This is a genomic window from Paenibacillus senegalensis JC66, assembly GCF_000285515.1.
GTDB lineage: Bacteria > Bacillota > Bacilli > Paenibacillales > NBRC-103111 > Paenibacillus_L > Paenibacillus_L senegalensis.
This window is the reverse complement of the sequence record NZ_HE610957.1, coordinates 1,579,374-1,622,084: the sequence shown is the minus strand read 5'-3', so window position 1 is coordinate 1,622,084 and position 42,711 is coordinate 1,579,374. Positions and strand designations below refer to the sequence as shown.

General features: G+C 47.8%; 41 protein-coding genes and 2 pseudogenes (1 of these 43 cut by a window edge). 36 read left to right on the top strand and 7 right to left on the bottom strand.

Annotated features, from left to right (window positions below; translation table 11 throughout):
- Positions 1-136: 136 nt before the first annotated feature.
- The 8 genes from PSHG_RS26885 (at position 137) to PSHG_RS07660 (ending at position 6,733) form a co-directional block, all read left to right on the top strand.
- Positions 137-721, top strand: coding sequence for a response regulator transcription factor (locus tag PSHG_RS26885; RefSeq protein WP_010271539.1), 585 nt, complete (start codon positions 137-139; stop codon positions 719-721).
- Entirely contained in the window at positions 652-837 is a 186-nt protein-coding gene (locus tag PSHG_RS31410) for a winged helix-turn-helix domain-containing protein (RefSeq protein WP_081505074.1), read from the top strand. The genes PSHG_RS26885 and PSHG_RS31410 overlap by 70 nt, the downstream gene beginning before the upstream one ends.
- 8 nt (positions 838-845) lie before the next feature.
- Positions 846-2,225, top strand: a complete 1,380-nt coding sequence (locus PSHG_RS07685) for a sensor histidine kinase (protein WP_235782016.1) — start codon at positions 846-848, stop codon at positions 2,223-2,225.
- A gap of 126 nt (positions 2,226-2,351) precedes the next feature.
- The gene (locus PSHG_RS07680) at positions 2,352-3,443 is read left to right on the top strand and encodes an alanine racemase (protein WP_010271534.1); all 1,092 of its coding nucleotides are present in this window, start codon (positions 2,352-2,354) and stop codon (positions 3,441-3,443) included.
- A 27-nt stretch (positions 3,444-3,470) separates the two neighbouring features.
- Positions 3,471-5,066 carry an N-acyl-D-amino-acid deacylase family protein gene (locus tag PSHG_RS07675; protein ID WP_010271531.1) on the top strand — a complete coding sequence of 532 codons (1,596 nt, stop codon included), beginning with the start codon at positions 3,471-3,473 and terminating at the stop codon, positions 5,064-5,066.
- A gap of 222 nt (positions 5,067-5,288) precedes the next feature.
- Complete coding sequence (gene crcB, locus PSHG_RS07670; protein WP_010271529.1) at positions 5,289-5,702, top strand: fluoride efflux transporter CrcB; 414 nt, start codon at positions 5,289-5,291, stop codon at positions 5,700-5,702.
- A gap of 3 nt (positions 5,703-5,705) precedes the next feature.
- Entirely contained in the window at positions 5,706-6,068 is a 363-nt protein-coding gene (locus PSHG_RS07665; protein WP_010271528.1) for a fluoride efflux transporter FluC, read from the top strand.
- An 86-nt stretch (positions 6,069-6,154) separates the two neighbouring features.
- On the top strand, positions 6,155-6,733 hold the full coding sequence (locus PSHG_RS07660; RefSeq protein WP_010271526.1) for a histidine phosphatase family protein: 579 nt from the start codon (positions 6,155-6,157) through the stop codon (positions 6,731-6,733).
- Positions 6,734-6,888: 155 nt separating this feature from the next.
- Here PSHG_RS07660 and PSHG_RS07655 read toward each other — a convergent pair whose 3' ends face one another.
- Positions 6,889-7,671 (bottom strand): C40 family peptidase, encoded by a 783-nt coding sequence (locus PSHG_RS07655; RefSeq protein WP_010271524.1) that lies wholly within the window; start codon positions 7,669-7,671, stop codon positions 6,889-6,891.
- 816 nt (positions 7,672-8,487) lie between these two features.
- On the opposite strand from PSHG_RS07655, the gene PSHG_RS07650 reads away from it, so the two are divergent.
- Positions 8,488-9,663 carry a GNAT family N-acetyltransferase gene (locus tag PSHG_RS07650; protein WP_010271522.1) on the top strand — a complete coding sequence of 392 codons (1,176 nt, stop codon included), beginning with the start codon at positions 8,488-8,490 and terminating at the stop codon, positions 9,661-9,663.
- A 10-nt stretch (positions 9,664-9,673) separates the two neighbouring features.
- Here PSHG_RS07650 and PSHG_RS07645 read toward each other — a convergent pair whose 3' ends face one another.
- Entirely contained in the window at positions 9,674-10,738 is a 1,065-nt protein-coding gene (locus PSHG_RS07645; protein ID WP_042121559.1) for a M24 family metallopeptidase, read from the bottom strand.
- Positions 10,739-10,861: 123 nt separating this feature from the next.
- Between PSHG_RS07645 and PSHG_RS07640 the strand changes: the two genes are divergently transcribed.
- The 10 genes from PSHG_RS07640 to PSHG_RS29240 all read left to right on the top strand — a co-directional run bounded on the left by PSHG_RS07640 (position 10,862) and on the right by PSHG_RS29240 (position 18,529).
- Positions 10,862-11,782: an ABC transporter ATP-binding protein gene (locus tag PSHG_RS07640; protein ID WP_010271517.1), complete on the top strand. Its 921-nt coding sequence runs from the start codon at positions 10,862-10,864 to the stop codon at positions 11,780-11,782.
- A 1-nt stretch (position 11,783) separates the two neighbouring features.
- On the top strand, positions 11,784-12,563 hold the full coding sequence (locus PSHG_RS07635) for an ABC transporter permease (RefSeq protein ID WP_010271516.1): 780 nt from the start codon (positions 11,784-11,786) through the stop codon (positions 12,561-12,563).
- A 359-nt stretch (positions 12,564-12,922) separates the two neighbouring features.
- Positions 12,923-13,225, top strand: a complete 303-nt coding sequence (locus PSHG_RS07625) for a LiaF transmembrane domain-containing protein (protein ID WP_010271514.1) — start codon at positions 12,923-12,925, stop codon at positions 13,223-13,225.
- A 50-nt stretch (positions 13,226-13,275) separates the two neighbouring features.
- On the top strand, positions 13,276-13,953 hold the full coding sequence (locus PSHG_RS07620; RefSeq protein WP_010271513.1) for a PspA/IM30 family protein: 678 nt from the start codon (positions 13,276-13,278) through the stop codon (positions 13,951-13,953).
- Positions 13,953-14,375 (top strand): PspC domain-containing protein, encoded by a 423-nt coding sequence (locus PSHG_RS07615; RefSeq protein WP_010271511.1) that lies wholly within the window; start codon positions 13,953-13,955, stop codon positions 14,373-14,375. The genes PSHG_RS07620 and PSHG_RS07615 overlap by 1 nt, the downstream gene beginning before the upstream one ends.
- A gap of 2 nt (positions 14,376-14,377) precedes the next feature.
- Positions 14,378-15,139, top strand: coding sequence for a PspA/IM30 family protein (locus tag PSHG_RS07610; RefSeq protein ID WP_010271509.1), 762 nt, complete (start codon positions 14,378-14,380; stop codon positions 15,137-15,139).
- Positions 15,140-15,267: 128 nt separating this feature from the next.
- Positions 15,268-15,927, top strand: coding sequence for a cell wall-active antibiotics response protein LiaF (gene liaF, locus PSHG_RS07605; protein WP_010271507.1), 660 nt, complete (start codon positions 15,268-15,270; stop codon positions 15,925-15,927).
- 64 nt (positions 15,928-15,991) lie between these two features.
- Positions 15,992-17,059 (top strand): sensor histidine kinase, encoded by a 1,068-nt coding sequence (locus PSHG_RS07600; RefSeq protein ID WP_010271503.1) that lies wholly within the window; start codon positions 15,992-15,994, stop codon positions 17,057-17,059.
- A complete protein-coding gene (locus PSHG_RS07595) occupies positions 17,043-17,687 on the top strand; it encodes a response regulator transcription factor (protein WP_010271500.1) in 645 nt (214 codons plus the stop codon). Before PSHG_RS07600 ends, PSHG_RS07595 begins: the two co-directional genes overlap by 17 nt.
- 401 nt (positions 17,688-18,088) lie before the next feature.
- Positions 18,089-18,529, top strand: coding sequence for a GNAT family N-acetyltransferase (locus PSHG_RS29240; protein WP_010271496.1), 441 nt, complete (start codon positions 18,089-18,091; stop codon positions 18,527-18,529).
- Between the two features lie 164 nt (positions 18,530-18,693).
- On the opposite strand, the gene PSHG_RS26875 is transcribed toward PSHG_RS29240, so the two are convergent.
- Positions 18,694-19,110, bottom strand: a complete 417-nt coding sequence (locus PSHG_RS26875; protein WP_010271492.1) for a hypothetical protein — start codon at positions 19,108-19,110, stop codon at positions 18,694-18,696.
- Positions 19,111-19,460: 350 nt separating this feature from the next.
- Between PSHG_RS26875 and zwf the strand changes: the two genes are divergently transcribed.
- From zwf to PSHG_RS31960, 8 genes and pseudogenes are all read left to right on the top strand, one after another.
- Positions 19,461-21,026, top strand: a complete 1,566-nt coding sequence (gene zwf, locus PSHG_RS07575) for a glucose-6-phosphate dehydrogenase (protein WP_042121200.1) — start codon at positions 19,461-19,463, stop codon at positions 21,024-21,026.
- Positions 21,027-21,076: 50 nt separating this feature from the next.
- A complete protein-coding gene (locus PSHG_RS07570) occupies positions 21,077-22,663 on the top strand; it encodes a peptide chain release factor 3 (protein WP_010271487.1) in 1,587 nt (528 codons plus the stop codon).
- A 268-nt stretch (positions 22,664-22,931) separates the two neighbouring features.
- Entirely contained in the window at positions 22,932-25,226 is a 2,295-nt protein-coding gene (locus tag PSHG_RS07565; protein ID WP_010271484.1) for a helix-turn-helix domain-containing protein, read from the top strand.
- A gap of 219 nt (positions 25,227-25,445) precedes the next feature.
- On the top strand, positions 25,446-26,402 hold the full coding sequence (locus PSHG_RS07560; protein WP_010271481.1) for an ABC transporter permease: 957 nt from the start codon (positions 25,446-25,448) through the stop codon (positions 26,400-26,402).
- A gap of 199 nt (positions 26,403-26,601) precedes the next feature.
- On the top strand, positions 26,602-27,321 hold the full coding sequence (locus PSHG_RS26870) for a carbohydrate ABC transporter permease (RefSeq protein WP_010271479.1): 720 nt from the start codon (positions 26,602-26,604) through the stop codon (positions 27,319-27,321).
- 204 nt (positions 27,322-27,525) lie between these two features.
- Positions 27,526-29,109 carry an extracellular solute-binding protein gene (locus tag PSHG_RS07550; protein WP_010271477.1) on the top strand — a complete coding sequence of 528 codons (1,584 nt, stop codon included), beginning with the start codon at positions 27,526-27,528 and terminating at the stop codon, positions 29,107-29,109.
- A gap of 272 nt (positions 29,110-29,381) precedes the next feature.
- Entirely contained in the window at positions 29,382-30,650 is a 1,269-nt protein-coding gene (locus PSHG_RS26865) for a glycosyltransferase family 4 protein (protein WP_010271475.1), read from the top strand.
- Positions 30,532-31,277, top strand: a pseudogene (locus PSHG_RS31960) (YheC/YheD family protein). The gene PSHG_RS26865 and the pseudogene PSHG_RS31960 overlap by 119 nt, the downstream one beginning before the upstream one ends.
- A 46-nt stretch (positions 31,278-31,323) precedes the next feature.
- On the opposite strand, the gene sspI reads toward PSHG_RS31960, so the two are convergent.
- Complete coding sequence (sspI, locus tag PSHG_RS07535) at positions 31,324-31,530, bottom strand: small acid-soluble spore protein SspI (RefSeq protein WP_010271469.1); 207 nt, start codon at positions 31,528-31,530, stop codon at positions 31,324-31,326.
- Positions 31,531-31,704: 174 nt separating this feature from the next.
- Between sspI and PSHG_RS07530 the strand changes: the two are divergent.
- The 5 genes and pseudogenes from PSHG_RS07530 to yunB all read left to right on the top strand — a co-directional run.
- Positions 31,705-32,379 (top strand): annotated as a pseudogene (locus tag PSHG_RS07530) (potassium channel family protein); the annotation flags it as partial.
- A gap of 8 nt (positions 32,380-32,387) precedes the next feature.
- Positions 32,388-33,203: a TrmH family RNA methyltransferase gene (locus PSHG_RS07525; RefSeq protein ID WP_010271465.1), complete on the top strand. Its 816-nt coding sequence runs from the start codon at positions 32,388-32,390 to the stop codon at positions 33,201-33,203.
- Positions 33,204-33,625: 422 nt separating this feature from the next.
- A complete protein-coding gene (locus PSHG_RS07520) occupies positions 33,626-33,835 on the top strand; it encodes a helix-turn-helix transcriptional regulator (RefSeq protein ID WP_010271463.1) in 210 nt (69 codons plus the stop codon).
- Positions 33,832-34,230 carry a hypothetical protein gene (locus PSHG_RS07515; protein ID WP_010271461.1) on the top strand — a complete coding sequence of 133 codons (399 nt, stop codon included), beginning with the start codon at positions 33,832-33,834 and terminating at the stop codon, positions 34,228-34,230. Before PSHG_RS07520 ends, PSHG_RS07515 begins: the two co-directional genes overlap by 4 nt.
- Before the next feature lie 337 nt (positions 34,231-34,567).
- Entirely contained in the window at positions 34,568-35,317 is a 750-nt protein-coding gene (yunB, locus tag PSHG_RS07510) for a sporulation protein YunB (protein WP_010271458.1), read from the top strand.
- 947 nt (positions 35,318-36,264) lie between these two features.
- Here yunB and PSHG_RS07505 read toward each other — a convergent pair.
- Positions 36,265-37,269: a M23 family metallopeptidase gene (locus tag PSHG_RS07505; protein WP_042121553.1), complete on the bottom strand. Its 1,005-nt coding sequence runs from the start codon at positions 37,267-37,269 to the stop codon at positions 36,265-36,267.
- A gap of 225 nt (positions 37,270-37,494) precedes the next feature.
- Between PSHG_RS07505 and larC2 the strand changes: the two genes are divergently transcribed.
- Together larC2 and PSHG_RS07495 are read left to right on the top strand one after the other, a co-directional pair.
- Positions 37,495-37,986, top strand: coding sequence for a nickel pincer cofactor biosynthesis protein LarC2 (gene larC2, locus PSHG_RS07500; RefSeq protein WP_010271454.1), 492 nt, complete (start codon positions 37,495-37,497; stop codon positions 37,984-37,986).
- Positions 37,973-38,842 carry an amidohydrolase family protein gene (locus PSHG_RS07495; RefSeq protein ID WP_010271452.1) on the top strand — a complete coding sequence of 290 codons (870 nt, stop codon included), beginning with the start codon at positions 37,973-37,975 and terminating at the stop codon, positions 38,840-38,842. Before larC2 ends, PSHG_RS07495 begins: the two co-directional genes overlap by 14 nt.
- Before the next feature lie 887 nt (positions 38,843-39,729).
- On the opposite strand, the gene larC is transcribed toward PSHG_RS07495, so the two are convergent.
- Positions 39,730-40,617, bottom strand: a complete 888-nt coding sequence (larC, locus tag PSHG_RS07490) for a nickel pincer cofactor biosynthesis protein LarC (protein ID WP_010271450.1) — start codon at positions 40,615-40,617, stop codon at positions 39,730-39,732.
- Positions 40,618-41,394: a nickel pincer cofactor biosynthesis protein LarB gene (gene larB / locus PSHG_RS07485; protein ID WP_010271448.1), complete on the bottom strand. Its 777-nt coding sequence runs from the start codon at positions 41,392-41,394 to the stop codon at positions 40,618-40,620.
- Positions 41,395-41,626: 232 nt separating this feature from the next.
- Here larB and lipA point away from each other — a divergent pair, with 232 nt between their 5' ends.
- Complete coding sequence (gene lipA, locus PSHG_RS07480; RefSeq protein WP_010271447.1) at positions 41,627-42,496, top strand: lipoyl synthase; 870 nt, start codon at positions 41,627-41,629, stop codon at positions 42,494-42,496.
- A 91-nt stretch (positions 42,497-42,587) separates the two neighbouring features.
- Positions 42,588-42,711, top strand: partial view of a YutD family protein gene (locus PSHG_RS26855; RefSeq protein ID WP_010271444.1) — the beginning only. Its footprint extends 182 nt past the window's final position; the window shows 124 of its 306 coding nt (coding positions 1-124); it begins with the start codon at positions 42,588-42,590; the stop codon falls past the right edge of the window.

The window sequence follows — 42,711 nt, the reverse complement described above, 5'->3', positions numbered from 1 at the left end:
TTTTAGTAAATCTTTTTTCATTCCCCTTATTTTCCATGGAATGAACTGACAATTAAAGGATAATTAGCTATAATAAGTGTAAGCGCAATCATAAGGACTTCTACCAGATTTCATCCGATTTTAGGAGGCTAAGGAAGTGCACATATTTATAGTGGAAGACGAGCCTAAAATAAGGGATGTGCTTAAGGCTTACTTGGAAAAGGAAGGCTGGCAGGTTGATTTTACGGCGGATGGCCATGAAGCGGTTCGCTGGTTCGATCAAGAGCAGCATGATTTGATACTGCTTGATTTGAAGCTGGCTGGCTTGAGCGGCGAGGAGGTCTGCTGCAAAATCCGTGAGAAATCTAACGTTCCGATCATTATGATTACTTCCAAGAACCGTGAAAACGACACGATCCGCGGATTGAATCTGGGCGCAGACGATTATATCGCCAAGCCGTTTCGCGTGAAGGAGGTCGTGGCGCGGGTAAAAGCGCTGCAGCGCAGGTTAATGGCGGCAGCGCCGGACGATGTACGCCATATTTATTCCTACGATCACGGCCGATTAATCATCAACACGTTAGCGCATTCCGTGCAAGTCGAAGGCAAGCTCGTCAGTTTGACTGCCACGGAATACAAGCTGCTTAGCGTGCTGATGGAGAACGATAAAAAATTTTTAATCGGAGCGAGCTCTCTTATCTCGTTCAAGGCTACCGCTTTGAAGGAGATAGCCGGACTATAGATGCCCATGTCAAAAATTTGCGTAAAAAATTGGAGAGGGAAGGGCACCATCCAAGCTATATCGTAACCCGGGTAGGGCGGGGTTATCAATTTGGCGCCGTATTGGACGAAGAATGATCGGCGCCGTGGTTACGTTTTTTCGCAGGATGAATGTGCTGTTGTTCCTGGCTTTCTTCTGCTTTTCCATCATCTTCATCCTGATATTGATGACTCTGTATAATGTTCATTGGGAGCAAATGTTTAACAAGTACCACACGAATTTGCTAAACAGCAACGTATACAAGCTAATGGATGATATGCGCAGCCAAGGGATTAGCGGGCAACTGAGCATCGAGGAAGAAGAATGGCTGCGCCGACGCGCTAATTTGTACGGCATTCTCGTACAGTATAGTGATCTGGAGCAGCAGCGGATTTTTTTCGATACGATCTCTGAGGCTGAGGGTGTCGATTTGGAAAGGCTTGAGCCGATTCCTTACGTCATTGGCGGCAAGGTGTCCGGACAGGTGACCTCCGCTCATCTGGTAGCGAGGAAAAACTTAAGCCCGGCGATGATCGAGTATCAGGAGACGATGAAAGCCCGCTCCAAGCTCATCTACACAGCTGTGCTGGTCGTTTCTCTGTTGTTCAGCCTGTGGATCGCCAGAATGCTGTCCAGGCATTTAACGGAGCTAGAAGAGCAGACGAATCTGATTCGCATGGGCAAAAGAGAACTGAATTTTGCTGTCAAAGGGCCGGAGGAAGTCAGGAAGCTTGCCTTGACGATGGATGGTATGGTTAAGGAGCTTAAGAAGCAGGAGGATTGGAGACAGCATTTAATGGAGGATTTAACCCATGAGCTGAGAACTCCGCTTACTTCCATGCTGTCGCAGGTCGAAGCTATCCAGGACGGAATCTATCAGCCTGACGAAGAAAGGATGAGCGAGATCTATGAGGAATTGGAGCGATTGTCCCGTCTGATTAACGACATGGAAAGGCTGTCCGAGGCGGAAAGCGCCAAGTTCAGCTTAAATATTCAGCGTACTGATATGGTTAAACTGGTTAGACGCGTATTTGAGAATTTTCAGCCTTTGGCGAGAAACAAAAGCATACAGCTCACCTTCGAGGGCTCCACGGTGCCGTGCTTTTGCGAGGTGGACAGGGATAAAACGATTCAAATAATGTCTAATATCGTCTCCAATGCGATTAAATATAACCAGGCCGGAGGCACCGTTCATTTATCGGTCAGCTGCGGGCCGGACGATACATTTTTGGTCTGTGAGGATACAGGTATAGGCATAAGCGAGGAGGATTTGCCTTACATTTTCAACCGTTTGTACCGGGCGGACAAGTCGCGGTCCCGTTTTAACTCCGGGGTTGGTCTCGGACTAAGCATCGTCAAAGCTCTTGTGGAGGCTCACCACGGCGAGGTCAGTGCGGTGAGCTGTCTCGGCCAGGGCTCTATATTTACCGTACGTATTCCCAGCCGTTACCGCCGTCCGGAGGAGAAAAGGCTGGAAGGGTTCTGAGTCTGGCGTGAATTTCGGATTTGTGCAAAAAAAGTTGTACATAAGGATGTCATCTTAGCTCTCGAAGAGGTAGAATTTATACAGGAACTTATTTGCATACCGCTACACGAACAGGAGGACAACGGAATGGTCGAAACGCCAGGCGTGATCATCGATGCCCGGAAGGTAACCGCTAACATTCAGCAGATGCAGAAACTAGCCCAGGCTAGCGGGATAAAGCTCAGACCCCACGTCAAAACCCACAAGATTCCCAAGCTGGCCGAGCAGCAGCTTGACCATGGCGCGATTGGCATCACCACAGCCAAGGTGGGCGAAGCGGAAGTGATGGCAGAGCACGGTATCCAAAATATTTTCATTGCCTATCCTCTGGTCGGGGAAGGAAAAATAGCTAGGGCTCTCAAGCTGTCCCGGCAAATCGAATTGACCTTGGCAGCAGATAGTCTGGAAGGGGCCGGCCGCATTTCGGAACAGGCCGTCCGCCAGGGGATGTCTATAAATCTGCGGCTGGAAATCGATACCGGATTAAAGCGAACAGGGGTATCCCTGGACGAAGCACTGCCTGTAGCGAAGCAAATAGCTGAGCTGCCGGGGATAGTCTTAAATGGCATCTTCACCTTTAAAGGTGCCGTGCTCGAAGGAAAGTCAACACTTGATCTGCAGGCTGCCGGGCTGGAAGAAGGGCGCATGATGGTCCGGCTGGCCTCCGAAATGAGAGCAGCAGGTCTGACCATTGACGATGTCAGTGTCGGCTCTACACCAACGGCGCTATACGCAGCACAAGTCGAAGGCGTTACGGAAATCCGCCCGGGAACGTATATTTTTCAAGACCGGATGCAGGAACGTCTCGGCGTTTGCCAGGCGGAGCAGTGGGCTGCAGCTGTGCTCGTTACGGTAGTCAGCGTATCCTCTCAAGGAGATTGGGTGGTCATTGACGGCGGCAGCAAGACGTTCGCTACCGATGTCCAGCCTAATCAAGCTCCGTTGGAGCTGAAAGGCTTTGGAACGATTATCGGACATCCGGAGGCGGTATTGGAACGGATGAACGAAGAGCACGGTATGATTCGCTGGACAGGTCCAAATCTGCCTAAGGTTGGAGACACGCTGAAGATTGTACCCAACCATATATGCAGCACGATCAATTTGCATAATTACGTATACATGGATTACGGGGATCATTTGGAACGGGTGGAAGTCTCGGCGCGGGGCAAGGTTCAATAAACTACAACTTCATGTGGGGGTATTTAAATGCTCGATTTGGTCATTCGTAACGGAAGAATTGTGGATGGAACCGGGAATCCGTGGTTCTTCGGAGATATTGGCATCAAAGATGGGCAAATTGTCAACGTTGGCCGAATTGAGGGGGAGAGTGTCCAATCGCTCGATGCTGCAGGTCAGGTGATAAGCCCCGGCTTTATAGACGGGCACTGTCATTCAGACCTGCTTATTCTTGACCAGCCGGACAGTCTGTTCAAGCTCCAGCAGGGAGTAACGACAGAGGTTGTCGGCAATTGCGGATTGGCTCCCGCCCCATTTTTTCCGCAGCAGGCGGAAGCACTCAAAAGCTATGTGCAGCCAGTGCTCGGCTCGACTTCCTGGGCTTGGAGCTGGGAAACAGTCGGACAATATATTCAAAGGCTGGCAGCCTCGCAAATTGCCGAGAATGTTGCCACGTACGTGGCACACGGAGCTTTGCGAATCGCTGTAATGGGCTTTGCGAACCGTCCGGCAACTTCCGGAGAGATAGATACAATGAAGCATTTGCTGGAAGAAGGGATGCAGGCTGGAGCTATCGGTTTATCGATCGGCCTGCTCTATGCCCCGGGAAGCTATACTTCAAGACAGGAGCTGGCTGAGTTGTGCCGTGTTCTGCCGAAGTATGACGGGCTGCTGTCGACCCATATCCGCGGTGAAGGCAACAACCTCATTGCTTCTATTAAAGAGGTAATCTGGATAGCGGAGCAGAGCGGAGTCTCGCTGCACATCAGTCACTTGAAGGCAGCGGGGCGGGCCAACTGGGGCAAGGTAGTTGAAGCAATGGAATTGATCGAGCAGGCGAGAAGCAGGGGAATGGATGTCACCTGCGATGTTTATCCCTATTCGGCAGGCTCCACTTCACTGACAACGATCCTGCCTCCGTGGGTTTTGGAGGGCGGGATTGAAGCCACCCTGCAGCGTCTGGAGGATCTCAAGCTGCGCCAGCAAATCGTTAACGAGCTGCGGGAGGAGCAGCAGGAATGGGACAACCTGGTGTTGTCTACCGGCTGGGATCAAGTTTATGTATCCGCGGCCTCTGCCAAGAATCAGCATCTTGAAGGAAAGCACATTTTACAAATCAGTCAAGATAACAGCCAGGCACCAGAAGAAACGATGATGGACCTGCTCCTGGACGAACAGGGTCAGGTATCGATTGTCTATTTTCATATGGCGGAAACGGATGTTAAAGATGTGATTCAGTATGACAAATCTTTGGTCGCGTCGGACAGTCTCGGGTGTGTGACAGGCAAGCCTCATCCCCGCTCATATGGCACTTTTCCGCGGTTGTTTGCTAAATATGTGCGCGAAGAAAAGGTTTTATCGTTGGAACAGGCTGTCCGCAAGGTGACCTCTTTTCCGGTGCAGCGCTTCAAGCTTGGCCGGCGGGGGCTGATTGTCCCCGGATACGCTGCTGATCTTACTATCTTTGACCCGCATACGATTAACGATAAGGCCACCTATCAAGATCCTGTACAGCATGCTGAGGGATTCTCTTACTTGATTGTTAATGGTGTGATAACGATGGACCATCACAGGCATACAGACGCAAGAGCGGGATCCTTCCTTGCCTGCTGCGGGAATTCGTAACCGAATATCGAAATAGCAAAAGCTAACTGAGCTGGCACCGTGATCTTGCTTCCATCTGCGGATGGGGCTTGGCACGGTATTTTTTTATCCGCAAGCAGCCCCAAAAAAATGTTGAAGCTTAGCCCGACTACTTTTCGGGGACCCTGTATCCTTTTGTCATAGGGCTGTTTCTCTATGGTACAATTGAACAATATATAATTGAGGCTAGGATGCGAGATGGGTATGAGAAAAGGAGATTGGTCTTTAATTGCCGCTGTCGGCGCAGCGGGTGCTTTGGGAGCTTTAGCCCGCTATTTCGCTGGCTTGGGAGCTTCCTGGATATGGGGGGAGCCGCTGCCGTGGGGAACGCTGGTCGTTAATCTTAGCGGCTGCATGTTATTGGGATTTATGACAAACTGGCTCAGCAACCATATTCACTGGCCAGCATGGATTGCACCCGTTCTAGGCACAGGCTTCATCGGCTCGTATACTACCTTTTCCACCCTCAGTGCAGAAATGCTGCTATGGCTGCAGCAGGGCAGGTGGGGAATAGCTATCCTGTATGTTCTGGTGAGTGCGCTAGGCGGATTAGCTGCTATAATTATCGGATGGAATGCAGCTGAACGGCTGTCTTCCCAACGAAGGGAGAGCAAATGATTAATGCTGATCAGCAGCTTGGCTGTTGCTGCCGGGGGATTCTTGGGTGCAATCAGCCGATATACGATAGCTATAGGCATGAGCCGGATTCCGCTGCTATCCTTCCCTTGGGCCACCTTGATCGTCAACGTCGCAGGCTCTTTTTTGATCGGCGGGCTGACCGGTTCCTTATGGATTCATAGTACTGCGGGACTTGCTTTCGGAACAGGCTTTCTTGGAGCGTTTACTACGCTGGCTACATTCAAGCTCGAGGTTTGGAAATTAATATTGGACAAACAGCTGGGCAAAGCTGCAGGCTATGTGGCTATAACTTATATCATCGGTGTCACGGCTGCTTATGCGGGATTTAGGTTAGGGAGTCAATAGGTTAGAGAGTCAATTGGGAGTCTGATGACCGTGAATGAAGAAGCTCTGCAGCTGCAAAGAAGTATACTGAGAAAGGGAGTTACAGCATGGGGAAAATCGGGTTTATAAGGCATGGAGTTACCGCATGGAACCAGGAAGGGCGTGCGCAAGGACAGCATGACGTACCGCTGAATGATGAGGGGATAGCACAAGCCCGAAAGCTGGCGAAGAGGCTGGCCAACGAAGACTGGGAATACATCTATTCCAGTGATTTGCAACGGGCTGCTAAAACTGCAGAGCTTATCGCTCAGGCCAAAGGTATTGAAGTTGTGCTTGATGCTCGTCTAAGAGAGAAATCTCATGGCCGTCTGGATGGTACTACCGTGCAGGAAAGAGTCGACAAGTGGGGAAGCGAATGGCAGAAGCTGGATCATGGTCAGGAGCGTGACGATGAAGTGTGGCAGCGGGCTTCTTCATTTCTGGAGGAGATTGTCAGCAAGCATCCGGAAGATAACGTGCTTATTGTCAGTCATGGAGCCTGGATACGTACAGCGCTCTCCCGTCTAGTTAAGGAAGAGCAAATTACCTACATCGAGAATACCTCTCTTTGTGTGCTGGAGAAGGCTGAATTAAGCTGGAATTGCCTGCTTCTCGCCTGTACGGCGCATTTAAATAGCGAGTCATGAAAAGGCGGTTTTCATATTTTTGCTCTTCAAGCAAAGGCTCGGATTTAAGTCGCATCCTCTTACTCTATACAACAAAAACGGGGTGTCCAGTCATCAGTTTCCACTGACTTCTGGACGCCCCTGCCTGCTGTAGCAGATTTATTTGTTGTACCCCATTACAATGCAGATCCGCCGAACATGAAGCGATATTCCCAATGCTTATTGGCAATACTATCTACGCGGACGCCGCCGGAAGCATTGGAATAAGTATGAAGCATTTTTCCATTCCCTAAATAAATACTTACATGGGTAATCCGTTGGCTCTGTTTGTTAGAAGGATAAGAAGATTTGCTTGTTCCTTTGTAAGACATAAAGAACATTAAATCTCCGCGCTTGAGATTTTTCCAGTTGGTTGTTGTTTTTCCAACCTTTTTAACATAGTCCCCCTGCTTTCGGGAATCAGAAGGCAAGGTGATCCCTGCACCTTCAATAAAGGCGCGTCTGACGAAGTCGGAGCAATCAAAGGTGCGTGTAGAGCTTCGGTTAGATCCGAACTCATAGGGAGTACCTAAATATTTTTGTCCGGCTTTAATGACCCTTTCTACTTTAGTAGAGGCGGATGCATTGCTTTTGCTTCCGCTGCTGCTATTGTTCGAGGAAGAGCCGCTGCTTACTCGGGTTACGTATTTGGACGAGGAGGAGACATATCCGGTACGGCCATTTTTATCCTTAACCTGATACCAGTAGGAGTTTGGCTGACCGATGATCTCCAAGGTTTCGCCGCTTTTGAGAAACCGGATTTGATTGTTGCCGTTTGTCGTTGGCTTTTCTCTAAAATTCACACTGCTGACAACTTTTAATGTTCCCTGCTCGGAAGCGAGCGCTTGAATAGGGACAGAACTAAAACCTATCGATGCAGCTATTACTACAGACAATATACCTTTTGTCATTTTTTTCATGGAATTTTATCCCTCCGTTTAAGAAATTCCTTGTTGGAGTTCTAGTTGTTTTTTAGTAGGTCTGAGAAATGAAACCGAATTAATTGGATGAATTCACCACCTCCGATGCTTGTCTTCCGCTTGCGTAGAAAGCATAACACAGCATTTGTTGGAAAAAGAGTAGAAAATGTTACCAATAAAGGAGTGGTTGGTTCATTTTGGAAATTCCCAAAAAAGGCCTAAAGACTAAAGGGCCAGCAATTTATAGGTAAAAGTACCTAAATTGTATACGCTTTAATCCGTATTCAGGAAAGTTTTATAAGGTTTTTACATTTTTATTATGGGTTGCAGGACTTTGGTCTCAATTTATTAAAAAGAGTATCAAATTGGTTACAAATTTAATTTAATGGAATTTATTAGATGTTTTATTCGGTGAATGGAAGCTTATTGGAGAATGTATAAAGATGGCTTATTGCACAAAAAAACGGAGTTTCTACTATATAAATGCATTTGTCTGAACGACTATTTGCATGCCATCGCCGATAAGGCGTCTATCAGGAGAATCAACAAAGAATAAAAAAAATCCTCAATTGTAACATAGATGTAATATTCCATTCATTTATCTTTAACATCTGTCCTTTACAATGTACTTGACCCCCCTTTTTATGATATATACTTTTCCTTTAGGTCTATAACCCCGTTGGTTATAGACCTCTTTGTTTGCTCTTGCAGTTGGCCGTATGTCCACTATCTAACTGCAGAGCTCGTCTGGCTGTACCGGATCAATCATGTTAAGATGGGAGATAGACTAGGTTAAGAGAAAAGGAGCAATGAAATATGGAGGAAATTAGGCCTCTGCGTCCTGAAGATCTGGACAAAAGCCTTCAGCTATCACAATTTGCTTTTCAATATCGATTATCCGAGAAAGAGTATCAGGAAAGAATTAGTAAAATGAAGCCTGAGCAGCAGTGGGGTTATTTTGTAGATGGAGAATTGGCGGCCAAGATGGCCATTCTGCCCTTTCATACATGGATTCAAGGTGCCAAGCAGGCTATGGGAGGCATTGCGTCCGTATCGACATGGCCTGAATATCGCCGTCAGGGGGCAGTAAAGCAGCTGCTGAGTCATGCACTTCTTACCATGAAGAATAGCGGTCAGCTCGTCTCTTTTCTTCATCCGTTTTCCGTGCCCTTTTACCGCAAGTTTGGCTGGGAGATGTATACCGACTACAAATTGTATGAGGTTAAGTCAACCCAACTGCCTCACCACTTTATAATAGAAGGAACCGTTTCTCGCGGCTGGAATGTAGGCGTCATGAAACAGATTTATGAAGCGTATGCTGCGCAGTATAACGGCATGATGGCAAGAACGGATGAATGGTGGTCAACAAAAGTGGTCGATGAGCAATATCATGCTGTCATCTTCTCCAATTGCGAGCAGCAGCCAGAAGGCTATCTCCTGTATCGGGTAACGGATTTTGTCATGGAGATAAAAGAAATGGTATTCCTGAATGAGAAGGCTCGGCAATCTTTATGGAAATTCATATCCAATCACGATTCCATGATTCATAAGGTGAAATTAAAAGCTCCAGCCGATGACGATTTGCCCTATTGGCTGCCGGATCCGCGCGTAGAGCAGACGACTATCCCTTATTTCATGGCAAGAATTGTGGATGCTCCCGCTTTTTTAAAGGAATACGCTTACGCTCCGCTGCAGAAAGAAACAGAATTCGCAATCCAGCTTACCGACTCATGGGCTCCTTGGAACAACAGCCAATTCACTATCGCGATCAGCGGCGATGGCAGGGCTGTGGTGGAAGAGTCGGATAAGCCGCATCCGCATCCGCATCTTCTGACTTGTGATATCGGCGCTTTAACAACAATGATGCTTGGTTATAAGCGTCCCACAGCCCTATTTAAGGCCGGACAGCTGCAGGCATCTGAGGAGAGCACGGTTAAGCTATGGGAAAGCTTGCTGACTGAGCGAACTACTTATTTATCGGATTATTTCTAATCCGCTCGTATCAGCCAATGCAGGCCAGCTCTTTAGGGAAGGTAGTGAGCACCCGCGCGCCCTCCGGGGCGACCAGCACATCATCTTCGATGCGGACACCGCCTTTGCCCGGCACATAGATTCCCGGTTCTATCGTCAGGACCATGCCGGCGCGCAAGCTTTCTTGATTGGCCCCATGGACAGAGGGATATTCATGAACGTCCAATCCGAGTCCGTGTCCAAGCCGGTGAAGGAATTGCGGTCCGAACCCCTCGGAAGTGATAAACTCACGCGCTGATTGGTCAACAGCCGCCATTACAGCTCCCGGCTTAACGGCGCGGATTGCTCTCTCGTTAGCTTCCCGGACAACTTCATATATGCGCTGCAGTTCCGGTGAGATCTCTCCAATAGCAAAGGTACGGGTGATATCGGAGGCATAGCCGTTATAATAAACACCTAGATCAAACAGCAGAAGGTCTCCGCTTTGGATTCGGTCCGGTCCGGGCCTGCCATGGGGCAGGGCGGAATTTTTACCTGTTAAAACAAGGGTGTCAAAAGCCGGTGCTTGCGCTCCAAGCTTCTTCATTTGATACTCCAGCTCGGCAACGAGCTCCAATTCCGCTGCTCCTATCCGGACCTTCTTTACCCCTTCCTGCAGCACTTGCTCGACCAATTCAATGGAAGAAGTGATTAAGGATAGCTCTTCTTGCGTCTTAATCATGCGCAGCTCGGTAATGCGCGGCTGGATATCGATAACTTCCTGTGGACATAGAGCTGCTTGCAGCTGCTCCATGCGGCGGACGGTCACAGTGTCTTTTTCAATCCCTAATTTTCTTACCGGGACCGCACAGTGCAGCTGAAGCAGTAAGTAAGGATCTTCCGTATCCTGATGAGCATAAACATTAATGGAAGCCGGAGCGGACTCCGCAGCTTGGCGGTCAAGAGCAGGAACGAGCAGAAAAGGCTCTTTGTCCCGCCGAAACACTAAACCAAGAAATCGCTCGTGGGGATTCGAGGCAAAGCCGGTAAAATAGTACACATGTTTCGGATCAGTTATCAACAGGACATCAAGATGCGTTTCTTCCATATAAGTCATAATCGCACGTTGTCTAGCGGATAGGCTCAAGCAGACTCACTCCTTAAGAATTATCGTTTGCAGCTGGGTAGTAAATAATAACACTATTATAATGGAAAACCACTGGAGGTGGGCGGAAAAACTATGGCGGTTGAAACCGTAGTAGAGCTTAAACAAGTATCCAAGACGATTAATGGCAAGCCGATTATTCAAGACTTGTCGTTCTCCGTGAAAAGGGGCGAGGTATACGGATTTCTTGGCCCGAATGGCTCGGGGAAAACGACGACCATACGAATGATGGTCGGATTGATGTCTATAACCAAAGGCGAAATCTATATATCCGGGCACAGCATCCGTCATGAACGCAGCAAGGCGTTGAGCCACGTTGGGGCGATAGTGGAGAATCCGGAGCTTTACGGCTATATGAGCGGGATGAAAAACCTGCTGCATTTTGCCAGAATGAGCAGCACTGAGGTTACGAGAGAGCGGATCATGGAAATGGTTCGCCTGGTGGAGCTGGAAGATGCTATTTATGACAAGGTGAAAACTTATTCTCTCGGCATGAAGCAGAGGCTGGGAATTGCGCAGGCTTTGCTGCACCGGCCCTCGATTTTACTGCTTGATGAGCCTACCAATGGTCTCGATCCAAGCGGCATTCGCCAGCTGAGGGATTATCTCCGTGAGTTGGCCAGAAGTGAAAATATTGCGATTGTTGTATCCAGCCATCTGCTTTCCGAGGTTGAACTGCTGTGTGATCGTGTGGTCATCATCAAAGACGGAAGATTTGTGGATGAGCGCAACCTGAGGGGGGACGAGCAGGCGTCGCTTCAGACTCACCCCGTTCTATTTGAGACCGACCAGGTGGAGAAAACCGAGGAAATTCTCCGTTCTCATGGTGCCGTACAACGGACAGAGCAGGGCTACGTCACGGTACAAGCGGCCAAGGACCAAATTCCCGAACTGGTGAATGTATTGGCTGCCCAAGGTATCCGTATATATCAGATTAAGACGCTATCGCCGAATCTGGAGGATCTCTTCCTCTCGTTAACGAAGGAGGAGAAGTGAAATGACCCTGTTTTCTTTAATGGCCAATGAAATTATGAAAATAAACAGCAAGCGGCAGAGCTGGAATTTCTTCGTTTTTTTGTTTGTGGCTGTGCTCGCGATCGGCTTGACTGTAGCTCTGTTTATTACTCAGCTGGCAGAAAGCATTGGATATCGGAGCTTCACCGGCTTTATGATTACTGGACTGGAGTTTTTTATTCTGATTTTCGCCGTTGTCATTGGCGCCCAAATTTTTACAGATGAATATAAGGATGGCACCATCAAGCAGCTGTTGATTCGCCCGGCCAGCCGTTCGGCTGTTTTGCTGTCCAAATACTTGACTATCCTGCTGATGATGCTGCTGGCATACGCAGTTTTAATCGTTTCGGCAATTGTTATCGGCCTGGTACTGTTTGGCAATAATCCGAGCGATGCGCTGTCATTGGGCCAGCTGTTAAAGTCAGTGCTGTACAGCTTGCCGGGAACTATCTTCATTATGACGGTATCCTTCTTTTTGGGAGTCGTGATCAAGAGCCTTGGGCTGGCGATTAGTATTGCAGTTGTGGCTAATTTTGGAGGAACGTTAATCACTTCTTTCCTGGGACGTTACAGCTGGTCGAAATATATCGTGTTTGCCAACCTGAACATGAGTGTATATGACAAGGATCCGGCAGTGAGCGGCGGCGGCTCGCCCTTTATGCCGGGAATGACCTTTGGTTTCTCGCTCACCGTTGTTCTCCTCTACATCCTCGCCTTGTATCTGCTGGCCAACCTGATCTTTGCCAAGCGAGACATTCAATGATTCGATTCCAAAAGACGCTGTCCTTCAGCGTCTTTTGCTATGAGGACAGACCACAGCGCTTGTTCCTGCTCTGCAGGGTCCAGTCCCACCATTGACCAAAGCACAGCTATTCCCCCGCCTTAGGTCCAGGTCGTAAAACCGCCGAGAGTCCGTTTTGGGGCATAAGAAAATGTTCTAGAATAAAGACATAAGGAAACAGCAGTAACATCCCCCACAAAGCGGAGGGCAAAAGTCTTCCAACAAAGCTGCTTCGCAAGGGGCAAATGCTTAGAAGCTTCGATGCTTACTTACTCAGGTACTGTGCGGGGAGCAACGAAAGCTCATCATACTTAGTTTGCATAAAGAAAGGCGGTGATGAGATGAAACTGAATGGAACCAGCGGATTTGCCCTGCTGCTGATTGGATGCGGCGCCTTAATCGTAATGAACATCTTGGGAGTCTCCTTAGGCGGACTGATGGGTTACTTAATTCCTATAGCGATGATTGGATTGGGCTATGTAGGTTTTCAGAATGGCAAGAAGCTGCTGGGAGGCGTGATCTTCCTGCTGGGAGCTATGCTTCTAATCGGCAAGCTGACTTGGATTATTGGACTGATCGTAGCGGTGGCAATGATTGCTTACGGAGTATCCATGATCAGCAAAATGAACAGCCGCCCTTACTAACCAGGGCTTAAAGACCGGGAGCAATTGAATTAGGTAAAGGAGGAAGTACTATGAGCATATTAAGGCGAATGCGGGATATTACCGTCGCTACTCTGAATGATAAACTTGAAAGCTGCGAAGACCCGGTGCGGCTGATCGATCAGTATTTGGCTGAGCGCAAGAGACAGATTGAAGATGCTGAAAGATTGTATGCAGAATGTGCCAGACACGCCGAATCGCTGAGAAGACAATATCGTACGGCTGAAGAGCTTAGAGATAAAAGAGAGCAGCAAGCTATGTTGGCCATCAAGGCCGGGGAGGAAGAAGTGGCCCGTATAGCTCTGCAGGATAAAATGCAGCATGAGGAGACCTATGCAAGGTATGCCGAGCTGTACGATGAAGCATTGGAGCCGCTCGCCGAGCTGGAGCTTCAGCTCAAGGAACTGCGTTCCGAAGTTCAGGAAGTTGCAGCTAAGCGGAGTTACTATCAAGCGAGAATGGAGTCGGCTAGGCTTCAGCAAATACTGAACGAGAGAGCGAACCGTTCGGAATACGGTTCGACAGCAAGAATGTTCAGCCGGCTTGAAGACCGGGTGTCAGATATGGAATCCATGTCACGCACACTTAGAGATGTTCGCCATATCACCCGCGAATCTATGTATGGCGCAGCAAGAAGCTCGAACAGCGCACTGGAAAGAGAATTGGAATTGTTGAAGAAGAAACTGCAGGAGGAGGGAGGGGGCGACTGATGAAGAAGCTTTACCGGTCGCGTAGAGACAGTAAACTATTCGGAATATGCGGCGGACTAGCGGAAATGTTCAACGTCGATGCCACCCTGCTTCGTCTGATCGTTGTAGTCACCGCCGTCCTTTCTAGCGGAACCTTGATTCTCGTGTACTTTATCGCCGCGATGATTATTCCGCTGGAGCCCAAGTTTCAAGAACCATATGACTATTATGAGGACAGGGAGCCTTATCGTTCCAGACCTTATGAAAGATATGAGCGCTATACGAATCCGCGGTCCGAGCACCGGCGGAATCGGGAACGCCCGCAGGAGCCGGATAAGGATGAACTGGATGAAATGATGAAAGACATCGAGAAGAAGGCTATGCAAAAAGAAATTGAAGAACTGAAGGCCAAACTGGCCAAATATGAGAAGGGAGATGTGTAAAGATGGGTGTATTTTCTAGAATTAAAGATATGACAAAAGCTTCGATCAACGAAATGCTGGACAAGGTTGAAGACCCGATTGTAATGCTTAACCAATATTTGAGGGACATGGAGGAAGAGATCGCACAGGCTGAAGTAACGGTGGCCAAGCAAATTGCCAACGAGCGCAAGCTGCTGCAGCGAACAGAGGAAGCCCGCAGATACAGTGCAGATCGTGAAAAACAAGCGGCGGAGGCACTGAAAAACGGCCATGAAGCAATTGCCCGTCAAGCTTTGGAAGAAAAGCTGTACTACGATCAAAAGATCACAGAGTATGAAGAAATGCACTTTCAATCCAAGAGTCAAGCTGACGAGCTGATGGGTCAGCTGCACGAAATGAAGGATGAGTTCTACAAAATGCGCAACAAGCGCAACGAGCTCGTATCCCGTGCGCAATTGGCCAAGGCTAAAAAGCAGATGTCCCAGGTGGTCTATAACGGCAGCCTCAATGGAGGCCAAGCGTCCCGCGGCTTCCACCGCATGGAAGAAAAAATTATGCAAATGGAAGTAGAGGCTGAAGTTAGCCGCAAGCCGTACATTCCGGGAGGTGCCGTTGGCAGCAGCTCTTATGGCAGCAGCAGCTATGGGACTTACGGAGCGCCTGTCGATTATGCAAAGCAGCAGCAGGTAGACGAGCAAATGCAAAGACTGAAAGAGAAAATGGGATTGTCCAGCCCTGTGGAGACAGCTCCCCAGACTGAGAATAACGATGATGAGACAAAATAGTATTGACTGACTTATCCATTGTGATATGCTATGGAAGGAAAAAGCCATTGGGCTGCGGGGGCCGCCCAAATGGCTTTTCTCCCTATTGATTAATTTTTCAAAGACGGCTGAGGGAGGTGCGACTGAAAATGGATAGCCAGAGCAATAACCGCAATCGAAACACCTATTTGCTCCTTATTGGAGCGGGTGTGTTTTTGCTAATTCAGCATTTGTTCGGGTTTCAAGCTATCGTCGCCCTGATTCTCATCGCTATTGGGATCTATTACCTTCAGTCGCAAAATAAAAAACGCGGCTATATTTTGCTGGCTGCGGGTCTCTTGTTTATAATAGGAGATTCATTAGCCATCCTTGTGGCGCTAGTGTTTATCTCGCTTGGATTATTTTATTTAAAGTCGACACAGCAGCACAAGGATTCCGATTTTATTAAAAAGCAAAGTTTTATGGAGAGCATTAAATACGACCAGGGGCCCTGGGAGCTGAAAAACACAAGTATTTGGTTTCTGGTAGGAGAAGTTAATATGGATGTGTCTCTGGCGATATTTGATGGCAGCGATATCACCCTGGCTTTGCAGGGAATTGTAGGAGATGTGGAACTGATCATTCCGGAAGACGTAGGAGTAATATTGGAGAGCTCCGTTATGGTCGGCTTGATTCAACTCCCTTACCGTAAGGAAGAAGGGGTGCTGAATAAAGTTGAATGGGTATCTCCGAATTACGACACCGCCGAACAGCGCATAAAAATAGAGCTTTCCTATATTGTAGCTGACGTGAAAATAAAAATGATCTGATCAGTCACCATACCAGGTGAGTGATTATTAACTATAATTAGACAACGGATAAGGGGGTGGAGACATGAAAAGCCGACTGACCAATATGGTATGGAGAACAATGGGGGAGTCGATTTTATACAGTCTCCTCCTTCTCGCTGTTGTGCTTTACGTGTTGTATACATACGGCTATATCAGCGCTCCTAAGTCGTGGAAGGAAATGCTTGTGATCGGCTTTGTGCTGATCGCCGCGGTTATGGTAATCGGAGGCGGATTCGGGTATTTTCTCGCCAGCCGCATCAGCTCCAGGATCGAGCAGCTGAAGGAAGTGATGATGCTGTTTGAAAAAGGAAACTTATCCCGCAAAGTGCCGCCGCTCGGAGAAGATGAGATTGGCAGGCTGGGAGAGCAGCTTAATCGGGTAAGTGAAAAATGGGAGGAGCAGGTCTCTTCTCTGCAAAGGCTGTCTAATGACAACGCCCAATTAGCGGAAAAGGCAAGATATTCGGCCGTCATAGAGGAAAGGCAACGGCTGGCTAGAGATTTGCACGATGCTGTCAGCCAGCAGCTGTTTGCGATTTCGATGACGGCTACGGCAGTTGGGCGAATTCTGGAACGGGACTTCGAGAAGGCAAAGCGGCAGATTTATTTGATTGAGGAAATGTCATCGGTAGCCCAGTCTGAAATGCGGGCTCTTCTGCTTCACTTGAGACCGGTTCATCTGGAAGGGAAAAATTTGGCGCAAGGTCTGGTTGAGCTGCTGGTTGAGCTGCAGGCCAAAACGCCTATCGAGATTGCTTGGGAGATGGACGAACAGATACAATTGCCCAAAGGAATCGAGGACCATCTGTTTCGTATTGTGCAAGAAGCACTTTCCAATACGCTCCGCCACTCCAAAGCAACACGCATGGAGGTTAAGCTCGTGAAGCCTCCGGAAGGAATCCGCTTATCGATCCGGGATAATGGGGTCGGATTTTTGCTTGATGATAAGAAAATGGCTTCCTACGGACTCGTTTCCATGAAAGAGAGGGTAAGCGAGATTGGAGGCTCCATTCAAATTATTACGGCTCCCGATAAAGGAACCCGAATTGAGATCAGGGTGCCGATCGTACAGGAGAAAGGAGAGAAGAAAGACGATGGAGCAACCCATTAAAGTACTGCTGGTAGATGATCATGAGATGGTCCGCATTGGCTTAGCTGCCGTGCTGGGTACAGAAGACGGCATTGAGGTGGTGGGAGAGGCAAATAATGGCGCTGAAGGAATCCGGCTTGCACAGGAGTACAAACCGGACATCGTACTGATGGATCTCGTCATGGAGGGGATGGACGGAATTGAAACAACGCGGAAATTACTGCAGCTTTATCCCGATTGCAAGGTTATTGTCTTAACCAGCTATTTGGATGATGCGAAGATTTACCCGGTCCTGGAGGCAGGAGCTTTCAGCTATTTGCTGAAAACATCCAGAGCCTCGGAAATTGCCCAGGCCATTCGAGCTGCTGCGAAGGGCCAGCCGATCCTCGAATCGCAGGTGGCTTCTAAAATTATGAATCGATTCCGCCAGCCGAAGGAGGAGCAGGCTCCCCATCATGACCTGACGGAAAGAGAGATGGAAGTGCTGCGTTTGATTGCCCGAGGCAAGTCCAATCAAGAAGTTGCGGATGAGCTGTTCATCGGAATTAAGACAGTCAAATTCCATGTCACTAATATTTTGGCCAAGCTGGGTGTGGACGATCGCACGCAGGCAGCTATTTATGCCTACAAACAAGGCTTAGCGGAATAAGGGTCCAAGCCGCCCATTCCGGTTGCCGGAAGTGGAAATAAGCGCGAGTATTTGAAGAAATGGGAAGGATGTCTTTATGAACTGGATGGAGAAGGCGGGAATAGCGGCCATTATTATTGTTATTTGCTTGCCTTTCTTATGGCTGATGAAGAAAAAATACTACAAGTAAGCAAGTATCCCTCCTGAAAACGACCTGCTTGTCTAGCGGAAAGCACCAAACTTTGACTTCGGATATGAACCAAGGCCCAATAACCTTGCAAATGCTTTAGACGCTTCACGGAAATGCGGCCAAGATTCAACAGGTGTACGAAGGAAAGAGGCTCTGGTCTAGAGCTAAAGCTTTTCCTGATGCGTAAGCTGTATGAACGGTTAGTATAATGCAGCGAGAAGCAGGTGAAGCTATGATCCGATTAGGAACCCGCAAGGACAATCGGTTTATTTACAAGATGGTTGTTCAAGAACTGCTGCCCTATGCCATTCAGGTCCGACCCGAAACAAGCGTATCCCGCGCGGAAATCGAACGCCGATTGACTAAAATGGAGGTTTGGATTGCCTGCCGCCACCCAAACGGTAAGCCTGCAGGTTTCCTTAGCTTTCAGAAGCACGGCGGGCAAATTAAAATCGACATGCTGGCTGTAAGCCGCAATTATCAAAGCCGCGGCTATGGAGAGGATTTGATGAAAGCACTCGAAAGATTTGCAGAGAACCATAAGGCCGATACGATATCTCTGTATGTGGATGAGATAAATGAAGGTGCTATCCGTTTCTACACTCGTCTAGGTTATACGGTATCCGCCTATTTTCCCGACTTGAAGTGTTATTCTCTAAGCAAAAAGCTATAGCTCCAGCCCCAGAAATAAATTCTCCGTGTGATGCTGGAACAAAGGGAGCGCCCCGCAGAAAACCAGAAAAACCGGAACAACTCTTGGCTCCACAAGGCTATCCCGGTCTCTCCCGCAAATTCTCGACTGGACCCAACTTCACGATTGGATTAGTTGAGATCTGTTTAAATAAAGATTAGAAAAAGAAGAGCAATGGCGGCGAGGTCGAGAGCCAGCCGTTCACCAAAATAAGGGAAGGGCCTGTATCCGTATCCTTGCCAACGCTGCGGACCGTAAGCACCGTCTTCAAATACGGGGCCGGGGCTATAAGCAGAAACGGTGGCTTCCCCGGATTTCGTCTTCTTGTTCTTTCCTCCGGCTTTCGCATTCAATTTTGCCCGTTTGCTCGATTTCCCCGTTTTATGATCCGCAGGGTATGACAGACTGTAGGGATTGCCCGATTCATCATTCAGGATCAGCTGATTTTTAACGATCCCGCTTAATGTACCGATATGCCGGGTTCCATCATTCATTACGACCATTACCGGCCTTCCCCAAAACGGCTTACACGCTTCCTCCGTGATTGGATAAATCCTGTGCATGAGCTTGGAACACCTCCTGGAAAATATAACCTCACACCTCACTATATTCATTTAGCCCATTAATGGAGTAGACGTTTACCGGGGGTGCCCGCCCATTTTTTTGGCGCTGCTTTATTTAGTAAGCGTTTTCCTTGCAAATTCATAAAAAGCTTAATGACGATTCCGGTAAGGTTATGCTAAACTGGACATTATAATTCAATAACTGCAAAAATTCACCAAGCCTGTTCCAAGCGGCACTATCGTGATCATTGACGGGATCGTTTGATAATAAACGGTTGTGTGCAAGTTCGTTAATCGGCGGAAAGCAACGTTTCAAAAGCTCTACCACTATTTTAAAAAAAGGAAGATGCATGATGTTGGAGACCAATCAGGAAGCCGTTAAACAATCCGGAGTGGTTTTTTTTATATTTGGAGCAACGGGAGATTTGGCCAGAAGAAAGCTGTTTCCCGCCCTGTACAGCCTGTACCGGGAAGGGAAGCTCTCCGAGAAATTTGCTGTTGTCGGCCTGGCTAGAAGAGAGCGGAGTCCGGAGCAGTTTCATGAAGATGTTTACCGCTCCATTCAGGAATTCGCGAGATACAAAGTGTCCGAGGATACGGAAGAGTGGAGGCGCTTCGTCCAGCATTTCGTTTACTTATCGCTTGATATTAACCGGGTGGAGGATTTCAAGCAGCTGCAGGGTACGGCCAATCAGCTGGAGAAGAAATTCGGGATTGCCGGCAACCGCTTGTTCTATTTGGCTCTGGCGCCCGATCTGTTCGGCAGTGTGGCGCATAATTTAAAGGCTGGAGGACTGCTCGAGTGTGAAGGCTGGCACCGGCTGGTCATCGAGAAGCCGTTCGGCTTCGACCTTCCTTCGGCGGAAAAGTTAAACAAAGAGATCCGCGGAGTGTTTGAAGAACATGAAATTTATCGGATCGACCACTACCTGGGTAAGGAAATGGTGCAGAATATTGATGTTATCCGCTTCGCTAACGCCTTCTTTGAACCTTTGTGGAACAATAAATATATTGCGAACATTCAGATCACGTTAAGCGAAACAGTAGGTGTTGAAGAAAGAGGCGGATATTACGATCACTCCGGCGCGCTGCGGGATATGGGGCAGAATCATATGCTGCAGATGGTCACGATGATGGCGATGGAGCCTCCCAGCCGGCTGCTTCCGGAGGACATCCGGGATGAGAAGGTTAAGGTGCTGAGATCTTTGCGTCCGTTCACCACCAGGGAAGAAATTCGCCAGCATGTGGTGCGCGGCCAATATACAGAGGGGATGCATAACGGCAAGCTTGTGCAAGGCTATCGCGAAGAAGACAAAGTCCATCCGGCTTCGGTTACGGAAACATATTTCGCAGCCAAGGTGTATGTTGACAATTTCCGCTGGGCCGGAGTTCCTTTCTACATCCGCACAGGCAAGAGACTTCCGCTGAAGACAACTGAGGTCGTAGTGGAATTCAAGAACATGCCGGATAACATCTACCACGCGCATAAAACGAATCTGCAGCCGAATCTGCTTGTATTCCGGGTGCAGCCTATGGAAGGGATTTATATTAAAATCAATGCCAAGAACCCCGGCTCCGAAGGAGCGATCATTCCGGTCGCCATGGATTTTTGCCAAAGCTGCCAGGTAGGACTTAACACTCCGGAAGCTTATGAACGCCTGCTGTATGATGCGGCGAGAGGAGACTCTACTTACTTTACGAGATGGGATGAGGTCGCGCTTGCTTGGAAATTCGTAGACCGGATTGCTGCGGCCTGGTCGGAAGATGATCGCGATTTGGAAACCTACGCCGCAGGCTCGTGGGGGCCAAAGGGAGCGGAGGAGCTGCTGGCCCGCGACGGTTTTTCCTGGTGGCCGGTTAACGGACAGGAAGCCGGCGAATCCGTTTGGGTCACGAACCGGCCGGATAAACTATAAATTAACAGACAGACTGCTATTTCGAATTAAGAAGGGAATCAAAAATAGGGATGACAACCAGTAAATTAGGCCAAGAATTGATAAAAGAAGTGGATCGCCGCCGAACCTTTGCGATTATATCCCACCCCGATGCCGGTAAAACGACATTAACCGAGAAGCTCCTGCTATTTGGCGGAGCTATCCGCTTGGCAGGGACGGTCAAAGGGCGCAAGGCCAACAAGCATGCCACCTCGGACTGGATGGAGATTGAGAAGCAGAGAGGAATTTCCGTAACCTCCAGTGTTATGCAGTTTGACTATAAGGGACACCGGGTGAACATCTTGGATACACCTGGCCACCAGGATTTCAGTGAAGACACTTACCGGACGCTGACCGCAGCTGACAGTGCTGTCATGCTGATCGATTCGGCCAAAGGTGTCGAGGCGCAAACGAAAAAGCTGTTTCAGGTTTGCCGTCAGCGCGGCATACCGATCTTTACATTTATTAACAAGCTGGATCGGGAAGGGCAAAATCCGTTTGATTTGCTGGAGGAATTAGAGCAGGTGCTAGGCATTCGCTCGCACCCGATGAACTGGCCGATCGGTTCAGGCAAGCAGTTTTGCGGCGTTTACGACAGGAAGAAGGTAAGAGTAGAGCTCTTCAAAGGCGATGATCATGAAGAAATCTCTCTGCAAGAGGTAAGCGGCTATGAGGATGAGACGGTCAAGCAGATTGCCGGGCCGTATCTGTATGAGCAGCTGTGCGAGGATCTGGAGCTGCTGGATGTCGCCGGCGATCCTCTCGATATGGAGAAGGTTCTTGCAGGGGAATTGACGCCTGTATTTTTCGGCAGTGCGATTAACAATTTTGGCGTTCAGACCTTTTTGGAAAATTTTCTCTCCATGGCTCCCAAGCCTGAGCCGCGTCAAAGCCAGGCCGGGAAAATCGAGCCGACCAAGGAGAACTTCTCGGGCTTTGTGTTTAAAATCCAGGCGAATATGAATCCTGCCCACCGTGACCGGGTGGCATTCCTGAGAGTCTGCTCCGGCAAATTCGAACGCGGAATGTCGGTGAAACATGTTAGAGCGGGCAAGGAAATCAAGCTGTCCCAGCCTCAGCAATTTCTTGCCCAGGACCGGGATATTGTAGAGGTAGCTTATCCCGGAGATATTATCGGCTTATTTGATCCCGGCATCTTTCGCATCGGCGACTCCTTGAGCCAAGGCACGGAAATTGTGTTTGATGAGCTGCCAACATTTTCACCTGAACTATTCAGCAAAGTAACCGTGAAGAACGCACTGAAGCATAAGCAGTACCAAAAAGGACTGGATCAACTGACCGAAGAGGGGACAATCCAGGTTTTCAAGACGATCGGCTTTGAGGACACCCTGCTGGGAGTAGTTGGCCAGCTGCAGTTTGAAGTGTTTGAATACCGGATGAGAGCCGAGTATGGCGTAGAGGTGCAGCTGCAGCGAATGAATTTCCAGTTTGCCCGCTGGCTCGTCGCAGAGAACGTTGACCCCGGTAAATTCAGAATCAATTCCCAGTTGGTTAAGGATAAGAAAGACAATTATGTCGTTTTGTTCGAAAACGAATATGCCTTGCGAAATGCAATGGAAAAGTTCCCGGAAGCCCAGTTTTTGGACGTTGCTCCTTAATACAACAGAATAACAGAAAACGGAAGCGGGATTCCTTAACAGGGAGTTCCGCTTCTTTATTTTTTGGAGATATGGCCGGAACAAGCGTCTTTAAATAGAGATAAATTGCAATTAGGAGTACTGGCTGATGTATGCCTGCTAAGAAAGAGTTATAATGAACGAAGTAAGCGCCTGCAATCAAGCCATTAGAAATCACAATCATCCCTAAAATGTAAGCGTTAACAATAAAGGTTCGGCCAATCTATGGACGCCAAAGGGGAGAAGTTTGATGCCAAGACGGTTGCTCGAATGGAAAAGGTGGAGCTTTAAGAAAAAGCTGATGCTGTATTCCTTATTAATCAGCCTGCTTCCTGTCGTCTTGTTGGGAATGGGTTCGGCTTATTTAGCAGGCAAGAGTGTCCAGGAAGAGGTGGACCGCAATCATAGAATTATTCTGAAGCAAGTGGAATACCAGATGGATAACATATTAAAAAACCTGGAAACCTTCTCGCTGCAAATAGCTAGTGACCGTACGATTGAGAAATCGGTAGAACGAGGCATTTCCTTGGACGATCTGGAAACTCTCGAGACGACATTGGCTATGAAGGAACTTATCCGCCAGTACCGCAGTTATAATGGGGCTCCATTCGATGTATCTCTAGTCTATGACCAGCACGATCAAGTATACTCCAATCATTACGGGCTCCTATCGTTCACGGAATTCCCTTATTATGAGTTTTTGCAGAAGGAACAGGCACAGCATTCCGGATTATTGGTTGTTCCTCCGTTTACTTATCCCGATCAGAAGGAGTTTCTAATGATGCGCCCTGTACTAAGCGGCTCGACTCCGTACAAAGGCAGGCTTATTTTACATGTGGATCCTTCGATTTTTTATAATGTATTCCAGTCCGCGAACTTGGGCAGCGGGCGCAAGCTGCTTGTCATCGATGACCAGGGGAGGGTGGCGGTCAGCTCGAACAAAGAGGAGATTGGCACGAGGCTAAATGTGACCAATGATTTATACCATTACTGGCGGCAGCCCTCTTCCTTTCAAGGGACTTATGCCTTCAATGGAAATGACTATCAGCTGTCGTATCAGAAATCGGCTTTGAATGGCTGGACATACATAGCCATGACGCCGACCCGGGAATTGACGGCCAAATCAGCCAGCATCCGCTGGTTAACGTGGCAGATGGTGGTTGCGATCTCTTTGGTATGGCTGCTGATCTCCATCATCGGATCAAGCAAGCTGTATATTCCTATTCAAGCTCTGCTCGCCAAACTATCCGGGGCTTCCACGGACCGCAGTGAAGGGGATTTGAAACAGCTTTCCAGTTATATTGATAAAATGATCTATCACAACACGAAGCTGCAAATTCAATGGAAGGAGCAGCTTCCCCAATTGCGGGAAAGCGCGCTGCTGCAGCTCTTGCGCGGAGAAATCAATGATCGGGAATTTGCCTCGCTAACCGCCTCTTATCCGATCTCCTTGCCTGGTAACCGCTTTTATGTCTGTATCATCGAGGTCGACCAAGCGATTGCATTTCGGAAGAAATACCGGTTTCGGGACCGGACCTTGATCATGTACGCTTTTTCCAAGCTCGTTCAGGAAATTAATCAAGAGATGAGCTGCTGTGAAACGGTAGCCCTCATCCCCGGACAAGTGATTTGTATACTGGGAGTGGAGGATGACAGCCCGGCCATCCGCAGGCGGGTGATTGAGAACAATGAACGTATTCGCAGCAAAGCGTTCGAATACTTAGGCTTCACCGTTACCGCAGCGGTAAGTGACAGCCAGCCGTCACGATCAATGATTAGTGCGGGCTACGAACAGGCAATCCTGCTGCAGCGCTATCGTTTGCTAATGGGATCCGATGTGACGATTACCCGGGAAAGCGTGGAAGGTTCCGCACGAAACCGTTATTTCATCCGGGACTTCCTTGAGTGGCACCAGGCGATCATTCAAAGCTTGGCGATAGGCGATGTCAATCTGGCCAGCCAGCAGTTTAATCAAATGATGGAGGAAGCCCCCCGCTTCCTTGTAACGGTGGACAGCCAGCTTGGTCTGATGACCTATTTGCTGGGCGATATCGAACAGACTCTGCATGAGCGGGGATATGAATTAAAGGAATGGATAGAAGGAGATCTGTATGCTTCGCTGCATGCCGCTGCCAGTATGGAGGAAGTAAGGGAATGGTTCGAAATGGAGCTATTCCCTGCGATCAGCCGGCAGCTGACGGTTGATAAAAGCATGCAGCAGCAGCAGTTAATCCGCAAGGTTACAGACTATATTCATGAGAACTTTGAAAGCGAGCTGTCTCTACAGCAAATCGCCGATCATTTCGAATGCTCTCCTTACCAGTTGAGCCGCATGTTTAAAGAGCAGATGCAGATAAACTTTGTCGATTACTTAATCCAGTACCGGATAGACAAGGCAAAGGAATGGCTTGTTCATAGTGATTTATCTATTAAAGATATAACCGCTAAGCTCAGCTATACGACGACGCAGAACTTCTCCAGAGTGTTTAAGCAAATAACAGGGATCCCCCCGGGCAAATATCGCGAGCGCTATCGGCAAAGCTGATGCCAGGGCTTGACCGGCCGCTTAACAGAACCCGGCTGACTGTCCGTGCAAACTCCCTGATCCTTAACTGCAAGCGCAGGATACCTCTTCCTAGACGGAGGTATCTTTTTTTGCGCGCCTTGTATCTTTATCTGCATAGTGAAACAACAATAGAGCCTAGGCAATTACAAGGGAAAACGATAAAGTACTAATTATCATTTTGGCATAGGAGGTTGGCTGATGAAGGGATCCCCGTTACCGAAAGCGCATTCATGGATTCCATCGTTCAGGCAGGGGCGAACTGGAAAGAAAATATGGAAAAGCCGCTATATGTATTTATTTGTTTTACCAGGATTGCTCTATTTTATAGTGTACCGTTATGTTCCTCTGCTTGGCTCCATAATTGCCTTCAAAGATTACAGCGCCTTTCAAGGGTTTATTGATAGTCCATGGGTAGGCTTTGCCCATTTTCAAAGGATATTCGATAATCCGGAGGTCGTACAGGTACTAATCAACACGCTGGTGCTGTCCTTTTTGCAGATTGCATTTGCTTTTCCGGTTCCTATCCTGCTGGCTTTGATGCTGAATGAGGTGAGACAGGAATGGGTGAAACGGTTTATTCAATCTATTGTTTATTTACCTCATTTCCTGTCCTGGGTAGTCGTGATCGGTGTCGTAACCTTATTCCTAAGAAGCGACGGACTCGTAAATAACATGCTGGGCGCCTGGTTCGGGATCGATTCCATTCCTTTTTTGCAAATGCCTTCCTTGTTTAAGCCGATTCTGGTGTTAGAAGTAATCTGGAAAGAATCGGGCTGGGGAACGATTATTTTTCTGGCGGCATTAGCCGGAGTGAATCCGGAGCTTTATGAGGCTGCCGTTGTAGATGGAGCCAGTCGGTTGAGAAGGATATGGCACATCACACTGCCTGCGATTCGCAGCACCGTTGTTATTTTGCTGATACTTAGACTTGGAAATGTGCTCGATAACGGGTTCGAGCAAGTGTTTCTTATGCTTAATCCCTATGTGATGGAAGTGGGGAATGTGCTGGATACTTATGTCTACTTCAAAGGTATTTTACAGGCGGATTTCAGCTTCGCAACAGCGGTAGGTTTGTTTAAATCGGTAGTTGGGCTCATTCTTGTAATTGCGGCCAACCGATTGGCCAAACGCTTTGGCGAAGAAGGGATATACTGAGTCTTTTTGCAGCATTGCATTTGTTCTGCAGGCGAGAAAGGAGGAGGCTTATGCTTCACCGCACGATAACGGACCGGATTTTGGAAACCGTTAATCTGGTAATGCTGATATTGATTGCTGCCACTATGTTTTTCCGTTTCTCTATATCTTCTCTGTTTCTTTTTCCTCGATGAAGGAATTTCTGGAGAATGATATTATTTTGTGGCCAAAGGAGTGGGTGACGGATGCCTATCAGTTCATATTGGGAAACAGCCGCTTCATCCGTTCCATCTGGATTACTATTCTGATTACGGTAGTAGGCACTTTGATGAATTTACTGTTTACGGTTACGATGGCCTATGGACTGTCCCGCCCCTTTTACGGACAAAAAACGATCCTGTTTATGGTGCTGTTTACCTTTTTATTCAGCGCCGGCATCATTCCGACTTATTTGATTGTCAAAGAAACCGGTCTGTTGGATTCGATCTGGGCTCTGATTATTCCGGTGCTGATCAGTCCATGGAATTTAATCGTCATTCGCCAGTTCTTCCGCAATATCCCGGAGGAGTTAAACGAAGCAGCGATTATGGACGGGGCTAATCCCTTTACTATTTTTGGCCGGATTATTCTTCCCTTGTCCAAGCCTGCTCTGGCTACGTTCGGCTTATTCTATGCGGTTGCCCACTGGAACTCTTACTTTACAGGCCTGCTATACATCAGCAATCCTGCCTTGTGGCCGATTCAAGTGCTTCTCAGGCAAATTGTAGTCGTGAATGATAACACAGCGCTGATTGAGCAGCATGCACTTGTACAGCAGCCGCCGGCTGAAACCATTCAGATGGCCGCTATTTTGCTGGCTACTGTTCCCATTCTGATCGTGTATCCGTTCCTGCAAAAGCATTTTGCTAAAGGGGTGATGCTCGGCTCCGTTAAAGGCTGATGGTCGTTGCCTGAAGGGTAGTGGTTGGTATGGGGTGAGGTTGCTTGCTCGACGATTACAGCATTTTGCATGAAGCAAGTATAAGTCTTTTGCCAGATTAGAATGCAGATCCAAAAGCCTGAGTTCGTCTGCAGCCTGTTATCCGCCTGCAGATGAAATCATAATAGGCAAAAATGCTAATTAAAAAAGGTAGGGGATCGAAAAATGAGAAAGGTTCAAAAATGGAGATATGGTTCCTGGTTTGGTATTCTCGCATTGACTTTAGCCGCTTGTTCTTCAGGAGGAGGATCGGCTCCATCAGAGTCCCCGCATTCAACCGGTGAGGGAGCCCCCGAGCAGGATCGTGTCTACGATATAAGCTTTATGGGATATTCCTATGCCAAATTTCCTGAGCCTAACGGAGCAGGGGTACAGGCCATTCGCGAGAAATTTTCAGCAAACATAGATTCGCAGTTTATTTTGAATTCCGATTTTAACTCCAAGCTGTCGGTTGTGATGGCCTCCGGAGACATGCCTGATGTAGTCCATATAAGCGCCAACGACTCCAATTATTACAAATGGGCGAAGCAAGGCGCCTTTCTTCCTCTGGACGAATACTTGGATCAATTTGAGACGTTCCGGAATGTACCGGATTCGATCTGGGATCAATTTCGCGTAGACGGACAAATTTACAGTATCCCGATGTATGCCCCGACTTACAGCTTCAGTAATGTCGTGCGCCAGGATTGGCTTGACAATCTCGGGCTTGAAGTGCCAACGAATTACCAAGAGCTGCTCGAAGTAGCCATCGCTTTCACGAAGGACGATCCGGACCAGAATGGACGGGATGATACCTATGGCTTTGCCATGGGCGAGAATGCTTCCCCGGATTATGCAGCAGGAGCATATTGGTCCGGCGGCTGGTATCACAAGGATGATGAAGGTAACTATATCCCTGGGGTGATTGGACCGGGGAAAAGAGAAGTGATTGAAACCTTGGCCGAGGCCTATAAGCATGGCGCCGTAACCAAAGACTTTGCGGTTCTAAACTGGGCGCAGGCCAACAAAGAATTTTATTCCGGCAAAGCGGGGATCTTTATCGGTACGCCCAGCGGAATGGTGGAGGAATATTATTTAGGTTTGCTGGAGGTCAACCCTGAGGCGAGACTGACGTCCATTCCCCACTTTGTTGCCCCCGACGGCTCACAAGGACGCCTGCTGAACCAGGGGTATTTCGGATTAACGACCTTATCCGCGGAGCTGAAAAATGATCCGGATAAAGTATTAAAAATTCTGGAGATTCTTGACTATGGAAGACAATTCATTCCACTCGAGGAACGCAATCCGGACAACGAGCATTTTGACTGGCTGATGGGAGGGGAAGGAGTTGGTTACGATATGATCGATGGCAAGGCCGTCCCTAAGCCGGGAGCGGAAAGTATCGCCCCGATCGGATACATGTTCCAGAGAGAGGAGTACAGACCGACAGCTCCAAATGATGAGGCGAATCAATACTCCAAAGCGGTGTATAACGATCCGCGAATGCAGGAATTCATCTCGCAGATCGAAGATATGGAGGCCACCTATAACAAAACGCCGTATGCCGACCCGAGCCGCGGAATTTTCTCCGAGGTACACGCGCAGAAGGGGGCAGAGCTTAGCCAATATATTGTTGGCGAAATTACCAAAATGATATCCGGGCAGCGACCTGTCGAGGAATGGGACGCGATGGTCGAGGAGTGGAAGGCGCGCGGCGGAGCGGACTGGATCAGAGAAATCAATGAAGGAATTAAGGAACGCTCTTCCTAAGTGCCGCGATTAACCAATCACATACTAAGCAATCGAGATCAGCCCTGGTAGGGGAGTTGAATAAGCGTAGAGTGCCGGACAGCTTATGCCGGAGGCTCTGCGCTTTTAACTTTTGCATGTGGAGCTATTTTAGACGATTAGGAGATTAGCCGAGCGGTATTAAGCGGCGAAACCGTGCCTTACTTCCGGGGGATTTGTTCATTAGCCGTCCCCAAACAAACTATTCCCTCATATGATAGGAGGAGACTGATTAGGCTAGGATGTGTGGCTGAATGAGGCTGTTAATGATTGCGCCAGAGCAAATTCCGGTTCCTCCTGTGCGGGGGGGATCGGTTGAAATATGCATGTACGAGATAGCTAAGCGGCTTGCCCGAACGCATCAAGTAACTTTAATCAGCCGCAGGCACCGTAAGCTGCCGCTTGTCACCACGCAGGGCAATCTGACGATTATCCGTGTCCGATCCGGCCGCAGCACCAAGAGGTATCTTAACGAAGTCAGGAAGAAAATTAAGGGGCGTGTATTCGACTGGATTCAAATCGACAACCGTCCCAAGTTTGTCCCTTTCATCAGAAGGCTTTTTCCCCGTACTCCGATTTCCTTATTTCTTCATTCCCTAACCTTTGTGTCCGGACGCCGGTTATCCCGAAAGTCGGCCTTGTCCTGTTTTGCGCAAACGGATTTGGTAGTAGCCAACAGCGCGTCTCTAAAGACAAACCTTGCGGTTCGTTTTCCAAGTCTGATCCCGAAGCTCAGCTATGTTTGGCTGGGCACGGACTTACAAAGATTCCGCCCCCCATCACCCGAAGAACGGGCAAAGCAACGAAGCAAATACAAGCTTGGAGATTCCTTCGTCATCAGCTTTGTAGGCCGGCTGATTCCGAGAAAAGGACTGCCTTTGTTAATGAGGGCTGCCCGTATAGCGAGAATGAAGAATCCTAATATAAAGCTGGTCGTAGCCGGAAGCAGTACAGTGAAAGGTTATGTCACGAAGCTGAAGCGGCTTGCCAGAAACTATCATTTGCCAGTGACCTTTATTGGCAATGTACCTCACAGCCGCATTCACCGCGTTTACTGGATGGCCGATTGCTTTGTCTGTCCATCCCAGCAGCATGAAGCATTCGGGTTGGTCAATGTGGAAGCTATGGCGACCGCCCTGCCCTGTATTGCCTCTAATATCGGCGGGATTGGCGAGATTATTAGTGACGGCGAGACAGGGATGCTTGTCAACGATTATAGAAGTGAAGGGGAATTTGCCGCAAAGTTAATCGCTGTAATGAATCAGCGTGATTTATATGAGCAAGTAGGTGCTAGAGCCCGTGAAGATATGATCAACCGCTTTAATTGGGAAACCACAGCAGAACAATTAGCGAAAAGGTATGAATCGTCCGTTACTATCAAGGGAGAAGAGGAGCCAGGTAGGTATGAAATTGACAGGCAGCAAGTGGATCAAGACGGGCATACTTTCCCAGAATCCGTCCATACAGGCATCCATTCCGGAAACGAAGAAAATGAACAGCAGCAAGCTGCTGGAGATGCTTAGCAAGTACCAGATGGTATACATTAAGCCGGATATTGGTACTTATGGCACCGGTGTTATGCGGGTAGAGATGGAAAAAATGGATAACAGGGTATACTATGTATGCCGGCAAGGTACGCAAAAGCATGTGTTCAAGTCTTACGGAGATCTTTATTATTACGTGCATAAAAAACCAAGAACCGGAAATATCTCGTACAAAGAGGAATTCAGCTGTTAAAGCATAATCAGCGGAGCTTTGATCTGAGAGTTATGGTCAAAAAGGTTGGAAAATCCGAGTGGAAGACAATGGGCATGCTTGGCCGTGTCGCCCAGCAGGGAAAGGTAGTTACCAATTATCATAGCGGCGGAACGTTGAAAAAGATAGATGGTTTACTGGAGCCATATATGCAAAAAGGGGAGCGTGAGCAGTTTAAGCAGCGCTTAGCCCGCTTAGGAGAAGAGGCTGCGAAACAGCTGCATCCTCATTTTCCTGCCCTGACCTCAATAGGACTTGATGTTGCTTTAGGGAAAGAGCTGCATCCCTGGATTTTGGAGGTTAATTTTCGCCCCGACCCCTATATTTTCCGCAAAGTAGGGGAGTACCAGGTGTTTCGCAATATTATGAAATTCAAGAGAAGCAAACGTAAATAGGACCGGCTAAGACAAAAAGACCCTAAAGATGAGGGTCGGTATTCACTCATTGGGGCAAATTATTTTTTAGAGCGTTCAGCATGGTGTCATGGTCCGCTTGCTCGGTATGTTCCCAAATAATCTCAAACAGCACACCGAGACCAGGCAGCGTTTGATCTGCGCCGCCCACGGAATCCTCAATAATTTCTTTTAATTCATCCAAAGATTTGCCCTGCACACGCTGGACAATTGCTTGCCGTAAGTCAATATTCATGATGTGACCCTCCATAAAAAATTGTTAGCCAAATAGCAGCTGCTTCAGCATTTTGTATAAATCCCGGCGGGCAAAATGCTCACTTTCATACTAGATAATATGCCTTAGTATGCAAAATTTTAAACGGCTTTGGAGTGGTAAAGTCAGGCATGCTATAATGGTTTTAATCTTGGCAGGACGGTGGGGATTATGAAACAGCAATTTGCCGTTATTGGCATCGGGCGGTTTGGCTCCAGTGTGGCCAAATCGCTCCATGCTTTTGGTTATGAAGTGCTGGCTATAGACTCCAATGAGCAGAGAGTGCAGAATATAAGCACTTTCGTTACTCAGGCAGTTCAAGCCGACAGTACCGATGAGGAAGCCCTGCGGACGCTGGGCATTGACCGCTTTGATGTGGTCGTTGTGGCCATCGGGATGAATATCCAGGCGAGCATTTTAACCAGCCTCATTTTGAAGGATATGGGGATTCCCAAATTAATTGTTAAAGCCCAGAATGATCTGCAGGCCAAGGTGTTAAGCAAAATTGGCGCTGACAAAGTTGTCTTTCCGGAGCGGGATATGGGAAATCGGGTGGCTCATCATTTAATTTCACCGAATGTGATGGATTATGTCGAGCTATCCGACGGGTACAGCATCGTGGAGATGAAAGCCCCACCGCAAATGATCGGAAAAAGTCTCAAGCAGCTGAATATTCGGGCTAAGTACAACTGCAATGTGATGGCTGTCAAAACCAATGGCGTCATGAATATTACACCATCAGCCGATGCTTTGATCCGGGTAACGGATACTCTTGTAATCGTAGGCAAGAATGAGCATTTGTTGAAATTCGAGAAAATGTTTGCGAGGTAGAACGGGCGATGGATCAGGAAATTGTGTCTTTGCAAAATCCGCGGGTCAAGCAGTGGAGCCAGCTGTTGACGAAAAAAGGGCGGGACAGCCAAAAGAAATTCATGCTGGAAGGCAACCATCTGTTAATTGAAGCTTTAAAGGCAGGCATTAAGCTGGAGACAATTATTTATGATAGGAACGCCGGAATCCCGGAGGAGCTTCAGCCTTACATACCTGAACGCGGTTTGGAACGGATTGCCGTGTCCCGTGAAGTGCTGGCCAAAGTGGCGGACACGAAAACTCCTCAGCCGGTGATGGCTGCAGCTCATCAACTGCAGGTTTCCTCCGAGGTCGTGCTTGAAGACCGGGAAAGGCCGTACGGTATGGTTGTAGTCGTGGATGGAGTACAAGACCCCGGTAATTTGGGCACGATCATACGTGCTGCTGATGCGGCAGGAGCCGGCGCAGTGATTCTGGGCCAGGGCACTGTTGATCTGTATAATCCTAAAACCATTCGCGCAACGATGGGCTCTCTCTTCCATCTGCCTATTGTGCAAGCGGGGCCATTGCCTGCCTTATTGGAGAAAGCGGCCGCTCGCGGGGTGCAAATTGTCAGCACCTCACTTTCCGCTTCACAAAGCTGCTATAACATCGATTTTACCGTAGATACCTGGATTATTGTTGGCAACGAAGGCGAAGGAGTATCAAGTGAAGTCAGCAGGTGGGCGAATCAGGAGGTTATCATTCCGATCCGCGGACAGGCGGAGTCTTTGAATGTGGCTATGGCTGCGACAATTCTTCTTTACGAGAGCTTGCGGCAGCGGGAGCTTTCAAACAATAACTAGCCTTCAAACATGAACCAGCCACTAACAAAAACAAACACTAACATGAACCAGCATTAACATGAACCACTAACACACATGAACAAGCACTAACATAAACAAGGAGTTCAAAATATAACCATGAATTCAAACCATGAATTCAAATCATTAATTCTAATATTTTCCAAATGTAAAACAGTTTTCAAACGAGTAACCAGGCTTTCAACATACTACCACCTGGCCGACAATAAATAAACTTTAAGAAAGAAGGCGTTTCGTTACAGCGGATGGTTGGCTGTTTCGAACGCCTTTTCTCTGTTTTTTCCTGATCTTGAAGCCTGGCTCTGATTTCTTTCTATGTAAAAATGTAAAGAAGTATTTACATATGTGATTTTCCATGATATTAATTATGTAAAGAAGCCTTTATATATAGGCGGTGAAAGCTCATGCCTGTCAGAAATAACATTAGAAGTATAAGGAAGGAAAGAGGTATTAAACAATTACAATTAGCTGAAGACCTGCAAGTAACTAGACAAACCCTTACAGCCATCGAAAACAATAAATATAATCCAAGTCTGGAGCTTGCTTTGAAAATCGTTAATTACTTCAATCTTCCTATTCAAGAGATCTTTATATTAGAGGAGGAGAAAGAATGAGGAAGAATATGGAGAAATGGAATTTAACTTTTAGAGCCATTAATGTACTGGTTGGTGTAATTCTTGGTTTATCCATTGTTTACTTCATCAAAGAAGAGTTCAATTTAAGCATTTTACTTGGTGCTTTAACTGGCACAGTTATTTTAACCGTTACCAATATAATGAAAGCTCTGCTAAAACGCGATAGAACCCCTGACACAGATGAAAGAACCGAAAAAAATATGCTTAAATTTTACCTTTTTTCATCACATATTTTTATAGGTCTATTATTTATTGCACTCTGTATTTCATCGTTCTTAGGGATTGAGGAAATTTTAACTGTTTATCTATGGATAATAATAATCGCCTATATATGTTTTAGTGGGATCGGTGCATTTATTGTTAGTCGCAGATGATCAACAGCCTGAATTTTAGGCTTCAAGCGGTAACCGGCTAATGGTTTTGAATTCAATACGGACTAAGCGCCCAATGAATCTGTAAAAATTTGAAACTGCTGAAAAATAGCCTTGCCCAAATTAAAATTACTCTAGCCACATGCAAATTACTCTAGTTTCAGCCAAATTACACTATCCTCATGCAAATCACTCTAGTTTCACCCCAATTACTCTAGCCGCATTCAATTTCCTCTGACAGGAATCTAACAGAAAGCTTCCTTACATTTTGGGGTTATTTTATCCCTCCCAAGCATAGGCTGTTATAGAGAACATGTCTGCTTACAAGGGGGGAGGACGAATGCGAAGGCGCAGGTGGAAAAGTCGGAATCCTCGCAAAAGCAGCCGCAAGAGGGCGATCTTTCTTGTCCTGATCCTGTTCACCTTGTTTTCTTTACAATCGTTTATTTATATTGAGAAAAGGCTGAAGCCGCCGTTAACTCATTTGGCTACAATAAGAATGAAGCAAGTAGTTACACAGTCTGTAAATGCCACTCTTTCGGAAAAAATTACTGAAGAAGCGAATTTGGATAAATTGATGGAATGGAAGCATGGACAGGATGGGAAAGTTAACGGCTTCGTGCTCAATTATGCGGAGCATATGAAGATCACGTCGCGTTCCGTAGATATTGTCCAAGGCTTGCTGCAGGACCTGCAGGCCCATACCGAGAAGATTCCGCTCGGTCTTGTCTTAGACAGCGCGATTATTGCCTCATACGGTCCGAAGATTCCAATCAGGATGTCGCCGCAGGGAGCTGTTCAGGTGGAATTGGGAAGGCGGTATGAAAGTGTCGGGATCAATATGGTTCTTGCTGAAGTATACATACGGATAATTGCCGATGTTGCGGTCATAGTTCCGTTCAGCTCAGAGCATGAGGTGATCGAAACGGAGGTCCCGCTTTCTTATGTCCTGATTATTGGCGACACGCCCATGTATTATGTGGACAACAAAGGAAATCCGGTAGGGAACTCGTCACCGCTGCCGCCTTCGGTGACTCTGCCGGAGATGCGCACACCGGGAGGAGGAGCCTTGCCAATTACGCCTCAATAAAAGGGAACGGATTCGCTGCTTACTTCCCGATTCCGGCGCCTCCCTACGCGAATTATATTGCATACATTCCGCCTGGCGTCCGCTGCGGCAGTGAATGTATGCGATTTTTCGCATACATTCCCGCCGCGGGCGCTGTTGGAGGCGCAATGTATGCGATTTTTCTGCGAAATATATAACGTCCCGCATGATGAACAATCTCAGGAAATCGCACCTCAATCATAACTTGTGATAACTTTTACGAAATTTCGTATGAAACACTGGCTGTAGCTCCTTTAAACCCCGGCATTTGTACCGACTCAACTCTTAGACCCCGGTATTTGTACGATTTGTCATACAAATCTCGGGTAATCGCCCTTTAATCCCCTGTATTTGTACGACGTTTCATACAAATCACCGGTTATTGCCCTTCATCCCCATGTATTTGTACGACATTTCGTACAAAACGCAGGAAACAACAAACAACAACAAGCAACAACAGGCGACAAGCCCTTTGAACCCCGCCAACCTTGGCTATTTTCATGCCGGAGAGGTGCCAGAACTGGAGAAGACATGACGGTTTTCGCATATAATCCGCCTCTGCTCGCACTGCGAGGCAATTGGACTGCGATTTTTCGCATACATTTCAAGTCGGGGCGCTCAAGCCGGAGCGCTGTCGAAGGCGAATGTATACGATTTTCGCATACATGTCCGCCGGGGGACCGCGACACAAAAGTCAACACCCAAAAATGCCGTTAAACAACATTCTTGGGTGTTTCATTTTGGCAGGTAACAAAGATTGATTCTCAGAAGCCTCCAGCAAGAAAAGGTACCCTAGTTGACGAGCCTTCACGATTCAAGCCCTTGCAAGAAAAAGCCCTGGAAAAGGAGTCTCCACGGGTTAAATCTCACGAGTTAAATCTCCTAAAAGACCAGAACCATTCAAGCAAGATAACCGATGTAAGGTTGAATCAAGATTTTTTCAGCTTGCGCTGGCGCTCTTCTTTTTCCCATTTGCGCAGGTGGGGATACGGATCGAATGACCATTCTGACAAGCCATTGTCTCTGTAGAGACCGTAATGGAGGTGGGGCGGGAATTTGCCTGAAGTTCCCGGTTTGCCGTAGCCGGAGCTTCCAACCCAGCCTACTACATCACCAGGGGCGACCGCATCTCCGATATTCAGTTTTTTATTAAATCCGCTCAGATGCGCGTAGTAGTGATAAATATTGTTCAGATCACGAATACCGATTCTCCAACCGCCATACGGATTCCAGCCGCGGACCTCGATAACTCCATAGGTTGTGCTTCGGGCAGGCACACCGTAGCCGGCAAAAATATCCGTGCCCTCATGAATCCGGTATCCTCCCCAGCCTCTACGTGCCCCCCAGGTTCCCCTGTAAGAGTAACTGGAGCTTAAAGGCACGGGAAAAACATGCTGAAACAAATCCAGGCGATCATAAGTTGAATACAGCTTCACAAACTGCTCAATACGTTCCACACTACGGTTATTATGATAATACTCCCATAGCGCTATGCGAAAATCCTGCTCGCTTGTCCCGTACGACAAAATATAATCAGCCGTCGTAAAGAGTACATCGAGATCATCAGTGCGATCCGCTAATCCATCCCCATTGCCGTCCTTTCCTTTGCCGTTGAAAAATGCAATGGATGTCGGATTATCGTCCTCGCGATCAGGGTTAAGCATGCCTGTCCATTCCTCTTGCGAATAATAAATGTCAATCAGCCCTTTGGCAAGAGGTCTTTTTTTGGCAATGCGAATTGTCCTTTCGTACTGGTCAATCGCCGCCAGATAAGGCCATGGTATTCCTGTTAAAGCACTGATTTCATCAAATAATTGCCGACGTTCCGCGAAAATTTGCTCCCGGCTTTTGACTGCCTCTTTAGGTGCGGAGCTGGTTGTAGAATTAGCATGAACCGGGGGGACGTATTCCGTTATTATAAATGAGCTAATCATTAGGCTAACAACAACACAGAGTAGTTTGCGACGCATAGCCTTGCCCAACCTGAATCCTCCTTCCTGAAGAGCTGAAATGAACCTGCTTCTTTTGCAAAAAGAGGTTTTTCCCATAGAATGTATCTCGGCGGGAGTTTTTATCCATCCCGGTAACATTTACATAGCTAGAACCGGCAAGGTATAATGGGAAACTAAAAAGAGCATTGTTTCGCGAGGAGGCAGCCGATGTCATTTGATCACCGCACAGAGCATGTAGATGACAATATGATCCTGATTCAGGCCAACCTGGATGACATGAATCCGGAGCATTGCCCTTATGTCACCGATCAGCTGTTGAAGCACGGAGCCAACGATGCATACTGGATTCCGATCATTATGAAAAAGGGGAGGCCCGGTCTAATGCTGAATGTCCTGGTGGACCGGGAGAAGCTTTCAGCTATGGAGCAGGTTATTTTTTCAGAAACCTCTACGCTGGGATTGCGATATTTTCAGGCGTCCTGCCATCGCTTAGGAAGAGCTTGGAAGAAGGTAAATACACCTTGGGGCGAAATCTCAGTTAAAGTCGGTTACTATCAAGGCAAGCCGGTGCATTTTGCCCCGGAGCATGAAGAGTGTGCTGCGGTGGCGCGTCGCTTTGGTCTTCCGCTTAAGCAAGTGTACGAAGAAGTTCGGCTTCGCTTCGAGCAGGAAGGAGGAGCTCCCCATGAACATCATTGACGCTCACGTTCATTTATCCCGGATTGCCAGCTTCCAGCAGACAGCGGATGAATTATCTTTGGTGGACTACACCGCAGACGGTTTGTCCAAAGAGTTTGCGGCCAATGGAGTTGTGCTTGGAATTGGCATGGGAGTCAATGAAACGGCAGAAGGTGGATTTCCCGACCGGCATGCCGCTAATCCGATGACGCTCAACCTGGAGGATAAGCTTCCAAACTTTTTGCTGGAATGCACCGGAATCAACCCTTATTTGCTGGAATCTGGAGGGCAGGCAGAGCTTGACCGTATAGAAAAAAGGCTGTCTCTTGACAGTACGGCAGGAATTAAGCTGTATGCCGGTTACTATCACTTCTACGTGTATGATAAAATATATGGCCCTATTTACGAGCTGGCCAAGCAATATAATCTTCCCGTTGTTATTCACACAGGAGATACTTATTCTAAAGACGGACTCATCAAATATTCCCATCCGCTGACGGTTGATGAACTGGCAGTCAGCCATCGCGATATTAATTTCGTGCTTTGTCACCTTGGTGACCCTTGGGTGATGGATGCAGCAGAGGTAGTTCGCAAGAACCCTAACGTATATGCGGATCTTTCCGGTTTACAGGTTGGAGATGGACCGTTTTTTCAGCGGTTTGTGACAGAGCCGCTATTCATGGACCATTTTCGCAGAGCCCTCATATATGCGGATCATTATGATAAAATTCTTTTCGGAACCGATTGGCCGCTTGCTCCGGTTGAGATTTATATCCGGTTTGTGGAAGCTCTCGTCCCGGAAAGCTTTTATTCCAGCGTATTTTACGAGAATGCGTTGAATGTTTTTCCGAAAGCGAGAAAACGGCTGGAGGGTTAGTTATTCTCTTTGCAGAGGTTGGTCGTGTACAATATGTGCTAATTTTTGCAGGGTCTCACTGTAGAATGGAGTTTTGAGATTGCCGTTGATGGATAGTTACGCAAAATTACAGTTACTTGATGGGGGCAGCGGATGACGGTTGGGCGGTAGCAGAATGGCGTTTGCAGCCAGGTTTGCACGCTAGTTCTGTATATGCTAGCTTTGTAGGCTAGTTCTGTATATGCTACCTCTGTACACTAGTTCTGCCCCCGATTAGCACTGTTTCAATTTTAACGCTCGCAGTGGTCCTTATTTGAACAAAATCAGGGGGAGAAAAATTGTAACGCTTGCCCTCGTCCTTATTTTGCTTCAGATCGCGGTTTTCTGGACTTTCTGTCACAAATAAGATCGAGGATGAGCGTTAGAAATAAAAAGCCTGCTTTTTTAGGCAAATAAGAGCAAGGACGAGCGTTAGCGCTGAAAGTCTCACAAAGCGCTCCCAGGCGTCCCGCAAAGCGCTTCGCATGCAAAAACTTCACGTAAAAACGCCTCACAAAGCCTCGCACAAAGCACTTCGCATGCAAAAGCTTCTCGCAAAAACGTCTCACAAAGCGCTCACAAAATGCTCACAAAGCCTCACGTATGTTGCACCTGTTCGTCGATCCGACACTATGTAATGAAAAGACGATGACAGCGATTAGCTTGCTGACCTAAGAAAATTTCGCCTCTCTCGCTCTTATCGCAGCCATTCCGCCGCTGAGGGAGGCAATCCTACCGATATGCCCGTTTTTACCGATAGTGTTTACGAACTTGTTAGACTAAATTCTATATGCTGAGCGCTTTTGCTTTGAACGGTACGGTACGCACCGGTTTCATGGCGGATACTGAGCTGGAAGCTACATTAATTACTACTTTCCGTCATGCTCATGCTCGTGGTGGTGTGCGTGTGTATGCCCGTGCTCGTGGTCGTGGTGATGGCTGTGTCCATGCCCATGCCCGTGCTCATGCTCGTGGTGTGCGTGTCCATGCCCATGCTCATGCTTATTGTTCACAGCTAAAGGAAGCTCCTCGGCTTCTCCAATAATGACACGCAGCACATTGGGCTGGGAAGGCAGATCCTTTGTGCCGGCTCCGTAGCCGATGGCTCTCACCGTCATCCTCGGCACTCCGGGAGAGAAGGAAGAGGCGAGACCGGATATAATGCCTGCGCCTGTAGGAGTAGTCATCTCCATATTCAGTTTGCTGTCAGCAAGCGGGATGCCTTTCATCATCTCCAGAGTAGCGGGAGCGGGAACAGGATAAATACCGTGGTCACAACGGATTTTTCCATAGCCTAGCGGTACCGGTGCTGAGATAATCTCATCGATGTTGAGGGAGTCCAGTGCCAGTGCGACACCGACTACATCAACGATCGAGTCGATAGCGCCGACTTCATGGAAGTGGACTTTTTCTACAGGTAAATTATGAATTTTGCCCTCTGCAATAGCAATTTGTTCAAAAATTTTAAGACTGTAATCGGTCACTCTTGGACTGAATTGAGCTTCTTTGATGAACTTAACGATCTCGGAATAATGACGATGGTGCGCTGGAGGTGTCTCTTTATCCTCGATTACGTTCAGCTTCAAAGCGGACACTCCGCACTTGATCACCTTTACCCATTCCAGTTGAAAAGGTTCAATTTGCAGCTTGCCAAGCTCTCGCTCTATATATTCCCGGTCTGCCCCGGCATCTACTAAAGCAGCTAGGGACATGTCCCCGCTAATTCCGGAAAAACAATCAAAATAAGCAATGTTCATTTAGGATTGCTCCTTTTTGGATAAATTATAGTTTATCAGTCCTGCGTAATATCCCGCACCGAAGCCGTTGTCAATATTGACAACACTAATTCCCGGCGCACAGGAATTCAGCATGGTCAATAGCGCGGACATGCCTTGAAAACTCGCCCCATATCCTATACTGGTCGGGACAGCGATAACAGGCTTGGACACCAGCCCGCCAATGACGCTTGTAAGGGCCCCTTCCATTCCGGCTGCCACAACGATCGCATTGGCTTTACGGATGACGTCCAATCTGCGGAACAGGCGATGGATGCCTGCTACGCCAACATCGTAAATCCGCTCCACATGATTGCCCATCACTTCCGCAGTAATCGCCGCTTCCTCGGCTACCGGCATATCAGAAGTTCCGGCGCAAACTACGGCAATATATCCGTCATGGACCTTGAGCAAGGGGCGCTTGAACCAAGTTATCGCTCTGGCAGTGGGATGATAAGTGACTTGAGGAAGCTCGGCCAAAATGAGGTCGGCTTTGTTCGGATCAATCCGTGTAGCGAGAATTCTATCGGAATTCTGCATCATCCGCTGCATAATCAGGATAATTTGTTCGGGTGTTTTTCCTTCGCCAAATACAACTTCAGGGAAACCAACGCGTTGTTCCCGCTCGGTATCAATCTGGGCAAAGCCGAGATCAGCCACTGACTGATCCTGCAAATGCTTGGTGATCTGCGCCGCGGCCTGGTCGATTTCCATATCGCCATTTTTGACTTTCTGCAACAAGGCTTCCAACTCGTTCATATTCACGCTCTTTTCTATGTAAGCATTTTGCAATCTGGTTCATTCCGTTAGCATAAAAGCTTCTAGATAACTTGATTTTATCATATTTCCGTTATCTATGAGTATCCTCTGGCCGAATGTCTGGATATAGGCTGAATGCAGATTCATTGTGGAATGCTGCTGCCGTCATGGTATAATACTATACTAAAGAGTTTAGTCAGCCAGTCCAAATAGAGAAAGTGGGGAGATTTAAATGGCTACGGAAATGCAAAGAAAGCCAGAGTGGCTCAAAACGAAATTAAACACGGATGATAATTATAAAGAAATTAAAAGCATGATGCGCTCTAAAACGTTACATACCGTTTGTGAGGAGGCCAAGTGTCCGAATATTTACGAATGCTGGGCGAACCGCACGGCCACCTTTATGATTCTTGGTGATACCTGTACCCGTGCTTGCCGTTTCTGTGCGGTTAACTCAGGGATGCCCACTGAACTGGATTGGCAGGAGCCGGAGAGGGTGGCGGAGGCCGCTGAACAGATGGGCCTTAAGCACTGCGTTATCACATCTGTTGCCAGAGATGACTTGGTTGATGGAGGAGCTGCAATTTTTGCCGCTTCTATTCATGCGGTCCGCTCCCGGCTTCCGCTCTGTGGGGTAGAAGTGCTGATTCCCGACTTCATGGGCAATGAACTGGCACTGCAGAAGGTGCTTGACGCCAAGCCGGATATTCTGAACCACAATATTGAGACGGTAGAGCGTCTTTCCGATAAAGTTCGTTCCAAGGCTAAATACAGCCGGACATTGGCTTTGTTAAAGCGCTCCAAGGAGCTTGCACCGCAAATCCCAACTAAATCAAGTATTATGATTGGTGTAGGCGAGACATGGGATGAAATTCTCGCCACGCTGCAGGACTTGCGTAAAGTCGGTGTCGATATCGTTACGATCGGACAATATTTACAGCCAACTAAGAAGCATTTGAGCGTAGCGCATTTTTATACCCCGGAACAATTCGCTATGCTGAAGGATGAGGGCTTGAAGCTTGGTTTTCGTCACGTGGAGTCGGGACCTCTCGTACGAAGCTCTTATCATGCGCATGAGCAAGTGAAGTCCGCCGCTAAATAAAGATGTTATAGATCGTACAGAGAGCGCTTGGATTTGTTGCTAAAGCGTCTTGTTGTTCGACTGGGGAAGGCGAGGAGGAGACAGTCAGATTATGATACAGATAGGCGGCAATACTTATGAATTGCTGAAGGATAACCGCAACGGGTGGAATTGGGAAGCCTTCAAAAGCCGTTACAGCGAGGTGCTGGACCGGTACGATTATATTGTTGGCGACT

Excerpts from the sequence above, each read along its gene's own strand:
- PSHG_RS07640 (WP_010271517.1), top strand. The coding sequence starts at position 10,862 with ATGGCGGTTGAAACCGTAGTAGAGCTTAAACAAGTATCCAAGACGATT.
- larC2 (WP_010271454.1), top strand. The coding sequence starts at position 37,495 with ATGTCATTTGATCACCGCACAGAGCATGTAGATGACAATATGATCCTG.
- PSHG_RS07660 (WP_010271526.1), top strand. The coding sequence starts at position 6,155 with ATGGGGAAAATCGGGTTTATAAGGCATGGAGTTACCGCATGGAACCAG.
- PSHG_RS07675 (WP_010271531.1), top strand. The coding sequence starts at position 3,471 with ATGCTCGATTTGGTCATTCGTAACGGAAGAATTGTGGATGGAACCGGG.
- PSHG_RS07615 (WP_010271511.1), top strand. The coding sequence starts at position 13,953 with ATGAAGAAGCTTTACCGGTCGCGTAGAGACAGTAAACTATTCGGAATA.
- PSHG_RS07625 (WP_010271514.1), top strand. The coding sequence starts at position 12,923 with ATGAAACTGAATGGAACCAGCGGATTTGCCCTGCTGCTGATTGGATGC.
- PSHG_RS07600 (WP_010271503.1), top strand. The coding sequence starts at position 15,992 with ATGAAAAGCCGACTGACCAATATGGTATGGAGAACAATGGGGGAGTCG.
- PSHG_RS07680 (WP_010271534.1), top strand. The coding sequence starts at position 2,352 with ATGGTCGAAACGCCAGGCGTGATCATCGATGCCCGGAAGGTAACCGCT.
- liaF (WP_010271507.1), top strand. The coding sequence starts at position 15,268 with ATGGATAGCCAGAGCAATAACCGCAATCGAAACACCTATTTGCTCCTT.
- PSHG_RS07610 (WP_010271509.1), top strand. The coding sequence starts at position 14,378 with ATGGGTGTATTTTCTAGAATTAAAGATATGACAAAAGCTTCGATCAAC.
- PSHG_RS07570 (WP_010271487.1), top strand. The coding sequence starts at position 21,077 with ATGACAACCAGTAAATTAGGCCAAGAATTGATAAAAGAAGTGGATCGC.
- PSHG_RS07505 (WP_042121553.1), bottom strand. The coding sequence starts at position 37,269 with ATGATTAGCTCATTTATAATAACGGAATACGTCCCCCCGGTTCATGCT.
- PSHG_RS07620 (WP_010271513.1), top strand. The coding sequence starts at position 13,276 with ATGAGCATATTAAGGCGAATGCGGGATATTACCGTCGCTACTCTGAAT.
- PSHG_RS07565 (WP_010271484.1), top strand. The coding sequence starts at position 22,932 with ATGCCAAGACGGTTGCTCGAATGGAAAAGGTGGAGCTTTAAGAAAAAG.
- PSHG_RS07525 (WP_010271465.1), top strand. The coding sequence starts at position 32,388 with ATGGATCAGGAAATTGTGTCTTTGCAAAATCCGCGGGTCAAGCAGTGG.
- sspI (WP_010271469.1), bottom strand. The coding sequence starts at position 31,530 with ATGAATATTGACTTACGGCAAGCAATTGTCCAGCGTGTGCAGGGCAAA.
- PSHG_RS07635 (WP_010271516.1), top strand. The coding sequence starts at position 11,784 with ATGACCCTGTTTTCTTTAATGGCCAATGAAATTATGAAAATAAACAGC.
- PSHG_RS26875 (WP_010271492.1), bottom strand. The coding sequence starts at position 19,110 with ATGCACAGGATTTATCCAATCACGGAGGAAGCGTGTAAGCCGTTTTGG.
- PSHG_RS29240 (WP_010271496.1), top strand. The coding sequence starts at position 18,089 with ATGATCCGATTAGGAACCCGCAAGGACAATCGGTTTATTTACAAGATG.
- PSHG_RS26865 (WP_010271475.1), top strand. The coding sequence starts at position 29,382 with ATGAGGCTGTTAATGATTGCGCCAGAGCAAATTCCGGTTCCTCCTGTG.
- PSHG_RS07655 (WP_010271524.1), bottom strand. The coding sequence starts at position 7,671 with ATGAAAAAAATGACAAAAGGTATATTGTCTGTAGTAATAGCTGCATCG.
- PSHG_RS07645 (WP_042121559.1), bottom strand. The coding sequence starts at position 10,738 with ATGACTTATATGGAAGAAACGCATCTTGATGTCCTGTTGATAACTGAT.
- PSHG_RS07520 (WP_010271463.1), top strand. The coding sequence starts at position 33,626 with ATGCCTGTCAGAAATAACATTAGAAGTATAAGGAAGGAAAGAGGTATT.
- larB (WP_010271448.1), bottom strand. The coding sequence starts at position 41,394 with ATGAACGAGTTGGAAGCCTTGTTGCAGAAAGTCAAAAATGGCGATATG.
- PSHG_RS07665 (WP_010271528.1), top strand. The coding sequence starts at position 5,706 with ATGCTGATCAGCAGCTTGGCTGTTGCTGCCGGGGGATTCTTGGGTGCA.
- PSHG_RS07495 (WP_010271452.1), top strand. The coding sequence starts at position 37,973 with ATGAACATCATTGACGCTCACGTTCATTTATCCCGGATTGCCAGCTTC.
- PSHG_RS07650 (WP_010271522.1), top strand. The coding sequence starts at position 8,488 with ATGGAGGAAATTAGGCCTCTGCGTCCTGAAGATCTGGACAAAAGCCTT.
- crcB (WP_010271529.1), top strand. The coding sequence starts at position 5,289 with ATGAGAAAAGGAGATTGGTCTTTAATTGCCGCTGTCGGCGCAGCGGGT.
- PSHG_RS07550 (WP_010271477.1), top strand. The coding sequence starts at position 27,526 with ATGAGAAAGGTTCAAAAATGGAGATATGGTTCCTGGTTTGGTATTCTC.
- yunB (WP_010271458.1), top strand. The coding sequence starts at position 34,568 with ATGCGAAGGCGCAGGTGGAAAAGTCGGAATCCTCGCAAAAGCAGCCGC.
- PSHG_RS07560 (WP_010271481.1), top strand. The coding sequence starts at position 25,446 with ATGAAGGGATCCCCGTTACCGAAAGCGCATTCATGGATTCCATCGTTC.
- lipA (WP_010271447.1), top strand. The coding sequence starts at position 41,627 with ATGGCTACGGAAATGCAAAGAAAGCCAGAGTGGCTCAAAACGAAATTA.
- larC (WP_010271450.1), bottom strand. The coding sequence starts at position 40,617 with ATGAACATTGCTTATTTTGATTGTTTTTCCGGAATTAGCGGGGACATG.
- PSHG_RS07515 (WP_010271461.1), top strand. The coding sequence starts at position 33,832 with ATGAGGAAGAATATGGAGAAATGGAATTTAACTTTTAGAGCCATTAAT.
- PSHG_RS07595 (WP_010271500.1), top strand. The coding sequence starts at position 17,043 with ATGGAGCAACCCATTAAAGTACTGCTGGTAGATGATCATGAGATGGTC.
- zwf (WP_042121200.1), top strand. The coding sequence starts at position 19,461 with ATGATGTTGGAGACCAATCAGGAAGCCGTTAAACAATCCGGAGTGGTT.